Source organism: Stenotrophomonas sp. DDT-1, from assembly GCF_001580555.1.
Taxonomy (GTDB): Bacteria; Pseudomonadota; Gammaproteobacteria; order Xanthomonadales; family Xanthomonadaceae; genus Stenotrophomonas; species Stenotrophomonas sepilia.
In genome coordinates, this window is record NZ_LEKR01000013.1 from 1 (window position 1) to 55348 (window position 55348).

Below are 55348 nucleotides of genomic sequence, written 5' to 3' on the forward strand. Positions count from 1 at the left end.
GGGGGGGGGAGAGCGGCACATCTGCGCCCAGGCCCGACGGCCGTTGGATCAAGACGTGGGGTGCCATCTCTCTGTCACCTGCGTCCGGTGACATGGGGGCATCCAAGGGTCATAAGGATAAGTCGGCAGCCGAGACAGAAGCCCAAGAGCGATGTGCGCAGTATGGGGCGACCGACTGCAAAGTCCTGACAACTTACAAGAACCAGTGCGTTGCCTACGCGACCGCGCAGGAAGGACGGAAGGTAAGGACGAACACGGGAGCATCGCGCGAAAGTGCAACCCAGAATGTGCTGGCTGCGTGCAGTAAGGAGAGCATTGGGCAATGCAAGGTGCTCTATACCGACTGCACTGAGCCGCTCTTCAAGTCTTACTGAGCGAAGTGCGAGCGGGGCCTACAGGCATGAGTTGTTAGAGGTCGCATTACGGCTTGTTAGCGAATATTGACCAAACCAACATTCAGAGCGTTTGCTGTACGAGGTCGCTTTGGGCCTCGTTCTTCGTCCTGTGGTCCCTGTGCATCTTCTGTCTGCTGTTTGCTTAGGCCAAGCAGTTGTTCAAAGGTAGTTGTTCTACGGCATAGGCACCATGTTCTCGATGGTGGTTCTTGCGGCGATGGTATCTATCGCGCTGGACATGGTGATCCGCGTGTCGGCCTCGTTCTGGATGACAGCGCTTGTGAACAAGTTCCCGCTCATGGGCGCGTCCAGTGACGGTATGACCAGTCAGGCGATGCAGCAGGGCGGCATGGTATTGATCCTGACGACCTTGATTCTGACTGCGCCCCCCAATGGCGGCCATGTTCTTCCAGGGCACCTTGGGTAGCTTCATGGCATATTCGCAGATAGGTGGCAGCCCGGTGGCACAGGCGCCTGGCTGGAGCGGGCAGCCGCCGGGTAGCTACTACACGCCGGATAAGCCTTCGACGAGCAAGGGAAGTGAAGGCGCTAATGCAGTTGGTGCTCCAACAAAGATGTTCACCGGTCCTTCTAACTCCACGCCCGAGCATGATCCAGGCAGGATGGGGATTGGCAATAAACCGAGATAGAGCCAAGGTGATTGTGATGCGTGCAGCGAATGAATTCAGGGCGAAGCAACTGGTAGCAGCGTACGCCTCGATGCTGTCTTTGCTGTTGATCCTCTTCTTGGTGGATGCTCCGTCCGCTAGCGCAGAAGGTCGTTGCCCGCCCGGACAATATCCCATTGGTGGGCAGGGCGTGGGGGGGTGTGCACCGATTCCGGGCGGGGACAGTGGGGCGAATGCAACGGCGGCGCCTAGGCCAACAGGCCGCTGGTTGAAAACTTGGGGAGCTATTGCCACTGCTCCGAGCGGTGATGCCGGTGCATCAACGGGTCAGAGTTCGAAAGGCGCTGCAGAAAAAGAAGCTATTTCGCAGTGTGCCCGCGGAGGCGCTAGTGATTGCCGAGTGACGATGTCCTACAAAAACCAATGCGCTGCAATGGTTACCCCTTCGAGTCTCGAAAGAGGAGGAGCGGTGACGTGGCGGGCCGAGACGGAGGCTCTCGCCACGAAGCTTGCAATGGATGAATGCACAAAGCGGGGAAGCGCAGGGTGTAAAGTATTTTATTCCGCATGCTCTGATCCGATTTTTCAGGAGTACTAGTGGAATTTCAGTGTGAGCGAATTTTGAGGCTGGCTTGCAAGTATTCCTACTTGGCAGGTGGAGTCTGGAGCTGACGGGCGGTGCGCTTTGCTGCTAGATTTAAGTGACGTCCGTTTATTTGAGGTGGCTTAATTCAGTTGGGCTCCTCAACATGATGTCGCGAATAGCCTCCAACTTCGTCAGGCTGTACGGCTACTCCGCGTGCAATCCTATGCGTGTGTTTTTGATGGCGCGCGTATACGCTGAGCGCGAATTGAATTGGTAAGCTTGGGCTCAGTTCGTGGGAAGTGCTGATGTGATATCGGCTCATCAATGATAGCCCCGGTGATTCAAGAGACGTAGGCCGGCCTGATCTCGACTGTTGTGGCGACGAGCATGGGCATGTTCGGTCGCGACCTCCATGAATTCCTGACGGAAGACGTGAAGGGGCTGATCACGCACGTTGTGACCGGCAAGGACGAGAAGCCCGAGGCGCAGATCGACAAGAGCCTTGCCTGGATGCAGGTGGCGTTGTCCAGCATCGATGGGATCAAGATTCTCAATGATCCCGAGCTGCAGGCTGACAAGACCCGCGCGATGTGGTTCATCGGCCTGGGCACGGGTGGCCCTGCGGTGACGGCAGGTTCCATGTTGCTGCTGTATGAGGTCGCCATGGCCCTGTTCATCGGCTTGGGACCACTGTTCATTCTGTGCCTTCTGTTCGACCAGACCAAGCAGCTGTTCCAGCGATGGCTGTTCTACGGTATTGGAACCATGTTCTCCATGGCGGTACTGGCGGCGATGGTCTCGATCGCGCTGGACATGGTGATCCGCGTGTCGGCCTCGTTCTGGATGACGGCGCTTGTGAACAAGTTCCCGCTCATGGGCGCATCCAGTGACGGTATGACCAGTCAGGCGATGCAGCAGGGCGGCATGGGATTGATCCTGACGACCTTGATCCTGACTGCGCCCCCAATGGCGGCCATGTTCTTCCAGGGCACCTTGGGCAGCTTCATGGCATATTCGCAGATAGGTGGCAGCCCGGTGGCGCAGGCGCCGGGCCCGAATGGGCAGCCGCCGGGTAGTTACTACACGCCTCCGGCTCCAGAGAAGGGCGGGACACATGGTGCCACTACCAAGCAGGTTGTTGGTTCGCGAGTGACTGGCGGTAGTTCATCGCCGGGTTCGGCGGTGGTGGACTCGGGGCGTCTTGGTCTCGCAAAGAACAACGGCTGATGGGAAGTTTGAGGGTCTAACGATATGGTCTCGATACTTGGCCGCCGATGTGCGCTTATCTTCGGCGCTGCAGCTTGCATGCTATTTCTTGGCTTCCCGCCCGTTGCTGGTGCTGAAGGGCGTTGCCCGCCAGGCCAGTATCCAATCGGAGGTCAGGGTGTTGGTGGGTGTGCGCCGATCCCGGGAGGGGACGCGGGATCGGGTCAGACGGGCCCTATCCAAACAGGACGCTGGAATAAGACTTGGGGCGCGATTGCCATGGCTTCCAATGGTGACGTCGGTGTGTCAGTCGGAAAAGTGAGAAAGGCTGACGCCTCAAATGAGGCCTTGGCCAATTGTAGTCAGCACGGGGCATCGGATTGCAAGGTTACTCAGACTTACAAGAATCAATGCGTCGCGCTGGTCTCTCCCCGAACTAGCGCATTCGGCGGTTCCACGTTTGGACGCGCTGAATCTGTCTCTGCCGCGACTTCATTGGCGATGGGGCTTTGCACTAAGCGCGGCAGTGAAGGTTGTAAGGTGATCTACTCGGCATGCAGCGAACCGGAATTCCAGTCGTTCTGAGTGGTAGTCAGTGAGGCGCCGCAAGTTGCAATTGCTGGAAGAATTTAGGTTTACCTGCTCTCATGTTTCGCTTGTCAACTCAATTTGACCTGCCCCCTGCGTTAGGGCCAAGGTCTACTTCGTAGAGTCCGTGGTTGTGAGCTTATCGCCCGGGTTCGTGGTTGCAAGGGATCCATGCTCGCGGAGTAAGGCGGCGAACTCGGTGGGGGCGCTCTTGCCTAGCGAGTTGTGCGGGCGTACTTCGTTGTAATCGCGTCGCCAAGCAGAGATCGTCGCCTTGGCCCACTGGTCGAGAGCTCGTCCGGTGAACTCCGCCCCTGATCGGTCCGGATCATGGCCGGATAGCCGCGGAAGTGGCACACCGTTTCCAGGATGTCGGCCACGCCCTGCCCGTTGATGCGGCGGGCGACCGCGATCTCCACGGCCTCCTTGGTGCAGTCGTCGACCACAGTCAGACACTTGATCGGCCTGCCGTTGGCCAGGGCGTCGAACACGAAGTCCATCGACCAGTTGTGGTTCGGACCGGAAGGGGCGTGCAACGGGCAGCGTTCGACCGCGACGCGCTCGCGCTTGCGCCGTGCCTGCGCACTACCAGTCTTAGCGGAAGGACGACGTCCCCCCGGTTTTGAACGCCCGGGCACACTCCAGCGCGGTGCCCGACAGCAGGGGTGGGTAGGCATCCATTCACGTTAACCGCGCTTTTTATGTGATCAAGTGCGCTTTTCGTCCCAAGCCCCCTTCGACGAGCGCTGCCTCCTCGAAGTAAGCTGCGTGCGCGTCAAAATCCCGGCGCGCCGGTGCCATCGAACGCAGGAGCTTTTCCGTCCATGAGGACTGTGTTCCCCCGCGGTGCGGGTGACGCTTGCCACCATCGCGGTTGCCGTGGGCTCGGGGCTATCATCCGCCATGGCGGCCGCAGGACACGTGCGAGGCATCGCCCCGTTTCCGGCCTCCGCTCGGGAACTGGCAGGACGGGATTGAAGGAGTTGCAGGGGATGGAGAAGGGGAGTGGCGTACACATGGACAATGCCCTGGCGTTCGTTCCGTCCGGCGCGAACCTGCTGGAAGCCGTGCGCGGTGATCTGACGGGCAATGGTTTCCAGGACCAGCTGCTGGTGATCGACCAACCTCCTCCGGAGGGCTTGCTGCCCGGCGAGCACGGTCCCAACCGGGTGCTGTTGCTGCTGCTGGGCGACGCCACGGGTCGATGGCAGTTGGCGGCGCGCAACGACAAGCTGGTGCCGTGTTCCACCCGGGGAGGCATTGCCGGCGATCCCTTCGCGTACGTGACCATCGAGGATGGTGCGTTCAGTGTGATCACCAACGGCGGCAGTCGCGAACGCTGGAGCAGCGTCTACACGTTCCGGTATGCACCTGCCGAGCAGGCGTGCTGGGTGCATGGCGTGCAGCGCAGGGTGGTCGACACCGAGACCGAAGCCACCCATACGCGTGACTTCTCGGCCGCCGAACTTGGCCGGGTGCGGTTCGAGGATTTCGATCCGTCCGTCGTCGCCGACGTCAGCTTGCCCTGAGTGCCATGCCGGTGAGGAGGCGGGAGTACCCAACGATGATCGAGCAGGAGTTTCACCGTGTCGCAGGATAGGGAGTCGCAGCTGTTGCGGCAGGCCACGGAGGCCGGCATGACCTCGTCCCGGGAACTGGCCAACTTCATGGCGCAGGCTGGGCACGAGTCCCGTGGCCTGAGCCGGCTCAATGAAAGTTTCAACTTCACCCGGGGTATCTCGCAGATCCCGGTGGAAGCGGCGTGGCGCAATGGCAATGGTGCGCTTGAGAGCGCGCGCCAGGAGGCGCTGCGTGGGCGGCCGGAGAACCTGGCCGAACTGATGTATGGCGGGCGTATGGGCAATGACGCGCCTGGCGATGCGCTGAAGTATCACGGCCGTGGCTATCTGCCTCTGGTCGGCAAGGAGAATTACGAGCGTGCCGGCAAGGCGCTGGATCTGGACCTGGTAAATCACCCGGAACTGGCCGCGCAGCCCGAGCACGCAGGCCGCATTGCCGTGTGGCAGTGGCAGACGCGGGTGCCGGAAGCGGCGCGCGAGGACGTGCGCGAAGCGACGCGCGCGATCAATGGTGGCCTGAACGGCATCGAGGCCCGCCAGCAGCGATTCGAGGTGTGGCAGCAGAAGCTGACGCCTGATGTGATGGCGCGGCTGGAGCGGGGCGAAGTCGGGGCGCCGGCCCAGCAGGCCACCGTGCGCGACATGTCGCAGCCTGGCGCGCCGGGGCATGCCCTGTTCCAGGGCGCCCGCCACCATCTGCAGCAGATGGGACCACAAAGCGGTCTGCGCAGCGTGCAGGAACTGGACAATGCTGCCGGCGCACTGGCGCTGAGCGCGCAGAAGGCGGGGATGTCGCGCATCGATCATCTCCTGGCTGGCAACGACGGCCGCACGTTGTTTGCCGTGCAGGGCGCGCTGGGTGACCCGGCCATGCTGCGCGCTTCGGTCGAGCGCGAACAGGCGGCGCAGCAGCCGCTGGCGCAGAGCAGCCAGCAGTTGGCCGCCAGTGTCGCCCAGCAGGACCCCGCGGCCGCGCTCGCCCGCGAGCAGGAGCAGCGCTCTCGATCCCTGTAGCACCTGATGCCGGCGGGCAGAGTGCCCGCAGGCGCTTTACGTACGACGCGTGGCGCCCTGTGGCGCCGACATGGAAACCCACTCGTAAGGACACCACATGCGAATCGTTCCCTCGAATACCCGGCACGCCGCTGCCCGCTGCACTGCATCCGTGCGCTGCCTGCCGCCGCTCTGGCTGTTGTCACTTGGACTTGTCGCGGGCGCGGCACAGGCTCAGGAGGCAGCGGCACCTGTGGTGGAGACGCCCCCCGCTGCCGAGGCTACCGTTGAGGCGCCTGCAGAGGCGGCGCCCGTTGCCGCGCCCGCGGCGGCCGACGCCGTTGTCGTGGCGCCGACGCCCGAGGTGTCGGCTGCCGTGATACCCCCTGCGGCACCCGTGGTGGACGCGCAGCCGGTGCCGGCTGCGGACCCGGCGCCGGCGCCCGTTGCGCCCGCAGCGGCGGCGCCTGTGGCTGCACCGCCTGCCGTCGTCGAGCCAACCGTTCCGGCGGTAGCACCCGCTCCGCCCGCATTGGCCATCGTGCCGTTGCCGCCCGAGCAGGCGACCGAGCGGGCGCTCGGTGCTCGCTGCCCGGTGGATCTGGCCGGGCGACTGGCGACCCAGGGCGACCTGCTGATTGGCGCCTGCCAGGGCACGATGCCGGCGCATCTGGCCGCGTTGCTGGTCGCGCTGCCCGTGCAGGATATCCACCTGCCGCGCAGCTGGCGCGAGCGTGAGGTGCGGCAGAAGGCCTGGTTCAAGGCTGTGCCGGGCTACGGCCAGCGCCCGGACTTCATCGTGCGGATGGGCGACATCTGGGTGCGTTCGCTGGAAGGGCGCGACGCCGACAGCACGTTCTATCTGGTGTCGGCGCCGTTCACCTGCAGCGACCAGGTTGCCAACCGGGATGAGTACGGCGCGGAGCCGGTCCGCGTACCCGCAGGTGATTGCCGCGAGGCTTATGTGGCCCAGCGTCTGTACCAGGTCCGCGGCGATGCGGCGCCGCGGGATGTGACCGCTGATGCCATGCCGATCATGCCGCAGCAGACGGAAGCGGATCGTGCGCGGCAGCTGTCGCGTGAGGGACGGATCAGCCTGGACCACAGCAAATTGCAGTATGGCCCGGCGATGCGCTGGTTCGTGCAGTACCCGGAGACAGTGCAGAAGGGCGGTCCGCGCGCCTACAGCGACTGGAACCGTGAGCACATCGCGTTCGTGGTCTGGACCGGTGATCGCTTCGAACTGCGCGACAAAGTCGCGCGGGCGCAGTGGCCCTGTGACCCGGTGGCACCCGGTGATCGCGCCTGTGGCGGATTCCCGGATTCCGGGCCCGATCTGTTCGTGACGGCCGGAGCATCCGTGCCACTGGCAGCATCCAGCCCCTGAGCCTGAGTCTCGAAGTGATGCGGGAGCCGGGCTGACCGGCTCCCGCGCTGCATCAGGCCTGCAGGCTGCGGGTCTGATGCTGCTGCTGTTCCAGCTGTTGGTCGCGCTCCAGCGCAAGCCGCTGGCCTGCGGCCTGCTGGTCGATGCGCTGGCTGCTCTGTTCCAGTGGGGTGTTCATCGCCACTGCCGTATCCACCGACACGCGAAGGTGGGCGGGATCGCCGCCCTGGCCCTGCACGGCGAAGCTGCGCGAGGCATCGGCATTCATGACCACTTCGTCGATGCGCTTGCCGCCCGCCGCGTGCATTTCGGCGGCCAGGCTGCCGGCCAGTTGCGTGCTCATTACGTCCGGTACCCGGCCGACGCGGACGTCCTGCGCGTGCACGCCACGGATCGCGTCGTTGAACAGCGGGTTGCCCACATGGTTGGCATCGTCCATGCGCAGCATGCTGGTGTGATGGCCGTTCTTCTCCGCTTCGCGGCGTGCCGGTTCACCGGGCTGCAACGGGCCGCGGATGTGGTCGTACAGATCGACGGCGCCGCCCGGAATGCCCCGCACCGCGCGGGTGACACCACGGCGCAGTGATTCAACGTCGTCGCGGTACTCCTCGATCATCCTGGCGTTGTCCTTTGCCAGCTTCTGCGTTTCCGGGTGCTGCAGCACCGAGCCGTCACCGAGGAAGTTGCCCAGCTTGTGCGCGCCGAACGAGCTGCCTGCGGCGATGATCGGCCGGTCGGGGATAAGGGCGCGCAACGAGTGATTGCTGAAACCGTTCGCGGCGAGCGTGCTGATTTCATTCGGCCTGGCGTAGATGCGTACCTGGCCGAAGTGCGGCGACGCCGCGCTGACCGGATCGGAGGCCATGACATGGTTGATCATGGTGTTGCCGCCTTCCGGGATGCGGTAGCTGAGGCTGACCGCGCCATAGGCGTTGAAGGTTTCGCCCTTGACGTTGAAATGGTGCGAGGTGATCTGGGCCAGAGCGCCGCCGAGGGAGTGGCCGGTGACGGTGACCTCAGGAGCACGGCCTCCAAAGGCGGCGTCCTGCTTCGCGTAATCCAGTGCACTCTTGGTCAAAGCAATGGCATCGGGCGCTTGCACATTGGTGCGGGCGACGACCATGCCGCCGTCGGTCAGGATGGCATCACGAGCTATCTGCTCGGTGCCGCGATGAGCGACCACGATCTCGTTGGTGTCGGCTCGCTGATAAACCGTGCCTTGGTAACCATTGAGCCGATTATTGACGTGATCGAGAATCTTGTATTCATGCCCGTTGATCGTGACGAGCTCTTCTTCCCCCGGACGCCTCCGGCCGACAGCGCGATCCTTGTAGGCATCGTCGGAAAGCGCCGCATAATCCTGCGTGCTGATGGTCATGGGGTAACCTCGCTGGCGCTGAGACTCATCGTGAACAACTTGCCCTGAAGTTCAGCAACGTAGTCAGCCGGGTCAGCCTTGCCGGTGGCCGGATAGTTGGCAGCAAGTGGTGCCCGCGGATAGGCTGCGTCCGGATAGTAAAGCGTGTGGGTCTTGCCTTCAGTCAGCGGTTCGGCCTTGACGAAAGTCAGGAAGCGGGTCTCTTCTTCAGCGCCCGTCGCCTTCAACATCGCCCCAGCGCCAGTGAACTCCCACCTGCACACGCCGCGGCCGTAGTAGTCTTCATCCAGCATGCGGTCCACATACAGCGTGCCGCGGTACTCGCCATCAGCGACCTTGCGCAGTTCCACCGGTTCCTGGCTGGTAATCCGTGCAGCCGTGCCGGTGGCCGGCTCGATATAGCCACACTGGTCTTCGTTGGTGACGTCGTACTGCGCGACGGCTTCGACCACCGCGAAATCACCGGGGGCGTCCTTCAGGCGCAGCACCAGTTCATAGGCCTTGCGCGGGCTGGGGTTGAGCTTGGCGAGGCCGCGCCCACCCTGGGCGACATCGGCTTCAGCAGCGGCACGTTCCTGGTTCATGGCGGTCTCCGGATGGCAGGCGGTCAACAGAAGCAGAGCAAGGCACGGAATCATCTTGTGGCGCAATGTCGGCCTCCTTGGGGATAGGGGTGAATGAGGCACTGGCAGCTCATGGCGTGAGCTTCTGCACAGTGGTGGTGGTTGAGAACAGCGCGTCGCGCAGATCTTCGCTGTACCCCGACGGAGCTTCCTCGCCACTGGCACCAAAATTGGCGACAGTGTCGGCGCGCGGATAGACAAGGTTCGGGTAATAAAGCGTCAGAGGCGAGTCGTTCTCCATGCGCTTCTTGTCGACGAACGTCAGGAATCGCGTATCCGCCTTGCTGGTCGTGGCGCGCAACATCGCACCGACGCCCGTCAGCGTCCAAACGCAGGCGCCGCGCCCGTAGTAGTCCTCATCCAGCATGCGGTCCAGGTAGAACGTACCGCGGTACTCGTTCTCGCTGACCTTGTGCAGGGTGACGGGCTCCTGGCTGGTAATACGGCTGGCGGTACCGGTCGCCCTCAGGACCCGGCCGCAGTCCTTGTGGTTGCTGACGTCGTACTGGGCAACGCCCTCGACGACCGCGAAGGGACCAGGGGCATCCTTCAGTGTCAGTACCAGCTCGTAGCCCTGCTGCGGTGACGGGTTGAGCTTGGCCAGGCCGCGTCCACCTGCGGCAACGTCACGCTCTGCGTCCGCGTAGGGCGAGCAGGCCGTCAGTGCCAGCAAGAGGCCCATCGGTACCAGATGGCGTCCCTTGCGTGTCGGCATGGCTACATCCATGGCGGCATCCTGCATCGTGCGTCCGTGTCCATATATCCTTCCTTGGTGACAGGTTTATCGATTATGGAGTGTTCTGGAAACCTGACGCCAGCGACGGCAGGGCGTCTGCGACGGAATTTTGACGCATTCAGCGTTCGGTGGTGTCGCCGAATCGATTGCGGCACGGGCGATTCGAGGTTCGCGGGGCGATTGCGCCTCGCGCTCGACATTCCGCCGCCAATTTGTGACAAAGGTCGCAAATTCACCCAATGCTCACGCAAGCGAACATTACGCCATGAACTACACCATCCGTGCCGAAGCCATTGATGATCATGCCACCCTCCGTGCGCTCACCGAGGCCGCATTCCGGGATGCTGCGCACAGCAGCCATACCGAGCAGTTCATCGTCGACGCCCTGCGCGCCCGCGGGCAGCTGAGCGTTTCGCTGGTGGCCGAGATGGACGGGAAGGTGATCGGTCATGTGGCGGTGTCGCCGGTGACGATCAGCGATGGCAGCACGGGCTGGTTCGGCCTGGGGCCGATCTCGGTTTTACCCGCGTGGCAGGGGCAGGGCATCGGTGCGGCCCTGATGCACGCCGCACTTGAAGCACTGCGTCAGCAGGGTGCACATGGCTGTGTATTGCTGGGCGAGCCGGCCTATTACGGTCGCTTCGGCTTCCGTGCCGAGCCGGGCCTGGTCCTGCCGGGTGTGCCTGCAGAGTACTTCCAGGCACTTTGCCTGCAGCCTCCGCTGGCACAGGGCGAGGTGCAGTACTCTCCGGCCTTCGAGGCGACGGCCTGATCCGGGCCTGGCACGTTCCGGCTCAGGGCGCCCGCCAGACGGTCGGTTCGGGTTGCGGCTTCGGAATGCGTTAGCCGCCGATGTGTTCAAGCAGTTCGTTGGTACGGCGCTGCTCGACCAGTACCTCACGCAGTAGGTTACGCACGGCGAAGATGGCGAACGGCACCAGGATCCAGACCAGGCTGATGCCCAGCGCAAACAGGGTCAGCAGGGCTTTTGCACCATCCATGCACGGCGTTCCTTGGTCGAAAGCAGCCACGCTAGCACGTGGCCGCTGCCGACGGATGTCAGCCGTTATGCCGAAGATGGATGAGCGGATACGGGCGGCCCTGCGAATCCAGCGGTGAACGTCCGGTTTCGACGAAGCCCATGCGCAGGTAGAAGCCGACGGCCTGTGCGTTCTGTTCGTTGACGTCAGTGCTCAGCTGCGGATGCTGGGCAAGTGCATGTTGCAGCAGTTGCCGGCCGATCCCGGTGCCACGTACCTCGGGATCGATGAACAGCGCTTCCATGTGCGTGCCGTCGATCAGCATGAAGCCCAGCGGCCGATCCTGTGCATCGACAGCAACGGTCATCGGCGCCTGCGGCAGGAAACCGGCCACTTCGGCATCGATGGCCTGGCGGTCTTCGGCACTGAGGAAGTCGTGGGTGGCGTCGACGGCGCGACGCCAGAGGTCGACAAGGGCGGCGCCGTCGTCGGCGCGAGAGGGGCGCAGGGTGGTCATGGGTTCACCAAGGTGCTTCGGAAGAGTGCGAAGTATGAGGCTTTCCGGTAGCGCATGCAGGCGAAGATTCATCCCGCGTCGCGGTGGCGGATGAAGGGGCTGTGCGCGATCGCGTCCGCGCGCAGCACCACCCCATCCTCGAAGTCATCGCTGTCGTTGAAGGGCACGATTGGCCACTGCCGCCAGTGCGTCAGTCGCTCGCGGTAGGAGAGGGTGGCTGCAACCAGTGCTTCGTCGTGGGCCTGCACGCGTTCCGCTGCAAGCCCGGAACGCACGCCATGCACCACGCATGGCTCCATCACCTCGAAGCCGACGTAGCGCAGGCTGTACATCAACGGCCACAGCAGCAATCGGGTGTCGCCTTCGCGGCCGTCCACCGCGCATGCCCGTGCCGATGAACCGGTGGTGACGCTCAGCAATGCACGCTTGCCCTGCATCACGCCATGTTCGTGGCGCTGACGGCTGTTGTACATCGGCCCATATACCAGCACGCGGTCCAGCCAGCCCTTGAGGATGGCTGGCGCCGCGAACCACCACAGCGGGAACTGCAGGATCACCAGGTCTGCGACCCGCAGCAGGTGCAGGTGACGTCGCACATCGGCGGGTAACTGCTCCAGTTCGGCGCTGTGGCGTTGTTCGCGCTGGGCATCGAAGCGCTCGGGCTGCAGGCGCCTTGAATGATGATGGGCCGCTTCCAGTGGATCGAAGCCTTCCGCATACAGGTCGACCACGTCCACCTGCAGGGCGTCATGGCGCAGCTGTTCGGCGGCCTGCGCGGCCAGGTAGGCGTTGAACGAGCGGGGTTCGGGATGGGCAAGCAGGATCAGGGCGCGCATGGGGCGAGGTGTTGGTGGAGTGTGCGACCATCCTCGCGATGCCGGAGTGCCCCGGCAATTACGCACCTTGAGGTAACCATGGCCTGTCCGGGCGATGTCTATGCCGCCGATTGTTCGGCACGTGATGCGCTGGCGCTGATCTCCGGCAAGTGGGTGATGCTGCTGTTGCCGGCACTGGCGCAGGGGCCGCTGCGCAATGGCGCGCTGCTGCGGAAGATCGAAGGCATCTCGCAGAAGGTGTTGACCCAGACCCTGCGGCAGCTGGAGCGCAATGGCCTGGTCGAGCGGTGTGAGCTGGGCAAAAAGCCACTGCATGTGGAGTACCGGCTGACCGAAGTCGCGCGTGGCCTGGTTGACACGCTGTCCGCTCTGGACCGTTGGGCCGAGCACAACTTCCCGGCACTGGACGCCGCCCGCGAGCGCTTCGACGCACGCTAGCGCCGCCTGCACGGCCGCGGGCGTACAATGCGGCCCCGGCGGCCATCCTGGCCCTGCACACACGCGAGAACCGCCATGACCGATGCCCTGGGTGTACCGGTGCACGACGCCGATGAACACTGGATGCGCCATGCGCTGGCGCTGGCCGAGCGTGCGCAGCGCGAGTACGACGAGATCCCCGTTGGTGCGGTACTGGTGGGCGCCGATGGCCAGCTGCTGGGCGAGGGCTGGAACCTCAACATCGCCTCGCACGATCCCAGTGCGCATGCCGAGATCGTGGCCATGCGCGCCGGCGGCACGCGGCTGGCCAATCATCGGCTGCTCGGCAGCACCCTGTACGTGACCCTCGAACCCTGCGCGATGTGCGCGATGGCGATTGTGCATGCACGCGTTGCTCGCTTGGTCTACGGCGCCAGCGACCCCAAGACCGGTGCCTGCGGCAGCGTGTTCGATCTGCTCGGCGATGCCCGCCACAACCACCGGGTGGAGATCCACGGTGGGGTGCTGGCCAAGGAGGCCAGCATGCGCCTGACCAATTATTTCCGCGCCAAGCGCGGCAAACCGCCGCTGCTGCTGGAAGACCACGCCGGCGAGGGCTGAGGGGCGAACGGGTATGATGGGCGCCTCTTTCCTTCACCGGTAGGCCGCGCGCCTGCCCAGCAACGAGGCGACACATGGCGGACAACGGCGCGGCCAACGAGCGACTGATCTGGATCGACCTGGAAATGACCGGGTTGGATACCGACAACGATTCGATCATCGAGATCGCCACCGTGGTCACCGATGCCCAGCTGAACGTGCTGGCCGAAGGGCCGGAATTCGCCATCCACCATCCGCTGGAAACGCTGGAAGCGATGGATGAGTGGAACCGCAACCAGCACCGTCGTTCGGGCCTGTGGCAGCGCGTGGTGGACAGCACCACCACCCTGGGCCAGGCCGAGGCGCAGACGGTGAACTTCCTGGCGCAGTGGATCCCGGCCGGCCTTTCGCCGATGTGCGGCAACTCGATCTGCCAGGATCGCCGCTTCCTGCACCGCCAGATGCCGAGGCTGGAGAAGTACTTCCACTACCGCAACCTGGACGTGTCCACGGTGAAGGAACTGGCCAAGCGCTGGGCGCCGAGCGTGGCCGCCGGCTTCGGCAAGAACAGCAACCATACCGCGCTGAGCGATGTACACGATTCAATCGCCGAGCTGCGCCACTACCGCCAGTTCATGGGCGCGCTGTCGGGCCTGCCGGCTGCCTGAACGACGCCGTCGGGCATGGCCCGGCGCTACCGGGTGACACGCCAACGGGTAGTGCCGGCCGCTGACCGGCAAGGCGCCGGATCCGCCCCTTCTGGCGTGACCCGCGACGAACCGTTCAACTTCCGGGCGCTAAGATCGGCGCCATGAACGAGCCCATCCTGCTCCCCCGCGACATCGCCCATGACGCACGCGACTGGTCCGACCTGCAGCGCGCGGTGGCCCTGCTGGAAGCGCCGACCCTGACCGCGCGGATGGCCAACCTGGTCGGTACGCCGCTGGAGTTCGCGGTGAAGGCGCTGCCCAGCTCGGTCTCCAACCGCATCCACGGTGCGGTGCAGGCGGCGCTGTCCAAGTCGGCGCAGGCAGCCCTGTGGAGCATGGACAACTCGCCCGGCAAGGGAGCGTCGACCCGCTGGCACAAATTGGCGGCAGCCACCTCCGGTGCGGTCGGCGGCGCCTTCGGCTTTGCCGCCTTGCTCATCGAGTTGCCGGTGTCGACCACGATCATGATGCGTGCGGTGGCCGACGTCGCCCGCAGCGAGGGGTTTGACCTGTCCGAGTTCAGCACCCGCCAGGCGTGCCTGGAGGTGTTCGCGCTGGGCGGCAACTCGCCGAGTGATGACGCCAGCGAGACGGGCTATTACCTGGCCCGCGGCTTCACCACCGATGTGATGCGCCACCTGTCGGCCGAGCTGGCCGGGCGGGTGGTGACCGGCCGCGACCTGACGCTGGGCGTGGCGCCGAAGGAAGCCGGCAAGCTGCTGGCGAAGATGGTGGAGAAGGTGGCGGCGCGCTTTGGCGTGGTCGTTACCGAGAAGTTCGCCGCGCAGGCGGTGCCGGTCGTTGGTGCCGCCGCGGGTGCAGCGCTGAACACCATGTTCACCGACTACTACCAGGACATGGCGCGAGGTCACTTCATCGTGCGCCGGCTGGAGTTGAAGTACGGGGAAGATGTGGTGCGCACCTGCTATGACCGCGTGGCACACGGTGCGGTAAAGATCGAGCCAAGGGTGGAGTAGATACACGCTGTGCGTGGATGAGCCCTCGTACCGGGTGATCCTTGCCGTGGGGGAACAACTGTTTTGCCAGTGCGTGCCTGTTGCCTGGCGGGCGCCATCCCCATTCTTGGTGGCACTCCTCCCGCAAGAGATCGCCGCCATGTTGTTCACTCCTCATCATCTGGGCGCACTGACGCTGCCCAACCGCATCGTGATGCCGCCGATGACCCGCTCGCGCTCGTCGGCCGGCAACGTGCCCACTGCCGAAATGGCCACGTATTACGCGCAGCGCGCCAGCGCCGGCCTGATCGTCAGCGAAGGCACCCAGATCAGCCCTCAAGGCCAGGGCTATGCCTGGACCCCGGGCATCCATAGCCCGGACCAGGTGAAGGGCTGGCGCCGGGTGACCGATGCCGTGCACGCTGCCGGCGGTCGCATCTACGCCCAGCTGTGGCATGTCGGCCGGGTCTCGCACGTGGCGCTGCAGCCGGGCGGCGCCGCGCCGGTGTCGTCGTCGGCGTTGTTGGCGGAAGGCGTGAAGGTGTTCGTCGACCCGACCGGGGCAGGCCCCGAAGCCGGGGTAGGCGAAATGATCCAGCATTCGATGCCGCGCGCGCTGCGCGAAGACGAGATTCCGGGGATCGTCGCCGACTACGCCCAGGCCGCGCGCAACGCGCTGGACGCAGGCTTCGATGGCGTGGAGTTGCACGGTGCCAATGGCTACCTGATCAACCAGTTCATCGACTCGCAGGCCAACCAGCGCACCGACGGCTATGGCGGCGCGTTGCAGAACCGCCTGCGTTTCCTGCGCGAGGTGGTGCAGGCGGTGGTTGCGGTGGTCGGTGGTGACCGCGTCGGCGTGCGCCTGGCGCCACTGACCACCTTGCAGGGCGCGGTAGACGATACGCCGCAGGCGACCTATCTGGCCGCCGCGCATCTGCTGGGCGAGCTCGGCGTCGGTTACCTGCACATCGCCGAGGCCGACTGGGACGACGCACCGCTGATGCCGGTGGCGTTCAAGCAGGCGCTGCGCATGGTCTACCCGGGTACGCTGATCTACGCCGGCAAGTACACCGCCGAGCGTGCCGAGCAGGCACTGGCCGAAGGCTGGGCCGACCTGATTGGCTTCGGCCGGCCGTTCATCGCCAACCCGGATCTGCCTGAGCGCCTGCGCCTGGGTGCGGAACTGAATCCGCCGGATCGTGCGACGTTCTTCGGTGGCGGGGCGGTCGGCTTCACCGATTACCCGACGCTGGAAGAGAGCGTCGCGGCCTGATCCTGAAGGCTGCCGGCCGCTGGCCGGCATTTCAATGTCGTATCGCCGATGGGTGGGTGCCGACCGTTGGTCGGCACTGCCGGCATGGATCAGGGCTTGTCGCGCACCAGCGCGTCCGCCTCGACCACACCGCCATCCTTTCCATGCAGGTACAGGTGCATGTCCTGCTGCGGGTACGGGATGTTGATGCCGGCCTTGTCAAAGCCCAGCTTGAGCTGCTCCAGCAGCGTGACCTTGGTGCCGAACCAGTCGGCCGACTTCACGTAGCAGCGGATGCCGAGGTTGATCGCGTGCGCCCCCAACTCGTACACCACCACGTCCGGTGCCGGCGTCTGCAGCACGCGCGGGTCCGCCTTCATCAGCGCCAGCGCGGTGTCGCGTGCCAGCTGGATGTTGTCCTCGTAGCCGATGCCGATCACCAGTTCGACGCGGCGGGTCGGCTCGGCGGTCAGGTTGATGATCGGTGCGGCGGTGATCAGCGTGTTCGGAATGGTGGTGTGCTGGTTGTCGGCACCGGTGATGACGGTCTGGAAAATGCGCACTTCGCGCACCGTGCCGGTCTGTCCGGCAACGGTGACCACGTCGCCGACGCGGAACGGCCGCAGTGTCACCAGCATCACGCCCGAGGCGATGTTGGACAGCGAATCCTTCAGGGCAAGGCCAACGGCCAGGCCGGCGGTGCCGAGCACGGCCAGCAGCGGCGTGATCTGCACGCCCAACGTGCCGATGGCCAGCACCACCACGATCACCAGCGACGCGGCGTACACCACGTTGCGCAGGAAACTGCCCAGCATCGGGTCCACGCCCATGCGCGCTGTGGCGCGCGGCATCGCGTTGGACAGGCGACGCGCCACCCACAGGCCCACCAGCAGCACCACGATGGCGGCCAGTAACGGCACACCGTAGGTTTCCAGCAGGCGCTCCCAGTTGAGCGAGTGGAACCAGGGCGTTGCGGCGGGGGCGGGAGGTGCGGCGGCGATCATGCGGAAGTCCTTTGCTGCGTAGCGATGTCTGCGTGGGGCAGGGCGTGCGTGGACGCCAGAAACAGCAAGCCCCGCAGAGGCGGGGCTTGCGTGCAGCAGCAGTATGGGCGGACGTCGATGAAAGCAACGTCAGCCCATCACGGCATCAGCCGTTGGCCTTCAGCTTGGCCAGGCGCAGCCAGGTATCAACCACGGTATCCGGGTTCAGCGACACCGACTCGATGCCTTCCTGCATCAGCCATTCGGCCAGATCCGGGTGATCGGACGGGCCCTGGCCGCAGATGCCGACGTACTTGCCCTTGGCACGTGCCGACTTGATCGCCATCGACAGCAGCTTCTTCACCGCCGGGTTACGTTCGTCGAACAGGTGCGCGACGATCGACGAGTCGCGGTCTAGGCCCAGGCTGAGCTGGGTCAGGTCGTTGGAGCCGATCGAGAAGCCGTCGAAGATCTCCAGGAATTCATCGGCGAGCAGTGCGTTGGACGGCACTTCGCACATCATGATGATCTTCAGGCCGTTCTCGCCCTGCTTCAGGCCGTTCTGTTCCAGCACCTCGATGACCTTGCGGCCTTCTTCCAGGGTGCGCACGAACGGAATCATGACCCACAGGTTGTCCAGGCCCATTTCGTTGCGCACGCGCAGCACGGCCTTGCACTCCAGCGCGAAGGCGGCCGAGAAGCTCGGGTCGACATAACGGCTGGCGCCGCGGAAGCCGATCATCGGGTTCTCTTCGTGCGGCTCGTAGTTGCTGCCGCCGATCAGGTTGGCGTACTCGTTGGACTTGAAGTCCGACAGGCGCACGATCACGGCGTTCGGGGCGACCGAGGCGGTGAGGGTGGCAATGCCTTCGGCCAGGCGGTCGACGTAGAAGCTGACCGGGTCACCATAGCCGGCGATCTTCTCGTCGATCTTCTTCTTGGTCGCGGCGTCCTGGCGGTCGTATTCCAGCAGCGCATTCGGATGGATGCCGATGTGGCTGGCGATGATCATTTCCAGGCGGGCCAGGCCGATGCCGGCGTTCGGCAGCTGGCCGAAGTCGAAGGCACGTTCCGGGTTGGCCACGTTCATCATGATCTTCAGCGGCGCCGGCGGCATGTTGCCCAGATCGGTGGTGGTGCGCTCAAAGCCGAGCTTGCCTTCGTAGATGAAGCCGGTATCACCTTCAGCGCAGCTGACGGTGACCAGCTGGCCATCCTCGATGACCTGGGTCGCGTTGCCCGAACCGACCACGGCCGGCACGCCCAGCTCGCGCGCGATGATCGCGGCGTGGCAGGTGCGGCCACCGCGGTTGGTGACGATGGCCGAGGCGCGCTTCATCACCGGTTCCCAATCGGGATCGGTCATGTCGGCGATCAGCACGTCGCCCGGCTGCACGCGGTTCATGTCGTCCAGCGTCTTCACCACGCGGGCCACGCCCGAACCGATCTTGGCGCCGACGGCGCGGCCCTCGGCCAGCACCTTGCCGCCCTTCTCGGTCAGCGCGAAGCGCTCGATCTGGGTGGCGTGGCTGCGCGACTTCACCGTTTCCGGGCGCGCCTGCACGATGAACAGCTTGCCGCTGACACCGTCCTTGGCCCACTCGATGTCCATCGGGCGGCCGTAGTGCTTTTCGATGACCAGCGCCTGCTTGGCCAGTTCCTGCACGTCCTCGTCGCTGATCGAGAAGGTGGTGCGCAGTTCGGCCGGGGTGTCTTCGATACGGACGCGCTCACCGGGGACATCCGAATACACCATGCGGATCGCCTTGCTGCCGAGCGAGCGGCGCAGGATCGCCGGCTTGCCGGCCTGCAGGGTGGGCTTGTAGACGTAGTATTCGTCCGGATTGACCGCGCCCTGCACGACCATCTCGCCCAGGCCGAACGAGGAGGTGACGAACACCACGTCGCGGAAGCCGGACTCGGTGTCCAGGGTGAACAGCACGCCGGAGGAGCCGACGCCCGAACGCACCATCAGCTGCACGCCGGCGGACAGGAACACGTCCTCATGCTTGAAGCCGTGGTGCACGCGGTAGGCGATGGCGCGGTCGTTGTACAGCGAGGCGAACACTTCCTTGACCTTGTGCACGACGTCGTCGGCACCGGTCACGTTGAGGAAGGTTTCCTGCTGGCCGGCGAAGGAGGCATCCGGCAGATCCTCGGCGGTGGCCGACGAACGCACGGCCACGGCCACGTCGCCGCCGCCGTTGTCGGCGCTCAGCTTGGCGTAGGCGGTGCGGATGTCCTGGTCCAGCTGCGGCTGCAGCGGGGCGTCGATTACCCAGCCGCGGATTTCCTTGCCGGCGGCGGTCAGCGCGTTGACGTCCTCGACGTCCAGCGTGGCCAGCCTGTCGAAGATGCGCTTGGACAGATCGTTGTGCGCGATGAAGTCCTTGAAGGCTTCAGCGGTGGTGGCATAACCGCCCGGCACCGAAACGCCCAGACCGGCCAGGTTGCCGATCATCTCGCCCAGGGACGAATTCTTGCCGCCTACGCGGGCCAGATCGGCCAGACGCAGTTCGTGCAACCACAGGATGTTCTCGTTCAAGCGCGATGCTCCGTTTGGCCATCGCCCGAGGCGGGCTGAGTGGCCGCGTCCGTAGGAAGAAGCCGATATGATGCCGGGCAGAGCACCGTCGGCACAAGCTTGTGCTGGCGGCCTTTTTAGGCTTCGTAGGGGGTAAAAGCGCGCATGTCGACCATCCGTCCGGTGTTCTACGTTTCCGATGGAACCGGTATCACCGCTGAAACCATTGGGCATAGCCTGCTGACCCAGTTCTCCGGGTTCAGCTTCATTACCGATCGGATGTCGTTTGTCGACGACCCTGAAAAAGCGCGTGAAGCCTGCGCCCGGATCCAGGCGGCGGGGGAGCGGTACCAGGTCCGGCCGATCGTGGTGAACTCCTGCGTGGACCAGAGCCTGAGCCTGATCCTGGCCGACAGCGGTGCCCTGATGCTGGATGTGTTCGCGCCGTTCATCGAGCCGCTGGAGCGCGAACTGGCCAGCCCGCGCCTGGCCCGGGTCGGCCAGGCCCACGGCATGGTCGATTTCGACACCTACCACCGCCGCATCAACGCGATGAACTTCGCCCTGACCCACGATGACGGTATCGCGGTGAACTACGACGATGCCGACGTGATCCTGGTAGCGGTGTCGCGCGCTGGCAAGACGCCCACCTGCATCTACCTGGCCCTGCATTACGGGGTGCGCGCGGCCAACTACCCGTTGACCGACGAGGACCTGGAAAGCGACCGCCTGCCGCCGCGCCTTCGCAACTACCGGCGCAAGCTGTTCGGGTTGACCATCGATCCGGACCGCCTGCAGCAGATCCGCCAGGAGCGCCGCCCGAACTCGCGCTACGCCAACCTGGACACCTGCAAGCGCGAGGTGGCCGCGGCCGAGACCATGTTCCGCATGGAGCGGATCCCGACCCTGAGCACCACCCACACCTCGATCGAGGAGATTTCCAGCAAGGTGCTGGCCACATTGGGGCTGCAGCGCGAGCTGTATTGATCCTTTCCGGCGCACCTGGCTGCGCCCGTGGAGCCGAGCCCACGCTCGGCTGGGCCACCGGGTTCTGGCCGAAGCGCAGCCGAGCGTGGGCTCGGCCCTGCAGGGGATCGTCGTCGTCGGGTTGGCTGTGGCTCGAGGCGCCCCCACGTTGAAGCACCAACGTGTAGGATCGACCCATGGCCCGAGCCTTGCCCCGTACCGAACGCATTCCCCGCCTGAGCCGGCTGAGCTGGCTCATGGGCCTGTACGCGGAAAACTACCGCCATCTGGTGCGCCTGTTCGAACCGGCGGGACTGGCGGCGGGCAGCTACATTTCCTCGATCGGCGACGGCCTGGATGTCCGCCTGGACGTGATCGAGTGCCACCGCTATACGGTGGAACTGCGGCTGACCTACGACATTGCCGACCCGGTCACCGGCGAGCCGGATCCTTCGGCCTATGTTCGCCTGTACCGTGACGCGCGCCAGGCCGAGACCACCCATTGCTACGTCGGCCGCCGCTGGCAGGACACCATGGGCCTGTACCCGCCACCGGCGGAATTGATCAGCCACCGGATGCGGATGAACACCTTCCTCGGCAAGTGGCTGGAATACCTGGCCGAGCGCGGCCACGGCGTCGCAACGCTGCGCCGTGACCCCGATGGCGCCGGTGCGCCTGCCGAGCGCCGCCTGTCGCTGGTGCGCTGATCGGCCATAATCCAGGGCTGACCTGCCGCTGGATGCCGCCCCATGCCGTACACCCCGATCGTCGCCACCCTGGGCTATGTGCTGTCGCCCGATCGTCGCCAGGTGCTGATGATCCATCGCAATACGCGCCCCGGTGACCATCACCTCGGCAAGTACAACGGCCTGGGTGGCAAGATCGAAGCGGACGAGGACGTGGCGGCCAGCATGCGCCGCGAGATTGCCGAGGAAGCCGGCATCGACTGCACCGGCATGCGCCTGCGCGGCACTCTCAGCTGGCCCGGTTTCGGCAAGCACGGCGAAGACTGGCTGGGCTTCGTGTTCGTCATCGACAGCTTCGAAGGCACCCCGCACGGCGGCAACCACGAAGGCACGCTGGAGTGGGTGGATCTGGACAAGCTGGACACGCTGCCGATGTGGGAAGGCGACCGCAACTTCCTGCCGCTGGTGTTCGACGCCGACCCGCGCCCGTTCCACGGCGTGATGCCGTACAAGGACGGGCGCATGGTCAGTTGGTCCTACAGCCGGCTGTGACCCGGCGAATCGGGGAGGTGCCAACCGTTCCGGTGGGTGCCACCCTGGGTTGGCACGCTCTTTCGGTCAATTAATACCGGGGCAATATTGACGTCGACAAATTACCCGGGCAATATTTGTGCATCGCCTCTGATGCCATTGCCATGCCTGCGTCTCGACTCCCTCCCTTCAGTTGTTTCGACGGCCATCGCCTCGTTGCGTCCGGCAGACCGGAAATGGCCGCACAGGCGCTCAAGCGGCTGCGCGCCGACAACGCTGCTGGACCATTGCTGGTGTTCGACAACGCCACGGGCCGCACCCGCGATTTCGATACGCGCGGCAGTGACGAGGAACTGCTGGCGCGGGTAAGCGCAGCGTTTCCTGTCGTGGAGACGGATGCCGAGGTCACTGCCGAAGACGCTGCGGCGACCCCGCGTGGTCGTGGCCGCCCCAAGCTGGGCGTGGTCGCCCGTGAAGTGACGTTGCTGCCGCGCCATTGGGCGTGGCTGGCAGAGCAGCCGGGCGGGGCCTCGGTGGCATTGCGAAAACTGGTGGAGGCGGCCAGCCGCGCCGGTGCGGACAAGGACCGCCGGTGTCGCGATGCCGAGCGCGCCTATCACTTCATGCAGACCATCGCCGGTGACCTGCCGGGCTTCGAGGAGGCCATCCGCGCGCTGTTCGCGCACGACCGTACGGGCCTGGAAGCGGTGCTGCATTGCTGGCCCAGGGATGTGCGCGACCACGCCCTGCGCCTGGCGTTCGACAGCGCCGACGGCTGAACCATCGCGCCGTCGTTGAGCGGCGGCGCCACCTGATCGCGGGCTGCGGCCCGGTCCCCTGTGCTTGCTTTGCTGGTGGAAACGCCGGGCAGGGCAGCGCCTTGCCCAGAGAACCCCATGAACTCCCCTGTACATTCCACGCCCCCGGTCGCGCCGCCTCTGTGGCGCACCTACCTGGCCCTGCTGCTGCCGATGTTGCTGACCAATGCATTGCAACTGGCCGCAGGCACGCTGGACAACATCTACCTCGGCCATCTGCTCGGTACCCAGGCGGTGGCCGTGGCCGCTGCGTTCTTCCCGGTCTTCTTCCTGCTGCTGGCCCTGGTGATGGGTCTGGCGACCGGCGCGATGGTGCTGATCGGGCAGGCCTGGGGCGCGGGTCGGCCGCAGCAGGTGCGCGCGGTGGCTGGCAGTGCGGTGGCGCTGATCCTTGTGTTGTCGGTGCTGGTGATGGCTCTGGGGAGCGGTTTCGCACCACAGCTTCTGATGTCACTGGGTACGCCGGCACCGATCCTCGGTGAGGCCATCGTCTACGCGCGCGTGCTGTTGCTGGCGGCGCCGGCGTTCTTCCTGCTGTGGTTGGCCACTGCCGTGAGCCGCGCGGTAGGCGATGCGAAGACGCCGCTGCATGCGCTGCTGCTGGCCACGGCGGTGGGCCTGCTGTGCACGCCGCTGCTGATTCTGGGCTGGGCCGGCCTGCCTCGGCTGGGATCGGCCAGTGCGGCGGTGTCGGCGGCGTTTGCCTCGCTGTTGGCCCTGGGCTGGCTGTTGTTGCGTTGGCATCGGGCAGGACATCCCCTGGCACCGGGCCCTGAGTTGTTGCATGCCATTCGTTTCGATGGCGCGATCATCCGATCGATGCTGCGCATCGGCATACCCTCCTCGCTGCAAATGCTCAGCCTGGCCGTCGCCGAAATCGTGTTGCTGGGCTGGATCAACCGCTATGGCTACACGGCCACGGCAGCCTACGGTGCGGTCAACCAGCTGATGAGCTGGGTGCAGTTGCCGGCAATGTCGTTGGGGATCACCGCCACCATCCTCGCGGCGCATGCGATGGGCGCCGGGCGTACGGCACGGCTGCCGGCCATCGCCCGGACGGGTGTGCTGGTGGGGCTGGCGACGCTGAGCGTGGTGGTGGTGCTGGTTGTGGCGCTGGCGCCCGGGCTGACCGGGCTGATCCTGGCGGCGGCCGACGTGCGCGAGCTGGCTGCGTTGCAGCTGCGCACTGTGGTGTGGGGCGTGCTGGCGATGGGAATCAGCGCGGTGCTTGTCGGGGTGATGCGCGGCAGCGGCACGGTATGGTTGCCAGCGTTGCTGGGTATGGCAGCGGTGCTGCTGGTGGAACTGCCGCTGGCGATGTGGATGCAGGCGCAGCACGGGCTGGCCGGCGTGTGGTGGGCGTGGCCACTGGGGTTGCTGGCGATGCTGGTGATGCAGGTGATGTGTTTCGCCCGGTGGCGGCGGGTGCACGCTCGGTAGTGTCGGCCGCTGGCCGGCACTCCGGAATGGCAGGGGCAGCCGGCCAGCGGCCGGCTCTACCGCTTCATGGCCGCTGCGCCAGCAGCAGGTGGAAGCATCCGGCATCATCATCGTCCGTCACCAGGAATCGGACGTGGCGGCGGCGGGCCCGCCGGTGACCATAGCGCCGACCTCGCGGCTTGGGAAGTAGGGAAACCCCGCGTCAGGGTGATGAGGAAATGTCCACCGTCGCAGTCGGTGAGATCTGGTTGTCCACAGGGGGTGTGGATTACGCGTGGGCAACTTTGTGGATAAGCCGCGACAGGCGCCACCCCCCTAGGCTGTCAAGATGGGTGGCGAAAAATTCACCGCCGGTGAGGGCGGGTGAGGGGGCGGTGAAGGGTGGGCCCCGTCAGCGCTGTCACCAGCGACGGCGCTCGCGGTAACCTGTGGGCCTTGATGCTCCGTGAGTCCCCATGAAACGTCACTTCTCGATGCTGCGCGAATTCCAGCTGGCCGACTGGTTCACCCTGGCCAATGCTTTCTGCGGCACCGGTGCGGTATTTGCCGCCATGCGCTTCCTGCAGGATGGCGAGCGCGGCTACCTGCTGTTCGGCATGGCGCTGATCCCGTTGGCCTTCATCTTCGACGCCCTTGATGGGCGCATCGCGCGCTGGCGCAAGTCCAGCTCCACCCTGGGCCGCGAGCTGGACTCGCTGTCCGACGTGATCTCCTTCGGGGTGGCCCCAGCGGCGCTTGCCTATGCCTGCGGCATGCAGGGTGGCTGGGACTGGCTGGTGCTGAGCTACTTCGTCTGCTGCGGCGTCAGCCGCCTGGCACGCTACAACGTCACAGCCGAGGCAATGACCGGCGACGAGGGCAAGGTCACGTATTTCGAGGGCACCCCGATCCCGACCAGCCTGGTGCTGGTGATCGTACTGGCGATCGCCGCCGGCACCGATGCCATCGGCCAGAACATCTGGTTCGGCCAGTGGCAGATCGGACCGTGGCAGCTGCACCCGATGGTGCTGTTGTTCGCCCTGTCCGGGTCGCTGATGATCAGCAAGACCCTGCGTATCCCCAAGCCATGAGCCAGCCCTGCGGAGGCCTGCGATGACCAGCTCGGCCCACGATGCCGGCAGCAGCGATTTCGAGACGCTGGCCCGGCAGTACTTCGGCGCATGGGGTGATGCTCTGCGCCATGCGGGCGCGCCCGCTGCACCTGCCGGTGACGACCCCGGCAGCTGGCAACGGTTGTTTGACTGGTGGGGCCAATTGCTGCCCGAACAGGCGCCCGGCGCGCCGGAAGATGCCGTGCGCCGGTTCCGCGAACAGGCGGGCAGCTGGTACGGCACCATGCAGGAGGTCGCCGCTCGGTTTGCCGGCCGCGACGCCAGCAGTGCAGATGTGGCCCAGGCCTGGCGTGAGGCGGTGCAGGGGCAGGGCGACGGCATGCTGCAATGGATGCTGCAGGGCGCCCGCGGCAGCACCCACGCCGGTGCCGCAGTACCTGAATTCGCCGCATGGCTGCAGCAGTTCCAGCTGCAGGCGGGCCCGTGGCTGCAGAGCCCGGCATTCGGCCCCGGCCGCGAGCACCAGGCGCGCTGGCAGGCCCTGCTGCGTGCGCAGGAAGAATACCAGCAGCATTCGCGCGCCTATGTCGACCTGATCAAGCGGGCACTGGACGAGGCCTTTGCGCTGTTCGAGCAGCGCCTGGTCGAGCACGAACAGCCGGGCAGCCAGCTGACCAGCGCCCGCGCGATGTTCGACCTGTGGATCGAAGTGGCCGAGGAGGCCTACGCCAAGGTGGCCATGTCCGAACCGTTCCAGCAGGTGTACGCCTCGCTGGGCAACGCGCAGATGCGTCTGCGCGCCGGCCTGCAGCGCGAGGTGGAACAGATGAGTGAACGTATCGGCCTGCCGACCCGCAGCGAGATGGATGCCGCGCACCGCCGCATCGCCGAGCTGGAGCGCAGCCTGCGCCGCCTGCAGGCGCAGGTGGCAGTGCTGGCTGGAACCGCTGCGGTCGATCCGGTGGCGCAGCCGGCGCCGGCGAAGGTGAAGCCAGCCGCCCGCAATGCCGCAAAGAAGGCTGCGCCGGCAAAGAAGGCGACTGCGAAAAAGGCGCCTGCAAAGAAGGCCGCACCTCGCACTTCCGCGCGGGCACGTGACCGATGAAGGGACCGCTGGGCTTCAACGCTGATGACCTGATGCAGGAAACCCTGGCGATGCAGCGCAAGCTGATGGAAGGGCTGAAGCTGCTGCCGCAGGTGGAAGACGTTGACTACGGCGTGACCGCCCGCGAGGAAGTGTGGCGCGACGGCAAGGTGGTGCTCTACCGCTTCGTCGGCGAACAGGCGCCGACCCGGCGCACGCCGCTGCTGATCGTCTACGCGCTGGTCAACCGGCCGTACATGGTCGACCTGCAGGCCGACCGCTCTCTGGTGCAGAAGCTGTTGGCGCTCGGGCAGGATGTGTACGTGCTGGACTGGGGCTACCCGGATCGCTCGGAGCGCTTCCAGACGCTGGAGGACTACCTGCTGCGCTATATCGATGGTGCAGTGGATGCCCTGCGCGTGCGCAGTGGTGGCCCGGTGGACCTGCTGGGTATCTGCCAGGGCGGCGTGTTCGCACTCTGCTACGCCGCGCTGCGCCGGCAGAAGCTGGGCAAGCTGATCACCATGGTCACCCCGGTCGACTTCCAGACGGCCGACAACATGCTCTCGCATTGGGCGCGGCAGGTGGACGTGGACCTGCTGGTCGACACGCTGGGCAACATCCCGGCCGACCTGATGAACGCCAGTTACCTGATGCTCAAGCCATTCCGCCTGAACGTGCAGAAGTACGTCGGCCTGCTCGACATCCTCGATGACAAGGCGGCGCTTGAGGACTTCCTGCGCATGGAGAAGTGGATCTTCGATTCACCGGACCTGGCGGGCGAGGCGTTCCGCGATTTCATCAAGCAGTTCTACCAGGGCAACGGGCTGGTGAACGGCACGGTGCGGATCGGCGAGGAAGCCGTGGATCTGTCGCAGGTGACCTTGCCGGTGCTGAACATCTATGCCGAGCAGGACCATCTGGTACCGCCGGACGCCTCGCGCGCGATGCGTGGGCGCCTGGGCACGGACGACTACACCGAGTCCAGTTTCCGCGGTGGCCACATTGGTATCTATGTGTCCGGCCGCGCCCAGCGCGAAGTGCCGGCCACGATCGATGGCTGGTTGAAGGCGCGTGACCTGTAGAGTCGAGCCATGCTCGACTGACTTGGGGGGATGATGAGGTACCGGACTTTGTTGATTCTTGCGGCACTGCTGGCAGCACCACTTGCCCACGCCGCACCCAGTGTGGATGCACGCCGGGAGATAGCCCAGCTGATCTCCAGCCTGGATGGCTCGCAGTGCCGGTTCCAGCGCAATGGCAGCTGGTACGACGGCAGCGATGCGCGCGCCCATCTGCAGCGCAAGTATGACTACCTGCTGAAGAAGGACATGGTGGACAGCGCCGAGCAGTTCATCGAGCGCGCCGCCAGCCAGAGCAGCATGAGCGGGAAGCCTTACCGCATCCAGTGCCCGGGGCAGCCTGAGCAGACCGCGGCCGCCTGGTTCAGTGCGCGCCTGCAGGCGCTGCGTCTCCGCACGCCGTAGACATGGAGGCGGTGTAGAGTCGCGGCGTGCTCGACTGATTCTGCCCGCAAGCCGAGGAGACACCGCCGTGAACACCACGCCCAAGACGCTGTCGCGTTCATTGAACGACCGCATGATTGCCGGCGTGATGGGCGGCATTGCCCATCGCTTCGGCTGGAACCCCACCCTGGTGCGGATCGTGTTCGTGCTGGTATCGATCGGCTCGGCCGCCTTCCCCGGCATTCTGATCTACCTGATCCTGTGGCTGCTGATTCCGAACGAGGCGGATTGAATACCGCCGCTCGATCCTGGCCGCTGTGGCTGCGCGCGCTGCAGATGCTGGGCGCCGCATGGACGCTGCCCAACACACTGATCGGCCTGATCGGCGGCCTGGCCGGCATGCTCGGCGGCGCGACATTGCGCTGGAGCAGCCGTGACTGCGCGCTGGTGTTCGATCGCTGGCCGTGGGGGCCGGGTGGGGCGATCACCCTGGGCAACGTGATCCTGCATACCGGCCATGACCTCGGCATCTGCTGCCGGACCTATGCGCATCAGGCGGGGTGGGGCGTGGAGCCGCTGATCCGGCTGGACGACCACGAGCGCGCGCACGTTTACCAGTACATGGTGCTGGGGCCGCTGTACCTGCCGGTGTACCTGCTGTGTGGTGGGGTGAGTGCACGCAATCCGTTCGAACGCGCGGCCGATCATTTCGCCCGGTTCGGGCGTGGTTGGTGGCCGTAGTTTCCAGCCTACGGCGCAGCCCCTCGTGGCTTGGTCGCGGAATGCCTGCTTCCTGGGGGCTGGCCGGGTGGGTGGGGCTGGCGGTGACGCCGTGCTTCGCGGACTGGCCTGAAAGCAGCCGAGCATGGGCTCGGCTCTACAAAAAGTGAGCCGGCCAGGCCGCTTTTGCTCTGGTCTTCTTTTTTCTTTTCCGTGGCTGGACGTGCCCGAAAACTGTCGGGGGGCGGTCGGGGTGGGTTCGCGGGACCGTTGGCGCCATGGATGGCGCCATCGAGCCCCCATGGACGGGTTTACGGCGTGTCCCGCGAACCCACCCCGACCGACCCGATCACATGAAGCGCATTTCGCGACCAAGCCACGAGGGGCTGCGCCGTTGGGGAAATCCCCCGCCGATTCGTTAGCCGGAAGTTAAAGATCCGTAAGCATTCTGCTGCGATCCCGCAGTCATCTGCATGCAACCGATCGTCATTAGCCTTCGTGACGTTCCAGTCAGGTTCGACGCGGTAAGCTCTCCCTCGATGAGCTCGCAGCATCGCTCATCGAACGCAGTACGCAGTAGCAATTTGGAGGAAGACATCACATGGCAATCGTTCTTTATGTCGGTGGTAGCAAGGATGGCGAGAAGGGCGTGGTGCCCTACGGCTTCAGCAAATCCCGCGCCGATACCGCGCTGGGGCCGGAGTTCTACACGGAGCGGTTCATGGAACTGCAGGGTGTCGGCAAGGTCCGCCTGATGGCCCTGGAAGGCATGCGTGACGACATCGTCATGCAGCGCGCCGCCCGCCACTACCGCTGACCGTCGCAACACGCGGCAGGGCGCGCCCACCATCGCGCGCCCGCGCCGGCATCCCAGCCCCGGGCCAGTCCGAGCCCGCTCTTTGCCAGGATGCCGGCGTCCAATCCGGCTTCGCCGCTGAACCTCGCCCCCTGTCAATGCCTTGTCCGGCTCCGTCGCGGATTGCCAGAATGGGGGCTTCCCGAAACGCGGCACAGACCTGAAGCAATGCACGACGCCAAGAACGCCCAGAGCGCGCTCGCCCAGCAGATCGCCCAGACCATCGCCGACGAAATCGGTGCCCAGTCCGCCCAGGTACGCGCCGCCGTCGGCCTGCTTGACGAAGGCGCCAGCGTTCCGTTCATCGCGCGCTACCGCAAGGAAGTGACCGGTGGCCTGGACGACACCCAGCTGCGCAACCTGGAAACCCGGCTGACCTACCTGCGCGAGCTGGAGGACCGTCGCGCGGCGGTGCTGGCCAGCATCGGCGAGCAGGGCAAGCTCAGTGACGAGCTGCGCAATGACATCCTGGCCGCCGATACCAAGAGCCGGCTGGAAGACCTGTACCTGCCGTACAAGCCCAAGCGCCGCACCCGTGCGCAGATCGCCCGCGAGGCCGGCCTGGAGCCGTTGGCCGATGGCCTGCTGGCCGACCCGACGCAGGACCCGCAGACGTTCGCGGCCACCTTCGTCGACGCCGACAAGGGCGTAGCCGACACCAAGTCCGCGTTGGAAGGCGCGCGCGCGATCCTGATGGAGCGCTGGGGCGAAGACGCCGCGCTGGTCGGTGAACTGCGCACCTGGCTGGGCGAAACCGGCGTGATCCGCGCGCGCGTGGCCGAGGGCAAGGAAACCGAAGGCGCCAAGTACCGCGATTACTTCGATCACGCCGAGTCGTTGGCGAAGATTCCCTCGCACCGATTGCTGGCGCTGTTCCGTGCGCGCCGCGAGGAGATCCTGTTCCTGGAGCTGGACCCCGGCAGTGATGCCGAGGCCGGCCACCAGTACGCCGAAGGGCGCGTGGCGCGCAAGGCCGGCATCGCCGACCAGGGCCGTGCCGCCGACCGCTGGCTGCTGGATGCCTGCCGGCTGACCTGGCGTGCCAAGCTGCACACCCATCTGCTGCTGGACCTGTTCAACCAGGCCCGCGAAAAGGCCGAAGCCGAGGCCATCGCGGTGTTCGGCGACAACCTGAAGGACCTGTTGCTGGCGGCACCCGCCGGCCCGAAGACCGTGCTCGGACTGGACCCGGGCATCCGCACCGGCTGCAAGATCGCCGTGGTCGATGCCACCGGCAAGCTGGTCGCCACCGACACCATCTACCCGCACGAGCCGCGTCGCCAGTGGGAGCAGTCGCTGCAGACGATCAAGCAGCTGTGCGCCAAGCACAACGTGGACCTGATCGCGATCGGCAACGGCACCGCCAGCCGCGAAACCGACAAGCTGGCCGGCGAAGCGATCAAGGCCGCTGGCAACCCGAAGCTGCAGAAGGTGGTGGTCAGCGAGGCCGGCGCGTCGGTGTACTCGGCGTCCGAGTTCGCGGCCAGGGAATTCCCGGAGCTGGACGTGTCGCTACGTGGGGCGGTGTCGATCGCCCGCCGCCTGCAGGACCCGCTGGCCGAACTGGTGAAGATCGAACCCAAGGCGATCGGTGTCGGCCAGTACCAGCACGATGTGGACCAGTACCGCCTGGCGCGCGCGCTGGATGCCCGCGTGGAGGACTGCGTGAACGCGGTGGGCGTGTACGTGAACACCGCTTCGGCTGCACTGTTGTCGCGGGTGTCCGGCCTGTCGGCCACGGTGGCCGAGAACATCGTGCGCCACCGTGATGCGAACGGCCCGTTCAAGCGCCGCAAGGACCTGCTGAAGGTCGCGCGCCTGGGCGAGAAGACCTTTGAACAGTGCGCGGGCTTCCTGCGCATTGCCGACGGTGATGAACCGCTGGATGCTTCGGCGGTACACCCGGAAGCCTACCCGGTGGTCGAGCGCATCGTGGCCGGCACCGCGCGCCCGATCAAGGCGCTGATCGGTGATGGCAGCTTCCTGCGCGGCCTGAAGGCCGAGCAGTTCACCGATGCCACCTTCGGCGTGCCGACCGTGCGTGACATCCTCAAGGAACTGGAGAAGCCGGGCCGAGACCCACGCCCCGAGTTCAAGGCGGCACGCTTCGCCGAGGGCGTCGAGGACATCAAGGACCTGCGCGAGGGCATGGTGCTCGAGGGTGTGGTCAGCAACGTGGCGGCCTTCGGTGCCTTCGTCGATATCGGTGTGCACCAGGATGGCCTGATCCACATCTCGGCGCTTTCCGATACGTTCGTGAAGGACCCGCGCGACGTGGTCAAGGCCGGCGATATCGTCAAGGTGAAGGTGCTGGAGGTGGACGTGGCGCGCAAGCGCATCGCCCTGACCCGGCGCCTGGACGATACCCCCGGGCAAGCCACCAGCCGCCCGGGCCAGCGTGATGAGCGCGGCCATGGGCAGGGTCCGCGCCGCGATGCAGGCGGCCAGAACCGCGGGCCGAACCGGGGCCAAGGCAATGGCGGCCGTCCCGCCGCGTCCGCGCCCCCGGCCAACAACGCCCTGGCCGAGGCCTTCGCCCGCGCCAAGCGCAGTTGAGGACCGTGTTCCCCGTCACGCTTGATTCGTGGCGGGGGACTTGTCGATTTTCCCCGTGATTGCGCACACTTGCGCTTGAGGGGAGGCGTCCGGCCACCCCGCTGTTGCTGGGGAGGGCCATGACGCCAGCACCACCCGTTGCTCGTACCGGCGGTCGCAGCGCTGCGCTGCGGTCGGCGCCTGCCCGTGCCGGCAGGAGACCGGATTGATGCCGGGCCAGGGCACCCACGGCAATGGACTGCTGGAGCGCCGCCTGCAGGAGCTGGCGGAAGAGCGTCGCCGCCTGGCGATGATCATCGACGGTACCGCCGCGGGAACCTGGGAATGGAACGTGCAGACCGGCGAGATGCGGGTCAACGCGCGCTGGGCCGAGATCGTCGGTTACCGCCTGGAAGAGCTGGAACCCATCTGCCAGAAGACGTTCCTGAGGCTGGTCCATCCCGATGACGTTGCGTTGTCCGATGCTGCGCTGGACGACCATTTCCAAGGGCGCAGCGACAACTACGCCTGCCTGCTGCGCATGCGCCACAGGAACGGCCAGTGGATCTGGATCCAGGACCGTGGGCGCGTCTTTGAATGGGACGGGCAGGGCAAGCCGCTGTGGATGGCCGGTGCCCATGCCGACGTCACCGAGCTGCAGCAGGCGAGGCAGGATGCGGCCGAAACCCGCCAACGCCTGCAGGCCGTGGTCGATGCGTCCGATGAGGTAGCGGTGATCGCCACCGATACCGATGGCACCATCACCCTGTTCAACACGGGTGCGGAGCGCCTGCTGGGCTACAGCGCAGCGGAGGTGGTCGGCCAGCGCCGGCTCGATGCCTTCCACGATCCAGAGGAACTGAAAGCCTGGCTGGAGCCGCTGGCCGATGCCGAGGGCAACCTTCCCGACGTGTTCGAAGCGCTCAGTGCTCGCGCTGACGGGCAGACCTACTCGCGGCAGTGGACGTTGCTGCGCAAGGAGGGCCTGCCACGCCAGGTGCGCCTGTCGATCAGCCGCATGGAAGGTGCCGATGGCGCACGCATCGGCTACGTCGGCATGGCCATCGACATCACCGAAATCCTGCAGGCACGGGCCGAGGCGCGGCTGTCGGCGGAGAAGTTCGCCGGTGCATTCACATCGGCGGCGCTGGGCATGGCGCTGGTGTCGCTGGAGGGGCGTTGGCTGGACGTCAATGATGCGCTGTGCCGGATCCTGGGTTACCCGCGCGAAGAGTTGCTGCAGGTCGACTTCCAGCGCCTGACCCATCCCGATGACCTGCAGACCGACCTGGCCCTGGTGCAGGATCTTCTGGCCGGACGGCGCAGCCATTACCACCTTGAAAAGCGCTATCTCGACCGCGACGGTCGCATCATCTGGGCGCGGCTGTCGGTGTCGCTGGTGCGCAGCGAGCATGGCCAGCCGCTGCATTTCGTGTCGCAGATCCAGGACATCACCGCCCAGCGCAGCAGTGAGCAACGCCTGTTCGAGAGCGAACAGCGCAGCCGCATCACCCTGGATGCGGTGGCCGACCTGGTGCTCAGCGTCAACCTTGACGGCCGCATCGACTATGCCAACGCGGCCGCGGTACGCACCCTGGCCGGTGATGGCGCGCTGTCGCTGGCCGGGCACAGGGTGCAGGACGTGCTGGTGCTGACCACCGAGTACGCGCCCGGCTCGGTACTGGATGTGTCGGTACTGCTGGACCCGGAGAGCAACGCGGTGGACCTGCACGCCGACCTGCTGCTGCGCCTGGGCACGGCAACGGTGCCGGTGGACCTGACGCGGGCCTGGCTGCGCGATGACGAGGGCCATGTGCGCGGCGCGGTGTGGGTGTTGCGCGACGACACCCAGCAGCGGGCGCGGCAGCGCGAAGCCCGCCACCTGGCCGAGATCGATCCACTCACCGAACTGAGCAACCGCCGCGGTTTCGAGGTGCACCTGCAGCAGGCGATCACCCGCGTCGAGCGCACCGGGCAGGCCGCCTCGCTGATGTACATCGATCTGGACCGCTTCAAGCCGGTCAACGACACCTGGGGCCACCTGGCCGGCGATGCCGTGCTGTGGGCGGTGGCCAGTGTGCTGCGACATGGTGTGCGTGATTCGGACGTGGTGGCGCGGCTGGGCGGCGACGAGTTCGCGGTGATCCTGTCCGGGTGTACGCCGCGTCGTGCCGCACGGATCGGCGGTGAACTCCTGCAGACCCTGTCAGCGCTGTCCATTCCGTGGGATCAGCATCGGCTGCGGGTCGGTGCCAGCATCGGCATCGCGCCCCTGGCGGCGGGCATGAGCGTGGACCAGGCAGTGGCCGCTGCCGATGCACAGTGCTACCGGGCCAAGGCGCTGGGGCGCAACAACGTGCAGGTGCAGGGCGAGCTGTCGGAGCTTCCAGGCGACGATGCCGATGCCGCCCAGGACTGATCTCAGCCTGTGAGAAGAAGCGCGCGAATACTGCGCGCATCTCCCCTGAAGCAGGTGAACCCATGAATGCCTGGAACCCGACTGCGGTACGTATGTTCATTCCGGCCCTGATCGGCTGGTGCCTGGCGCTGGCCACCTGCCTGCGCGCCGAACAGCTGCGCGGCGACCCGCACGCGCAGGCGTTGTTGCCCGTGCTGCAGCAAGGCGCGGTCGCGCTGCTGGTCCTGAGCCTGGCCTGCACGGTTGCGGCCTGCGTGTTGCTGTGGCGGCATGGCCGCGGCGACGGCGGGCGTCTCGCTTCCGGCACTACACCCGTGCCGCGTCCATCAGCAGGACCCGGCACGGTGCGCGCTGGAACGCGTTGATCTGAGGCACCAGACGCTGGAAGTGCTCGCTGGCGCAATGGATATCCAGAGCGTCGCGGTCCGGCCATTGCTCGATGAAGACGAAATGCCCGGGGTCCTTCTGGTCGACGAACAGTTCATAGCCGAGGCAGAGCGGCTCTCGCCGCGTGCATGCGACAAGCTCGCGGTACAGGGGAAGCACGGTGTCCACCGCATCGGGATGGATGAAATCCTCGGCGATCACTTTCAGCATGTCGGCACCTGCAGACGGGCCTTGCAGGATAGTTCCAGCGCATGGCCGGCACCTATCCTGGTCAACGCAATACTGCGTCCGTACTGACCAGCTGCACGTCGTGCATCTGATTGAGGTAGGCCTCGTAGTAGCCCTTGTGCGAGGCACCGACGATGGCCAGCATTCGGCTGCCAGGGTGCAGGCCCAGCACGTCGCGGACGTTGGCGACCATGCGCAGGTTGCGGGTTTCCCAGTAACCGACATACATCCGGCCGAACGCCTTGGAGGACGGCTCGACGAGCGTCGCGCCGAAGTCGCTCTGGTACGCTGCCAACGCTGCTGCCGGGCTGTTGTAATCGCGATACAGCGCCATGACGCCACCGGGCTTGTCCAGATTGGCCACGAGGCGTTCATCGGCCTCCCGTCGTGCCCGCGAATGCGTATTGTTCCAGGCACCGGTGATGGCTGCACTGGCCGCCGCCTCATCCTCGGCCGGTGTGGGAGAATCGGCCGTGTGGTCGTCCACGGCCCACAGCCGTTCATGCCCGAGGCGGGCGGCAACTACGGCGGCGATCAGGCTGGTTTCATTGCGGCGGACCAGGCCTTTGCCGAGGATCTCGACCAAGGCCGGCGTCAGCCCATCGCCGGCTTTGCGCTCGGACGCAGGCAGGCGCAGCCATTGCACCTGCGCCGAGCCGCGTTCGCCCGCTGCCAGGAACAATGCTGCGAGCCGACGACGCTGGGTGGGCGTCGGCTCGTCCGGCCAGGTCGCAAGCAGGCGCTCGGCCTGGGCGTTCGCTGCGGGCACGTCCAGGCCGGTGGCAGCCTGCGCAGCGGTGGTGTCGAAGCAGTAGGTGGCCACGCTCTCCGCATAGCGTTCCGGGTAGCGACGCATGGAATCGCACTGGAGGCCGGACAGGTCTTCGGTGGCGATCAGTTCGGGCTTCCAGGCGACCAGTCGCTGCAGCAAGGGTTCAAGCAAGGCGGGCTGGAACGACTTGGGCAGGCCGGACAGGTGGGCGGTGCCCAGTACCAGCACCTCGTTCGGTCGCCCGACAGGCGGCCCCTTCAGCTGGTCCGGATGGAAGGCGGGCCGATAGGTGGCATCTGCAGCGAGGGCGCCGGTACTGCACAGGCCCAGGATCAGGAAGCTGGCCAAGCGTGGGAACATGCGATCTCCGTGTCAGTGCGCGTCCTGCGGTTCGCTGCATGCTGGCCATTTTCACCTGCCATGGAATCGCCCGTTGGTCATGCAAACCTTTTGGGCCTGAACTGCATCGTGCCCGGCAAGGCTATGCCCAATGACGGCGACAACGCGCGACATGTTCCGTGACGACACCCGGTGTCCCCACCGAGCGTGAGCAGAATGTGAAGTACATCGCGATTGTCTACCGCGTCCCTGCAGCCGCATCTGAAGTTGCGACGGACGTCGCGTAATCCGGCTAAAGCCACTGATCGCCTCGCCGATACTCCCTCTGGATCCCGCTCCAGTCACCCGCCGCAGGACCCCAGGCCGTCCCCGATGGGCGGCCCGCGCTGTGTGTTCCGCCGCTCCCAGATGCCGATCGCACCCGCAGCAGACGTTCGTGGCAGTCGCTCGAGAGGTGCCGGTTGGCACCTGTAGTCCCTGGCACCTGAAGTTGCCGCCGGGCATCCCGCCCGTCGGGTCGCAACCGCTTACCGGACACCGAGGATCAGACAATGCTCATTCCAGGCTTCACGGCGGGCGCGCAGGCGCCGGCCGAGCTGTATACCCGTTGGTCGCCGTGGCGTGCCCTGCTGGGCGCGCTGGCTCCCCAGCACCGCACCGGCGCCGAGGCCGTGTCCGACGGCCGTGCCGAGCTGGAAGCCCAGGTCGCGGCGCTGCACCGGGTCCAGGCGGTCATCGAGTTCGCCCTCGATGGCACCATCCTGCAGGCCAATGACAACTTCCTGCAGGCGATGGGCTACCGGCTGGAGGAGATCCAGGGAAAGCATCATTCCCTGTTCGTCGATCCCGAGCAGGCGCGCAGCGCCGAGTACCGCGACTTCTGGACGCGGCTGGGGCGTGGCGAATATGACGCTGGCCAGTACCGGCGCTTCGGCAAGGGCCAGCGCGAGATCTGGATCCAGGCCTCGTACAACCCGGTGCTGGACCGGCAGGGGCGGCCTTACAAGGTGGTCAAGTTCGCCACCGACATCACCGCGCAGAAGCTGCAGGCTGCCGACTCGGCCGGGCAGCTGGCGGCGATCGACAAGTCGCAGGCGGTGATCGAGTTCGGCATGGACGGCCGCATCCTTTCGGCCAACGACAACTTCCTGGCCGCCACCGGCTACAGCCTGGACGACGTGCGTGGCCAGCACCACTCGCTGTTCGTCGAGCCCGAGTATCGTGGCAGTGCCGAGTATCGGCAGTTCTGGGAGAAGCTGGGCCGTGGCGAATACGATGCCGGCCAGTACCGGCGCCTCGGCAAGGGCGGGCGCGAGGTCTGGATCCAGGCGTCCTACAACCCGATCCTGGATCTCAATGGAAAGCCGTTCAAGGTCGTCAAGTACGCCACCGACATCACCGCGCAGGTGCATGAGAACCAGGCCATGCAGCGCGCCGTGGCGCAGACCCGTGAAGTGGTGGCGGCCGCCAAGGAGGGCGACCTGACCCGGCGCGTGGCCACCGTCGACAAGCGCGGGCCGATCGCCGAGCTGTGCGAAGGCGTGAATTCGCTGGTCGAGGCGATGGCCGCGATCATCGGCCAGATCAAGTTCGCCGCCGACACCATCGCCGTCGGTGCCACCGAGATCGCGCAGGGCAACAGCGATCTGTCGCAGCGCACCGAGCAGCAGGCAGCCTCGCTGGAGGAGACCGCCGTGTCGATGAAGGGCCTGGCCGAGACCGTGCAGCGCACCGCGAGCAACGCACGGCAGGCCAGTCAGCTGGCCGGTGGCGCCGCCGATGTCGCTGCGCGCGGCGGCAACGTGGTGCACGAAGTGGTCGAGACCATGGCGGTGATCAACGCATCCTCGCGGCGCATCGTCGACATCATCGGCGTGATCGACGGCATCGCTTTCCAGACCAACATCCTTGCGCTGAACGCGGCGGTGGAGGCGGCGCGTGCGGGCGAACACGGGCGTGGCTTCGCCGTGGTCGCCACCGAGATCCGCGAACTGTCGCAGCGCTCGGCCAGTGCCGCCAAGGAGATCAAGCAGCTGATCGATGCGTCGGTGGCCAATGTCGGCGCCGGCACCGCGCAGGTCGAGAGCGCCGGCCGCACCATGGACGAGATCGTGCTCAACGTGCGCCGGGTCAGTGACCTGATGTCCGAGATCAGCACGGCCGCACAGCAGCAGAGCGACGACATCCAGCAGATGAACCACGCTGTCGATTTGATCGACCAGGGCACCCAGCAGAACGCTGCGCTGGTCGAGGAAGCCTCGGCCGCGGCGCGCAGCATGGAGGAGCAGTCAGCGCAGCTTCTGCAGACCGTGGCCAGCTTCCGCGTGCAGGGTGAGGCGGGGCACCTGCATGGCGCGGCGGTGCTGCGCGCGGTCTAGGCCCGGCGGTCGGAGTGCTGTTCCCCCGCCTTGTGGGTCGGGCTGATTATGCGCGGCCTGCCAGGCTACGCCGATGCTGATGGTCACATGGGCCTCAGCGGCGGGCAGGGCGGCGATGAATTCCTCGCCGCCGTCGCGGGCCAGCAGGTCATCACCGCGTTGCGGGCAGCCGTCGAGGATCGCGGCGACCGCCTGCAGGTTGTTGGCGTCCCAGCGCCCGGCGCTGATCGGATGCGTCAGGCAGATGGCGGGCGATCTGCAGCGCCATCGCCCGTTCGGAAACGTGGCCCCGGCTGGCGTGCTCGATCACGCCCGGCAGCGAGAGGTAGTGGGACCAGGCGACGGCGTCGGACGCCCGCAGGAGGGGCAATCGCGCGGGCGGTGCATGCTGGGGCATCTTCGCCAGTGTCGGCGCTCTGGCCCGGGAAAAGCAAAAGGCCAGATCATGGACCTGGCCTTTGATGCTGTGGTGCCGGTGAAAGGACTCGAACCTTCATGGGGTCACCCCCGGCTGATTTTGAGTCAGCTGCGTATACCATTCCGCCACACCGGCAGGCAGCGTACGAGTGTAACCGAGGTCGGCAGGCGATGCATAGTAGGAGGGCCTATGAGGGCGGTTCCTGTCGGCATTGGCCCCTTGATAGCTATACTCCCAGCGTGCAATTGCCTCCAGGAGCGGTAGCCGATGACAGTGTTGCAGGACCTGAGGGTGCTGGTGGTCGAGAACGACGAAATGAGCGCGGCCCTGCTGCAGATGCAGCTGGTGCATGCCGGTGCAGTCGTGGTTGGCCTCGCAGCGAGTGTGTCCGAGGCCCTGCGGCTGCTGGAGCAAAGCACTCCTGACGTGGCCCTGCTGGATTACCGCCTGGCCCGCAACGAGACCAGTGAGCCGGTGGCTGCAGCGCTTTCGGCGCGTGGCATTCCGTTCGTGCTGGCCACCGGGATGCTGGCCGAGCAGCTGCCGGCGCCGATGTTGGCCGGCCTGCTGCTGGTCAAGCCCTACCTGTCGGCTGATCTGTCACGCGCGCTGGCGCGTGCGGTGGGCCGCTCCAGCGTCAAGGCCTGAGCCGTCCGCCACGGACCGGCAGGGGGATACTGCCGACGGCTGAATGCTCGCGTCTGCGATGTTCGGCGGCAACCCCTGATCCAGGAACCCCGCCCAGGCGGGGTTCTTCAATTGCGTCCGGCGCTCAGCCCGCTTCCTCGTACACGTAACGGATCTCCTCGCGGTCATCGAGGATGCGGTACTGGCGCGCCAGGTCATCCGGTTCGGGGTTGAGCCAGGCGTCGAGGTGTTCCTTGCGGATCGGCACGACCCCGCGGTCATGCCCGGCAGCGGCGACGTCGCTGGGAGGTGCGTCGGTGATCGTGGCAAACGACAGCAGGCGGCCTTCCGGTCCTTCCCATTCCGCCCAGAGGCAGGCCAGCAGCAGGTCGCGGGGGGGATCGGGACGGAATTCGAGTACTACGTCCTGTTCCTTTTCGTCGGCACCGAGGGTGCGGCCGGCGATGGCGTGGCGGGGCACGTGCTCGTAGAACGCCTGCACCACCACTACGCCGTGGCGCAGTCCGAACGCACCCCGCCAGTAACCTTCCAGGCTGTCGCGCCGCGCATTGTAGGTGCCGGGGTAAAGCACGTCGTTGCGCGCTGGCTTGTCCGGCAGCCGGCACTGGTAGCGCATCGGCTTGATCACGCGCTGGCCGTTCTCGCTGACCATCACCGGTGCGTAGGTGCCGGGGAAAATGCGGTTGTCGCGCGGCAGCAGCTGCACCCGATGCAGGTCTTCCAGTCGGGCCTGTGCGCGCTCGATGCGGTTGCCGGCCACGCGCAGGTCGTTGCGCGCTTTCTGCGTGGGCCGGGTGCCCAGCGTGGCATGGGCAATATCGCGTCGTTCGCGTTGCCGGGCCAGTTCGGCCTCCAGGGCCTGTTGCTCCTGCGCATGCCATTGCTGGATCTTCGCCACGATGTCCCGCCCCTGTTCGGTACGCGCACCGGCGAATCCGTCATCCATCGCCTTCGGGGTCTTCGGCCGTTTTTTGCCCGGATCGTGTGCGTACAGTTCGGCGAAGTCCTCCAGCGACAGGATGGCGCCGAATTCGCGTACCAGTTTGGCGTAGTCAGCGCGGATCAGGGCGGAATAGCACATGGGACTCTGTGGGCCTGGGTCGCAGTGGCTGCGACGTGGATGCGGCAGGATAGCCCGACCCATCCGGAGATGCCGCATGAATGATCCCATCACCTGCCAGTTCCGCGAAGCCGTACCCACGGTCGAGGACTACTGCCAGTTGCGCGTGCTCGCAGGCCTCAGCGCCAAGTCCCGCGAAGCAGCCGCCCGCGCGCTGCCCAATACGCTGTTCGGCGTATGTGCCTACCAGGGCGCTGAGCTGGTGGCGATGGGCCGTATCGTCGGCGATGGCGGCTGCCACCTGCAGGTCTGTGATATCGCGGTGCTGCCGCGATTGCAGGGGCAGGGCCTGGGCAAGGAGGTGATGCGGCGGCTGGACGGCTGGATGCAGGCCAACCTGCCGCCGTCGGCGTACGTCAGCCTGCTGGCCGATGGCGAGGCGCATCGGTTGTATGCGCAGTTTGGTTTCGCACCGACTGCTCCGGCATCGATCGGGATGTATCGGCGGTTCTGAGCCGTGGGCGGGGTGAAGCCATCCACGGGCAGGGCGGTTTGATCGCAGATCGCGGGCAAAGAAAAACCCCGGCCGAAGCCGGGGTTTTCAAGAATTGGCGTCCCCACGGGGATTCGAACCCCGGTCGCCACCGTGAAAGGGTGATGTCCTAGGCCTCTAGACGATGGGGACGCACGAAAACTTCAAGTTGTAGATCCTTCGACGGCCTAATGTCGAAGTGGTGGAGCCAAGCGGGATCGAACCGCTGACCTCCTGCATGCCATGCAGGCGCTCTCCCAGCTGAGCTATGGCCCCATGAAACTCCGGATATCTGCCGGGAGCAGAGTCCGTTTTGAAACTGGCGTCCCCACGGGGATTCGAACCCCGGTCGCCACCGTGAAAGGGTGATGTCCTAGGCCTCTAGACGATGGGGACGCACGAAAAACTTCAAGTTGTAGAACTTTCGACGGCCTAATGTCGAAAGTGGTGGAGCCAAGCGGGATCGAACCGCTGACCTCCTGCATGCCATGCAGGCGCTCTCCCAGCTGAGCTATGGCCCCGTGTTACCGAGCCGCCTATCATACCTGCGTGTTCACGTTTGTGGAAGTTTTTTTTGAACTTTTTCGTCCCGGTTCAACCGTTGCCACCAAGGGCAGGGGAACCGCAACGCCACAACCTGAATGCCGGTAGGCGGTGAACAAAAAAGACCCGGTTATCGGCCGGGTCCTCGTTGTTCGTGATGAGTGGCGTCCCCACGGGGATTCGAACCCCGGTCGCCACCGTGAAAGGGTGATGTCCTAGGCCTCTAGACGATGGGGACGCAATTCTCATCAATGTTCTTTAGCGACCTTTCGGCGGCCTAATGCCGAAAGATTGGTGGAGCCAAGCGGGATCGAACCGCTGACCTCCTGCATGCCATGCAGGCGCTCTCCCAGCTGAGCTATGGCCCCACGTCGCTGAGGAGCGAAATAATAGCCTTGCCCCAGAGGGTTGGCAAGCATTTGTTGCACTTTTCTTCACGCGCGTTGCGAAGGGAACGACGATCGCACGTACTTAGTCGGCGCCGTCGGTCAGCGCCGCCAGGATTGGGCACTGATCCAGGGTGCCGTGGCCGGGGCAGGCGTCGACCAGCTGCGAGAGCGCGCTGTGCATGCGTTGCAGTTCAGCCATGCGCTGCGCGATGTCCTGCAGTCGGGCTTGCGCCGCGTCGCGCACGCTGCCCATGTCCTGCGGATGGCGATCACTGAGTGCCAGCAGTTCGGCGATTTGTTCCAGGCTGAACCCCAGCGTCTTGGCGCGGCGGATGAAGCGCAGCCGGCGCAGGTCCTGCTCACCGAAGATGCGATAGCCCCCGGCCGAGCGTGCCGCGGTGGGCAGCAACTGCTGGCGCTCGTAGTAGCGCACGGTATCGATCGGTACGCCGGCCTGGCGCGCCAGTTGACCAATGTTCATGGCGGATTCCTGCGGATGCTGCCGGTCATTCTGAAGCCTGGAGTCAGGTCCAGGGTCAAGCTCCGGTCGCGGACGGCGCATTCAGCGCACTTTGCAACTTTCTTCATAGCCCCGCCGTCGTGGCAGTTCCTACCCTGCGCCTGAACCGGCCGCTGGATGGCCTGCAACGAACCGAGGAGATGCTCTGTGGAAGGATTCAGGAACGAGGGATTCGTAGAGGTCGCGGTGGTCGAGTACCCGGGAGGGGACCCGTCGGCGGCCTCGGTGCTGACCGAAATGGCACACGTCGCCAACCGGCTTGCCCAGCAGCAGCGTCGCCCGTTCAAGCGTGTCCTGGTGACCCGCTGGGTCGTGCCAGCCAGCCAGACCGGCGTGCATCGCATTGCCGGCGCGGAGATGCTCGAGGCGGACATTCCCGCCGTGATCGCCGTGCCTGGCCAGATCAGTCAAGGCGTCTGCCTGCGCGCCGATGAGGTCCTGCTGGATTGGCTGCGCGCGCATTACGATGGCGGCAGTCTGCTGGCAGCTGCCAGCGATGGTGTCAGCATGCTGGCACGCGCGGGTCTGCTTGCCGGCCGCACCGTCAGTGGGCCGGACCTCGGGCGTCATCCGGGCCTGCAGGGACCGTCGGCCAGCTGGGTGCCCAGTGAGCGTGCGCTGGTCGACGACGGTGACCTGCTGACGGTGGCCGGTTCCCAGGCCTGGCGCTTCCTCGCCCTGCGTCTGCTGTACCGGCTGCACGGTCAGGGCGTGGCGAGCTCCGTGGCGCAGCAGCTGGGGATCACGGTGCCAGCGGCGATCCAGCAGGATCTGGAGCGTTTCAGTGCCAACTTCGCCCACGGCGATCGCGACGTACTGAAGGCGCAACGCTGGCTGCATACCACCGCTGCGCGTGGGGCCACGCTCGGAGCGATCTGCGAGGTTTCCGGACTGGAACCGCGGACTCTGCAGCGGCGCTTCCTGAAGGCCACCGGCCTGCGTCCGATCGAGTATTGCCAGCGGTTGCGTATCGCCAAGGCGCAGACATTGCTGCAGCAGGGGGCGGGTATCGATGAAGTGGCCTGGGGCGTGGGCTATGCAGACCAGAGCGCATTCCGCCGCCTGTTCCTGCGCATTGTCGGAATGACGCCGGCCAACTATCGCCGGCAGGTCAACAACAATCGGCGCGAACGACCGCTGTTGTCGTCGGTGGCGGGCAGCCTGCGCGGGCTGCAACCGGCGCCTGGCATGCAGATGCCGCGCAGCGCGGCCTAAGCCTGCGGTGGGCGTCGCACTTGCAACCTGGGCGCGACGCTTTGACCATGCAGGCAACGAGATGATGTGACAGGTGGGTTGATGTCGAGTGTTGGACCGGTGCCGATGCCGGTGGTGCTGATCCTGATGTGCGTGCTTATGGCCATGGCGGTGGCCCACCTGTGGCCGCGGCCGAAGGACGGGATGGCAGTGCCTTCCGCGGCCAGCCTGGTCCTGGACATGTTGCTGATCGGCCTGCTGTGTGGACGCATCAGCTTCGTGGCCTTGAACTTCGCGCTCTACCGTGAGGCCCCCTGGAGCATCCTGCAGATCGCCGACGGTGGGTATCACCTTGCCGTCGTGCTGGTTGCGGGCCTGGCGTGGGGCACCTGGCGGCTGCGGCTGTGGCGCGCGTTGCGTGCGCCGGTGCTGGCGGGGGCGCTGGTGGGTGTGGTGCTGTGGGCGGCGGGCAGCCACCTGCTCGCAGCATGGCAGGAGCGGCGGATGCCGCTGCCGGCGGTCCAGGTGGCCGATCTGCAGGGGCGCAGGATCGACCTGCAGCAGTTCCGTGGCAAACCGGTGGTGCTGAATCTCTGGGCCAGCTGGTGTGGTCCCTGCCGTCGCGAGATGCCGGTACTGGCATCCGCACAGCAGATCCACACTGACGTGCAGTTCGTGTTCCTCAACCAGGGAGAAACCCTGGACGAAGTGAAGGGTTTCATCGCATCCGAACAGCTCCGGCTGGGCAATGTATTGCTGGACGATACCGCCTCGGCGTCAACCGTGCTGGGTGTACAGGCCTATCCGTCGACGCTGTTCTTCGACGCCGAAGGCCGCCTGCGTGAACTGCACCTTGGCGAAATGACGGCGGCGGGTCTTGAACACAAACTGCGCCGGCTGCGGTAGCCTGCGCGGGCATCTCACTACGGAGTTCCCATGTTGTCGACTTCCCCGCGCATCGCTCCGGCGGTGCTGTTGCTGCCGGTCATGCTGGCATTGGCCGCCTGCAGCCAGGCCCAGACCCCGCCAGGCAAGGCAACGGCAGCGCCGGCAGCGAGCGCTCAGGCCCCAGCGGCCAAAGGCGAGCGCCCCGCAGTGCTGAAAGGCATCGAGAAGCACGGTTTTGAAGTCGTTGCCGAGTTCGATGCACCGGGTGGCCTGCGTGGATTCGCTGGCGTGGTGGGTGGGCAGCAACCGGCCGCAGCCTATGTCACCGCCGACGGCAAGCATGTGCTGGTAGGCAGCCTGTTCGATGCCGAGGGCAACGACGTGGCCGCCGAGGCGGTGGAGAAGCTGGTTTCAGCACCGATGTCGGCCAGGATGTGGACCAAGCTGGAGGCCAGTGCCTGGGTGCGTGACGGCAAGGCCGATGCGCCGCGCGTGGTCTATACCTTCAGTGATGCCAACTGCCCGTACTGCCACAAGTTCTGGGAAGCAGCGCGTCCGTGGGTCGATGCCGGCAAGGTGCAGTTGCGCCACATCATGGTCGGCGTGATTCGCGAGGACAGCCCGGCCAAGGCTGCGGCCATCCTGTCTGCGCGTGACCCGAGTGCGGCCTTGCTGGAAAACGAACACCAGTTCGACCGTGGTGGCATCAAGGCCCTGCCGAGCATCAGCCGCGAGATCGCCGGCAAGCTCGATGCCAACCAGGTGCTGATGATTGAAATGGGCTTCCAGGGCACGCCGGGCATCCTGTTCCAGGATGCGCAGGGCCAGGTGCAGCGTCGCGCCGGCCTGCCACAGGGCGCTGACCTGCAGACGGTGCTGGGCCCGCGCTGACCGGCACCCACGCCGTGATGCGACACCACAGGCTCGCATGGCAGCATGCGGGCCTGTGCTTTTTGTCACCTGTGCGAGTGATGCGGGCTGCGCACCTCCTGTTCGTCGTCACGTCTGAATCGTGACTGACATCAAGCATCGCGCCTTGATTCCAATCAAGGCCAAAAACGACAGGCGGATTAGCCTGTGACGCATGGAATACAGCGTCAACGCGCCAGGGATGCCGCGCCTGACACGCCCTGAACCGGGGCAGTCGGCACAGCCATTCACGACGTTCTCACTCCCTGGTTGTTACCCAGACCGCTGCGGTCGCCACCTCTCCGGCAGTGCGGCCCTGATGGCGTCGATATCGGTACGGGCGGGGCAGTGTCATCGTCCTGTTGCCTGCCATGCGCAGGCTGGCCGGTGTCGTCGACGCAGTACCCGCATTTCCAGCAACGGCAACGCAATGTCGGAGCTGCGCCTGCGCGCGCGCCGTCAGTGCGCTGCGAATGTTCGTCCAGGGAGGATGCAATGCGCTTTGCGGTACTGAGTCTGGCCTGCCTGACCGCGCTGGTGGTCACGCCAGCCTATGCGCAGCAGAATGGCCAGGAGGATGCGCACGCATTGCGCCAGGAAATCGCTGCCATGCGACAGGCACTGGAGGGCATGCAGAAGCGCCTGGATCGGCTCGAACAACGCGAGGGCGCTGTCGTGGCCGCTGCGCAGGTAACGGCGCCGGTGACACCACCTGGCAGCAGTGCCAACCTGCTGCATCCCACCCAGGTGCCGGGTGTGGCGCAACCGGTGCTGCCGCAGCGCGAATCAGTGGCCGATCCCTCAACGGCAGCCTCGCGTCCCGACAGCGCTGCTGGGCCGACCGACCCGGATCTGAAGGGCTTCTTTGCCATTCCAGGTACTGACACGGTGATCCGCATTGGCGGCTATGCCAAGCTCGATGCGATTGCCGATTCGCGTGCGGCCGGTGACGAGGATCAGTTCATCCCCTCATCGATGCCGGTGGGCGGCAGCCATCGCGATGTCTCCAATTTCAACATCCACGCCAAACAGACCCGCTTCAGCTTCGAGGCGCGGCGCCCGACCACGCACGGCAACCTGCGCTTCTACCTGGAGAATGATTTCTTCGGCAGCAGTGATGGCTACGCGTTCCGTCTGCGCCACGCGTATGGCCAGCTTGGCAATACCTATGCCGGCTACGGTTACTCCAGTTTCATGGACCCGGACAGCCTGCCCGACACGCTCGACTTCGCCGGTCCCGGCGGCGCCGGCTATCTGCTGGTGGCCGGCATCCACCACAGCTTCGCGATGGGCAAGGGCAACACCCTGACGCTGGCGGCCGAAGACCCCAGGACCGAACTGGCCGGTGCCAGTGATGAACGGGCCGCAGTGAACCGGCTGCCGGATGTGACCGTGACCGCACGCATGGAGCGCGACTGGGGCCATCTCCAGCTGGGCGCGGTGGCGCGCAGCCTGGCCTATGACGGTGACGGCGAGCGTGACCGGCGCATGGCCGGCGGCCTGCAATTCAGTGGCTCGGCATCGGTAGGCGAGCGCGATCTGTTGCTGTTCGGCGCGCTCGGCGGGCGCGGCCTCAGCCGCTACACCGCGGACCTGACCGGCTCCGGGCTGGACGCGGTGGTCGGTGCCGATGGCCGTCTCGACGCGCTGGACCTGCACGGCGGCTTCGTCGGCTACACCCATTACTGGTCCGGGTTTTGGCGTTCGAACCTGATCTTCGGCCAGTTGACCCTGGAGCGGAATGCCGCACTCGCCGCCGATGCCTTCCGGCAGAGCCGATACGGCGTGTTCAACCTGATCTGGAGCCCGGCGCCGTCGTGGACGATGGGCATGGAGCTGCTGTACGGCCGCCTGGAACAGCAGGGCGGCGCGCGCGGCGACACCGTCCGGGTGCAGGGCAGCCTGCAATACAACTTCATCAAGTAAGCGCCAGCGGCGTTACGCCAGCGCAACCGTCCCCACGCCCGGCCGCACCGGGCTCATGCCAGTACCGGAGATTGTCATGGCAGAAGCAAAGAAAATCGGGGTGGTCGGAGCCACCTTCCTCGTCGCCGGCAACATGATGGGCTCAGGCGTGTTCCTGTTGCCGTCCAGCCTGGCCAAGATCGGTACCGCATCGATCTGGGGCTGGCTGATCACCACGGCCGGTGCGCTGTTGCTGGCCTTCGTATTCGCCAAGCTGGGCAAGCTGGCGCCGAAGGCGGGCGGTCCGTACGCGTATGCGCGTGACTGGTTCGGGCCCTACATGGGCTTCCAGACCAATACCATCTACTGGTTCGCCAACTGGATCGGCAACGTTGCCATCCCGATCGCCGCGGTGGGCTACTTCAGCTACTTCTTCCCGATCCTGTCCGAGCCGCTGGTGCGCTGCATTGCGGTGCTGATCCTGGTGTGGGCGCTGAGCTTTGCCAACGTGATCGGTCCGGCCTTCGTCAGCCGTGTGCAGACGGTCACCACCAGTTTCGCGCTGGTGCCGATCCTGGGCATCGCCATCTTCGGCTGGTTCTTCTTCGATGCCGACATCTTCAAGGGCGCCTACAACGTGTCCGGTGAGTCCAACTTCGGCGCGATCTCCAGTGCCGCGGCACTGACCCTGTGGGCCTTCATCGGTGTCGAATCGGCTTCGGTCACGGCTGGCGTGGTCGAGAACCCGGAGAAGAACGTGGCCCGCGCCACCCTGGCCGGCGTGTTCCTGGCGGCCATCGCCTACATCGCCAGCTCCTCTGTGATCATGGGCATGGTGCCGAACTCGGAACTACAGGTGTCCGACGCACCGTTCGCGCTGGCGGCGGCCAAGGCGGTCGGCGGCTGGGGCGGCGCGCTGGTCAGCCTGTGCGCCTTCATCGGCGCCGCCGGCTCGCTGGGTGGCTGGATCCTGCTGACCGCGCAGAGTGCCAAGGCGGCCTCGGATGATGGCCTGTTCCCAAGCATCTTCAGCAAGACCAACAAGGACGACGTGCCGGTCAAGGGCGTGCTGATCGTGGCGGTGCTGATGACCCTGGCAGTGCTGGTGACCTCTACCTCGGAAACCGCGTCGGCCCAGTTCGACGTGATCACGTCGGCGGCCGTGGTGCTGACCCTGCTGCCCTACATCTACTCGTGCGTGGCCTGCTACTTCGTGGTCGAGCGTTCGCACACCCTGGTCCATACCGGTGCGTTCTGGACCCTCACCAGCCTGACCGTCGTGTACTGCCTGTGGGCAATCTACGGCTCGTCGGGAACCATCGTGCAGTACGCCTTCCTGTTCGTGCTGTTCATCACCGTGTTCTATCCCTTCTTCAGCGAGGAGCGCCGCCAGCAGCGGCAGCGCGCCCGCGAGGCATCGGCCATCAGCGCCCGCGCCCAGCGTTCCTGAGTTCGACAAGGAGAATCAACGTGTACTTCAAGTCCCTGGACTACCCGGTCATTGTCATCGACAACGATTACGAGTCGCCGCGCATCGGCGGCATCCTGATCCGCGCCCTGGTGGAAGAGCTGCGCAGCAACGACCAGCGGGTGCTGTGCGGGCTCAACCTGGATGATGCGCGCGCCGGCGCCCGTACCTACGTGGCGGCCTCGGCGGTGCTGATCTCGATCGATGGCAGCGAAGAGGTGGATGGCGAGTTCCAGCGCCTCACCGCCTTCCTGCGCGAGCAGAGTGCACGCCGCGCCAACCTGCCGGTGTTCCTGTACGGCGAGCGCCGCACCATCGAAAAGGTGCCGAGCAAGCTGCTCAAGTACATCCACGGCTTCATCTTCCTGTTTGAAGACACCAAGAGCTTCATCTCGCGGCAGGTGATGCGCGCGGCCGAAGACTACATGAAGAATCTCTTGCCGCCGTTCTTCAAGGCGCTGATCCATCATGCGGCAGAGTCGAACTACTCCTGGCATACGCCGGGCCATGCAGGCGGCGTGGCATTCACCAAGTCGCCGGTCGGCCGTGCGTTCCACCAGTTCTACGGTGAGAACACCCTGCGCAGCGATCTGTCGATCTCGGTGCCGGAACTGGGCTCACTGCTGGATCACACCGGCCCGATCAAGGATGCCGAGGAGGAGGCGGCACGCAACTTCGGTGCCGACCATACCTTCTTCGTCACCAATGGCACCTCGACCGCCAACAAGATCGTCTGGCATGGCACGGTGGCCCGCGGCGACGTGGTGTTCGTCGACCGCAACTGCCACAAGTCGCTGCTGCACGCGCTGATCATGACCGGCGCGGTGCCGGTGTACTTCACCCCAAGCCGCAACGCACACGGCATCATCGGCCCGATCAGCCTGGATCAGTTCACGCCGGAGTCGCTGCAGCAGCGCATCGCCGCCAACCCGCTGGCCAGCCAGGCCTACAAGGCCGGTTCCAAACCGCGCATCGCGGTGGTCACCAACTCGACCTACGACGGCCTGTGCTACAACGCCGAGAAGATCGCCGCCGAAATCGGCAGCGCGGTCGACTTCCTGCACTTCGACGAAGCCTGGTACGCCTACGCCGCGTTCCATCCGTTCTATGAGAACCACTACGGCATGGCCAAGGGCAAGCCGCGCGAGCAGGATGCGATCATCTTCACCACGCATTCCACCCACAAGCTGCTGGCCGCGTTCTCGCAGGCGTCGATGATCCACGTACGCAACTCGGCGCAGCGCGACCTGGATGCCGAGCGCTTCAACGAGTCGTTCATGATGCACACCTCGACCAGCCCGCATTATGGGGTGATCGCGGCCTGTGACGTGGCCTCGAAGATGATGGAGGGCGAGGCCGGCCGTTCGCTGGTGCAGGAAATGCATGACGAGGCGATCGCCTTCCGCCGCGCGATGCTGCACGTGCGTGATAACCTCGGGCGCGACGACTGGTGGTTCAGTGTGTGGCAGCCGACCAAGGTCGAGCGCAGCCTGGACAAGGGCGATACGCCGGCGCCGCTGGTGGCCAAGCGCGAGGAGTGGTACCTGCAGCCGGACGCGCACTGGCACGGCTTCGAGAATCTGGTCGATGACTACGTGCTGATCGACCCGATCAAAGTGACCCTGCTGACCCCGGGCCTGGCGATGGACGGCAGCATGGGCACGCTGGGCATTCCGGCGGCGGTGCTGAGCAAGTTCCTGTGGGGCCGCGGCATCACTGTGGAGAAGACCAACCTGTATTCGGTACTGTTCCTGTTCTCGATGGGCATCACCAAGGGCAAGTGGAGCACGCTGGTCACCGAGCTGATGGCCTTCAAGGAGCTGTACGACTGCAACGCGCCGCTGAGCCAGGCATTGCCGACGCTGGCGGCGGACTATCCGATTGCCTACGCCGGCTGGGGACTGCGTGACCTGTGCGATGCACTGCACGCGTTCAACCAGGAATTCGAGGTCGCCAAGGTGATGCGCGAGATGTACGTGGATCTGCCGACGCCGGTTATGACCCCGGCCGATGCCTACAACCACCTGGTGAAGGGCGAGATCGAGCGGGTCGACATCGAGCAGCTCAGTGGTCGCGTCGCGGCGACCATGCTGGTGCCGTATCCGCCGGGCATTCCGACCATCATGCCGGGCGAGCGATTCGGCGACAGCGACGAACCGATCATCCAGTCTCTGCGTATTGCCCGTGAACAGAATGCGCGCTTCCCGGGCTTCGAGTCGGATGTGCACGGGCTCATCATCGAGCACGATGGCGATGTGACCTCGTACAAGGTGGAGGTGCTGAAGGCCTGACCGGCGACGGTCGGCCCTTCGGCGAGCGATGGATACCGCGCGCGAGCAACGCATCCTGAAGTTCTCCATCGGGGTGACCATCGCGGTGAGCGCGGTCGGCTTCATCGGTGGCCTGCTGGTGGGATCGCAGGCCATCCTGTTCGACGGCGTGTACAGCCTGGTCGACGTTGCCTTGACCCTGGTGTCGTTGTCGGTACTGCGGCTGGTGGCGCGGGAGCAGAGCCCGCGCTTCCAGTACGGCTATTGGCACCTGGAGCCGATGGTCGAGGCACTCGGCGGGGTGATCCTGTCGCTGGCCTGCGTGTATGCGCTGGCCAACGCGGTCATTGGCTTGACCACGGGCGGGCACGAGGTGAAATTCGGGCCCGCGCTGTGGTGGGCGGGGCTGCTGAGTGCCAGCAACCTGGCAATGGCGACGTTCGTCGCGCAGCGTGCGCGGCGCCTGCGCTCGGCGCTGTTGTGGCTGGATGTAAGAGGCTGGTTGCTGGGTGGGTTGATGAGCCTGGCGGTGGTGCTGGCCTTCGTGCTGGCCCTGGTCCTGCATGGCGGCAAGTGGCACCACTGGGTCCCGTACCTGGATTCGATCGTGCTGGCGTTGATCAGCCTGGCGGTACTGCCAGTGCCGGCGCGCAGTGCATGGAAGGCCATGCGCGAAGTGCTGCAGGTGGCGCCGGATGACCTGGACCGGCGCGTGCAGCAGGTGATGCAGGCGTTCGTGTCCGAGCGTGGCTATGCCGGTTTCACCAGCCACGTGGCGAAGATGGGGCGGATGCGCTTCATCGAGATCCATGTGCTGGCAGACCCCGGTACGCCATTGGGCTCGGTGGGCGAGGTCGATGCGATGCGCGATGAGATCGCCGTGCGGCTGGATGCGCGGGGTAGCACGTTCTGGTTGACCATCGATTTCACTGCGGATCCGGCGTGGACGTAGCCCTGCCTCCTTCGCGCCGGGGCCTCGCACGGCCAGGTTCTGTTCCCCTGTAGGGCCGAGCCCATGCTCGGCTGCCGTTCGCATGGAGCAGCCGGGCATGGGCCCGGCGATACAGCACGCCGCGATCGTTGCACACGGCGGACTGCTCTGTTGCGCCGGATGTGTTTGACCTGAACCTGGGTTGAGGTTGCAGACTGCAGCACAGTTCCACAACGCCTAGCGCAGGTAGTACTCCACCGGCACCACCAGTTCCTGTGGTGCCTTCAGTTCATCGGGAATGGGCGGTAGTGGCTGCGCGCGGCGGAAGGTCTGCAGTGCGGCGCCGTCAAGCATCGGTTGGCCACTGGACTGCTCCAAGCGCAGGGTCAGCAGGCGTCCCTCGCGATTGATGCTGGCCCTGACCCAGGCAGTGCCCTGCTGGCGCCGTGCGCGGGCCGCAGCAGGGTAGTAGCGATAGCGCTCCAGCCGCGCCATCAGGCGGGCTTCCCACTGGTCGCTGGCGGCGCCGGCCTGGAAGTCCGCCGGTGGGGCGTCGGGAGCGGGCGGCGCGGCCGTGACCGATGCCGGTGCGGGACTTGCATCGGTCGCGGCCGCAGGCGGGGCGAGCGGCAGGGCTTGCCGGCCAGCGCCACCGCGTTCGCTGGCGGCTACCTCGCCCTCGCGTGCGGCGGTGGGTTTCGGTGGAGGGGGCGACTTCGTGGGTTGGGATGCGCGGGCCTGCTGCGCCTGGCTGGGGGTGTCGGCCTGGCGTTCTTCCAGTGGCTGCGGCGGCGTTGCCGGTGCCAGCAGGCGCAGGCTGATACGCACGTCCTTCTCCGGCGGCGGCGGCAATGGCGGCGCGGCCACCCAGTGCACCAACAGCAGCAGGGGCAACAGGTGAAGCCCGATGCTGATGGCGATCGCCTGCCAGTGTTGGCCGCGCTCACTCATCGTCCAGCACCCATAGCAGGTCGGCGTCGGCCGCCTCGACGGATTCACCGGGCGAGGCCAGTGCGATCACCAGCGCCGGTGTGTCCGCTGGCAGGTAGCCCGGCACGCCGGTACCGCGCAGTACATGCCAGCGACCGGCCAACAGCAGCGAAGGTGCCGGTGCCTCGGTCATTACCTGTGCCATGCGCGTGTCGCGGGCCTGTTGCACGGCCAGCATCCCTTCCAGCATCGGTGCTGCGTCCGCATGCTGGGCCAGCACCACGGCCGACAGGCGGTGCCGGGCGGTGGGCATCGGGAACCGTACCGACCTGTCGGAAGCGAGCAACGCATTGACCTCGGCACGCGACAGGTTGCCGCCGAGCAGGGGAATGCCGGTAGCGGTGGCGTCCTGTACCAGCCCGCCATAGGCCACCCACGGCCAGCGTGTATCCCAGCCCAGCAGCTCCTGCAGGCGCGCTCCGTCGGCATGGTTGCCGTTGGCCAGCCAGCGTTGCACCCGCTGCAGGCGCGGCTGGCGTTCGCTGGCAATCATCTCCAGCACCAGCGCGCCTTGTGGACGCTGCTGCTGCAGCGCGTGCAGCAGCCAGCGCTGGGCGGTGTGGTCACCGGCCAGATCGTGGCGTTCGCCCAGCAGCACTCGCGGGGCATTCGCTGCGCGCTTCACGAATGCGGCTTCGTCCAGGGGCTGGCCACTGGCCAGGTCGATCACCGTGCCGGGCATCGGCTGCGCGCTGACCATTGCGGCCAGCGCAAGCAGGCAGAGCGGCAGCCAGCGACGGCTAGAACGCCACATTGACGCCCATCGAGACGGTGCGGCCACGGCCGTTGCCGCGGTCCAGGATCGGGCTGAAGATGCTGTCGATCGAGGCATTGTTGTCATAGGCTTTGTTCTGCAGGTTTTCGATGTTCAGCCACAGGGTGGTGTTGGGCTGGGGCTTGAAGCTGGCGTAGAAGTCGAGGAGTACACCGGTGCCACCGGTCTTGCGGGTCTGGAAGAAGTCGTAGCCTTCCTCGGTGGGCCCGGAGTACTCGGCACGCAGTCCGGCCTGCACGCGCTGCTGCCACCAGCGGCCGCCCACGTCCAGCGTCCAGTAGCGGTCGGGCAGGGCGGTGATGTCTTCCAGGTTGACGAATTCGATGGCGGGCGCGCTGGTGTGCGAGCGGGTCCAGCTCAGCGTCGCGTGGTAGTGCGCGCTGGCGTAGTGCGCTTCCAGCTCGATACCGCGCATGCGCACCACGCCCGGGTGGTTCATCCAGCGCGTGGTGGTACTGAAGTCGTCCACGTCCAGTGCGTCGGTCCAGGCAGTGAGCTGCGGATCGCTGTCGATCGGTACCACGACTGGCTCCACTTCCGGTGGATGCACGATCAGCAGGTATTGCGGCTTGATGTAGTCGCGGATGCGGTTGTCGAAGCGGGTGACCCGCAGCTGGGCCAGGTCACCGTCGACCAGCAGCGAGTCGGTGCTGAGGTTGGCGCCGAACTGCAGGTTGCGCGAGCGCTCACGGCGCAGGAATGGGTTGGCGCCGACGCCATCGGCATCGCTGATGCCTTCCAGTGGGATCTTCTCGAAGAACATCTCCTGGACGCGTGGCGGCCGCGAGGTGCGCGAGACTTCAGCGAAAAGTTGCAGCCAGTCGGTGGCCTGCCATGAAACCGCCAGGCGGGGGCTGAGCGCGTGCTGGGTGCGGCGCACGTCGATGCCGCCGCCATTGATCTCCGCGCACTGGCCGGGGACATCCGAGCACACCGGGATGTGGCCACGGATGCCGAAGCGGTCCTGGCGCAGGCCTGCGGTCAGCGCGTAGACGTCGTACTGCAGTTCCAGCGTGCTGAACACGCTGTCCAGCTGGCTGCGGCCCTGCGGGTTGGCGCCGCGCAGGGTGGGGGTGTCGGCCACATGGATATCCGACTGGTGCTTGATGCCGGTGTTCCAGCGGGCCTGCAGCGCGCCGATATCGAAGCGGCTGGTGTTGTCGAGGGTCCAGCTGCTCAGGCTGCTGTGGGTGCGGCGACCGATGTAGCTGGAATCCTCCACGGGCGGATAGAACAACCGGGTCTTGTTGCTGGCAAAGGTCGCGCGCAGGTCGATCCACGGCGAATAGGGCGTGTAGTGGTAGCTGGCGCGCTGGTTGCGTGCGGAAATCTGCCACGGGTAGTTGTGGTAG

The 55348-nt window shown here is 65.9% G+C and carries 53 protein-coding genes, 7 tRNA genes and 3 pseudogenes (1 of these 63 cut by a window edge); 39 read left to right on the forward strand and 24 right to left on the reverse strand.

Annotated features, from left to right (window positions below; translation table 11 throughout):
• Positions 1 to 65 precede the first annotated feature (65 nt).
• From AB839_RS08745 to AB839_RS22030, 5 genes and pseudogenes are all read left to right on the forward strand, one after another.
• Positions 66 to 374 (forward strand): DUF4189 domain-containing protein, encoded by a 309-nt coding sequence (locus AB839_RS08745; protein ID WP_275045200.1) that lies wholly within the window; start codon positions 66 to 68, stop codon positions 372 to 374.
• A 211-nt stretch (positions 375 to 585) separates the two neighbouring features.
• Complete coding sequence (locus AB839_RS21885) at positions 586 to 822, forward strand: hypothetical protein (RefSeq protein ID WP_241776757.1); 237 nt, start codon at positions 586 to 588, stop codon at positions 820 to 822.
• 293 nt (positions 823 to 1115) lie between these two features.
• Positions 1116 to 1622: a DUF4189 domain-containing protein gene (locus AB839_RS21075; protein ID WP_082783318.1), complete on the forward strand. Its 507-nt coding sequence runs from the start codon at positions 1116 to 1118 to the stop codon at positions 1620 to 1622.
• Between the two features lie 342 nt (positions 1623 to 1964).
• Positions 1965 to 2837: pseudogene (locus tag AB839_RS08755) on the forward strand (type IV secretion system protein); the annotation flags it as partial.
• Between the two features lie 78 nt (positions 2838 to 2915).
• Complete coding sequence (locus tag AB839_RS22030; RefSeq protein WP_082783319.1) at positions 2916 to 3401, forward strand: DUF4189 domain-containing protein; 486 nt, start codon at positions 2916 to 2918, stop codon at positions 3399 to 3401.
• Between the two features lie 114 nt (positions 3402 to 3515).
• Here AB839_RS22030 and AB839_RS21085 read toward each other — a convergent pair.
• Positions 3516 to 3985: pseudogene (locus tag AB839_RS21085) on the reverse strand (DDE-type integrase/transposase/recombinase); the annotation flags it as partial.
• 411 nt (positions 3986 to 4396) lie between these two features.
• On the opposite strand from AB839_RS21085, the gene AB839_RS08765 reads away from it, so the two are divergent.
• The 3 genes from AB839_RS08765 (at position 4397) to AB839_RS08775 (ending at position 7364) form a co-directional block, all read left to right on the forward strand.
• On the forward strand, positions 4397 to 4933 hold the full coding sequence (locus tag AB839_RS08765) for a hypothetical protein (protein ID WP_032954278.1): 537 nt from the start codon (positions 4397 to 4399) through the stop codon (positions 4931 to 4933).
• A gap of 57 nt (positions 4934 to 4990) precedes the next feature.
• On the forward strand, positions 4991 to 5998 hold the full coding sequence (locus tag AB839_RS08770; protein WP_005417198.1) for an XVIPCD domain-containing protein: 1008 nt from the start codon (positions 4991 to 4993) through the stop codon (positions 5996 to 5998).
• Between the two features lie 151 nt (positions 5999 to 6149).
• Positions 6150 to 7364, forward strand: coding sequence for a hypothetical protein (locus AB839_RS08775; RefSeq protein ID WP_241776758.1), 1215 nt, complete (start codon positions 6150 to 6152; stop codon positions 7362 to 7364).
• Between the two features lie 52 nt (positions 7365 to 7416).
• Here the strand turns inward: AB839_RS08775 and AB839_RS08780 are convergent, their stop codons facing one another.
• The 3 genes from AB839_RS08780 to AB839_RS08790 are packed head-to-tail and all read right to left on the reverse strand — an operon-like array spanning position 7417 to position 10107.
• Entirely contained in the window at positions 7417 to 8742 is a 1326-nt protein-coding gene (locus AB839_RS08780; protein ID WP_061479050.1) for an XVIPCD domain-containing protein, read from the reverse strand.
• Complete coding sequence (locus AB839_RS08785; protein ID WP_061479051.1) at positions 8739 to 9392, reverse strand: hypothetical protein; 654 nt, start codon at positions 9390 to 9392, stop codon at positions 8739 to 8741. The genes AB839_RS08780 and AB839_RS08785 overlap by 4 nt, the downstream gene beginning before the upstream one ends.
• 43 nt (positions 9393 to 9435) lie before the next feature.
• Positions 9436 to 10107, reverse strand: a complete 672-nt coding sequence (locus AB839_RS08790) for a hypothetical protein (RefSeq protein ID WP_082783315.1) — start codon at positions 10105 to 10107, stop codon at positions 9436 to 9438.
• A gap of 259 nt (positions 10108 to 10366) precedes the next feature.
• Here AB839_RS08790 and AB839_RS08795 point away from each other — a divergent pair, with 259 nt between their 5' ends.
• Positions 10367 to 10873, forward strand: a complete 507-nt coding sequence (locus AB839_RS08795; RefSeq protein WP_010484888.1) for an N-acetyltransferase — start codon at positions 10367 to 10369, stop codon at positions 10871 to 10873.
• 70 nt (positions 10874 to 10943) lie between these two features.
• On the opposite strand, the gene AB839_RS21710 is transcribed toward AB839_RS08795, so the two are convergent.
• The 3 genes from AB839_RS21710 to AB839_RS08805 form a co-directional block, all read right to left on the reverse strand.
• Positions 10944 to 11102, reverse strand: coding sequence for a hypothetical protein (locus tag AB839_RS21710; RefSeq protein WP_197467675.1), 159 nt, complete (start codon positions 11100 to 11102; stop codon positions 10944 to 10946).
• Positions 11103 to 11160: 58 nt separating this feature from the next.
• Entirely contained in the window at positions 11161 to 11598 is a 438-nt protein-coding gene (locus tag AB839_RS08800) for an acetyltransferase (protein ID WP_061479052.1), read from the reverse strand.
• A 68-nt stretch (positions 11599 to 11666) separates the two neighbouring features.
• Positions 11667 to 12434, reverse strand: a complete 768-nt coding sequence (locus tag AB839_RS08805) for an NAD(P)H-dependent oxidoreductase (protein ID WP_061479053.1) — start codon at positions 12432 to 12434, stop codon at positions 11667 to 11669.
• A gap of 78 nt (positions 12435 to 12512) precedes the next feature.
• Here AB839_RS08805 and AB839_RS08810 point away from each other — a divergent pair, with 78 nt between their 5' ends.
• From AB839_RS08810 to AB839_RS08830, 5 genes are all read left to right on the forward strand, one after another.
• Positions 12513 to 12872: a helix-turn-helix domain-containing protein gene (locus tag AB839_RS08810; protein WP_061479054.1), complete on the forward strand. Its 360-nt coding sequence runs from the start codon at positions 12513 to 12515 to the stop codon at positions 12870 to 12872.
• Between the two features lie 75 nt (positions 12873 to 12947).
• Positions 12948 to 13472 (forward strand): tRNA adenosine(34) deaminase TadA, encoded by a 525-nt coding sequence (gene tadA / locus AB839_RS08815; protein ID WP_058981408.1) that lies wholly within the window; start codon positions 12948 to 12950, stop codon positions 13470 to 13472.
• Positions 13473 to 13546: 74 nt separating this feature from the next.
• The gene (gene orn, locus AB839_RS08820; protein ID WP_061479055.1) at positions 13547 to 14119 is read left to right on the forward strand and encodes an oligoribonuclease; all 573 of its coding nucleotides are present in this window, start codon (positions 13547 to 13549) and stop codon (positions 14117 to 14119) included.
• Between the two features lie 143 nt (positions 14120 to 14262).
• Entirely contained in the window at positions 14263 to 15138 is an 876-nt protein-coding gene (locus AB839_RS08825; protein WP_061479056.1) for an EcsC family protein, read from the forward strand.
• 139 nt (positions 15139 to 15277) lie between these two features.
• Positions 15278 to 16393, forward strand: a complete 1116-nt coding sequence (locus tag AB839_RS08830) for an alkene reductase (protein WP_061479057.1) — start codon at positions 15278 to 15280, stop codon at positions 16391 to 16393.
• An 89-nt stretch (positions 16394 to 16482) separates the two neighbouring features.
• On the opposite strand, the gene AB839_RS08835 is transcribed toward AB839_RS08830, so the two are convergent.
• Complete coding sequence (locus tag AB839_RS08835) at positions 16483 to 17376, reverse strand: mechanosensitive ion channel domain-containing protein (protein WP_049435556.1); 894 nt, start codon at positions 17374 to 17376, stop codon at positions 16483 to 16485.
• Positions 17377 to 17521: 145 nt separating this feature from the next.
• Positions 17522 to 19900, reverse strand: coding sequence for a phosphoenolpyruvate synthase (gene ppsA / locus AB839_RS08840; RefSeq protein ID WP_061479058.1), 2379 nt, complete (start codon positions 19898 to 19900; stop codon positions 17522 to 17524).
• A gap of 144 nt (positions 19901 to 20044) precedes the next feature.
• On the opposite strand from ppsA, the gene AB839_RS08845 reads away from it, so the two are divergent.
• The 15 genes from AB839_RS08845 to AB839_RS08915 all read left to right on the forward strand — a co-directional run bounded on the left by AB839_RS08845 (position 20045) and on the right by AB839_RS08915 (position 34817).
• Positions 20045 to 20866, forward strand: coding sequence for a pyruvate, water dikinase regulatory protein (locus AB839_RS08845; RefSeq protein WP_005417170.1), 822 nt, complete (start codon positions 20045 to 20047; stop codon positions 20864 to 20866).
• A 176-nt stretch (positions 20867 to 21042) separates the two neighbouring features.
• The gene (locus tag AB839_RS08850; RefSeq protein WP_032954273.1) at positions 21043 to 21552 is read left to right on the forward strand and encodes a DUF1249 domain-containing protein; all 510 of its coding nucleotides are present in this window, start codon (positions 21043 to 21045) and stop codon (positions 21550 to 21552) included.
• Positions 21553 to 21594: 42 nt separating this feature from the next.
• Positions 21595 to 22083 carry an 8-oxo-dGTP diphosphatase gene (locus AB839_RS08855; protein WP_005417168.1) on the forward strand — a complete coding sequence of 163 codons (489 nt, stop codon included), beginning with the start codon at positions 21595 to 21597 and terminating at the stop codon, positions 22081 to 22083.
• A 143-nt stretch (positions 22084 to 22226) separates the two neighbouring features.
• On the forward strand, positions 22227 to 22841 hold the full coding sequence (locus AB839_RS08860) for a DUF2239 family protein (protein WP_061479119.1): 615 nt from the start codon (positions 22227 to 22229) through the stop codon (positions 22839 to 22841).
• Positions 22842 to 22958: 117 nt separating this feature from the next.
• A complete protein-coding gene (locus AB839_RS08865) occupies positions 22959 to 24320 on the forward strand; it encodes an MATE family efflux transporter (protein ID WP_061479059.1) in 1362 nt (453 codons plus the stop codon).
• A 455-nt stretch (positions 24321 to 24775) separates the two neighbouring features.
• Positions 24776 to 25390, forward strand: a complete 615-nt coding sequence (locus tag AB839_RS08870; RefSeq protein WP_019660264.1) for a phosphatidylcholine/phosphatidylserine synthase — start codon at positions 24776 to 24778, stop codon at positions 25388 to 25390.
• 22 nt (positions 25391 to 25412) lie between these two features.
• A complete protein-coding gene (gene phaE / locus AB839_RS08875; protein WP_061479060.1) occupies positions 25413 to 26477 on the forward strand; it encodes a class III poly(R)-hydroxyalkanoic acid synthase subunit PhaE in 1065 nt (354 codons plus the stop codon).
• Positions 26474 to 27541 carry a class III poly(R)-hydroxyalkanoic acid synthase subunit PhaC gene (gene phaC / locus AB839_RS08880; protein WP_061479061.1) on the forward strand — a complete coding sequence of 356 codons (1068 nt, stop codon included), beginning with the start codon at positions 26474 to 26476 and terminating at the stop codon, positions 27539 to 27541. The genes phaE and phaC overlap by 4 nt, the downstream gene beginning before the upstream one ends.
• A gap of 33 nt (positions 27542 to 27574) precedes the next feature.
• Positions 27575 to 27943 (forward strand): YfeK family protein, encoded by a 369-nt coding sequence (locus tag AB839_RS08885; protein ID WP_061479120.1) that lies wholly within the window; start codon positions 27575 to 27577, stop codon positions 27941 to 27943.
• 67 nt (positions 27944 to 28010) lie between these two features.
• A complete protein-coding gene (locus AB839_RS08890; protein WP_005417153.1) occupies positions 28011 to 28214 on the forward strand; it encodes a PspC domain-containing protein in 204 nt (67 codons plus the stop codon).
• A gap of 44 nt (positions 28215 to 28258) precedes the next feature.
• Positions 28259 to 28663 (forward strand): hypothetical protein, encoded by a 405-nt coding sequence (locus tag AB839_RS08895; RefSeq protein WP_099486665.1) that lies wholly within the window; start codon positions 28259 to 28261, stop codon positions 28661 to 28663.
• Positions 28664 to 29243: 580 nt separating this feature from the next.
• Positions 29244 to 29459 carry a hypothetical protein gene (locus AB839_RS08900; protein WP_005417149.1) on the forward strand — a complete coding sequence of 72 codons (216 nt, stop codon included), beginning with the start codon at positions 29244 to 29246 and terminating at the stop codon, positions 29457 to 29459.
• 207 nt (positions 29460 to 29666) lie between these two features.
• The gene (locus tag AB839_RS08905; protein WP_061479063.1) at positions 29667 to 32054 is read left to right on the forward strand and encodes a Tex family protein; all 2388 of its coding nucleotides are present in this window, start codon (positions 29667 to 29669) and stop codon (positions 32052 to 32054) included.
• Between the two features lie 208 nt (positions 32055 to 32262).
• Positions 32263 to 34452 (forward strand): PAS domain S-box protein, encoded by a 2190-nt coding sequence (locus tag AB839_RS08910; protein ID WP_061479064.1) that lies wholly within the window; start codon positions 32263 to 32265, stop codon positions 34450 to 34452.
• A gap of 62 nt (positions 34453 to 34514) precedes the next feature.
• Positions 34515 to 34817, forward strand: coding sequence for a hypothetical protein (locus AB839_RS08915; RefSeq protein WP_061479065.1), 303 nt, complete (start codon positions 34515 to 34517; stop codon positions 34815 to 34817).
• Here AB839_RS08915 and AB839_RS08920 read toward each other — a convergent pair.
• Positions 34759 to 35049 carry a putative quinol monooxygenase gene (locus AB839_RS08920; RefSeq protein ID WP_061479066.1) on the reverse strand — a complete coding sequence of 97 codons (291 nt, stop codon included), beginning with the start codon at positions 35047 to 35049 and terminating at the stop codon, positions 34759 to 34761. The two genes, AB839_RS08915 and AB839_RS08920, sit on opposite strands and share 59 nt — an antisense overlap.
• A gap of 61 nt (positions 35050 to 35110) precedes the next feature.
• Positions 35111 to 36199: a DUF5694 domain-containing protein gene (locus AB839_RS08925; protein WP_061479067.1), complete on the reverse strand. Its 1089-nt coding sequence runs from the start codon at positions 36197 to 36199 to the stop codon at positions 35111 to 35113.
• Positions 36200 to 36729: 530 nt separating this feature from the next.
• Here AB839_RS08925 and AB839_RS08930 point away from each other — a divergent pair.
• On the forward strand, positions 36730 to 38556 hold the full coding sequence (locus AB839_RS08930) for a methyl-accepting chemotaxis protein (protein WP_061479068.1): 1827 nt from the start codon (positions 36730 to 36732) through the stop codon (positions 38554 to 38556).
• Positions 38557 to 38607: 51 nt separating this feature from the next.
• Here the strand turns inward: AB839_RS08930 and AB839_RS21895 are convergent.
• Positions 38608 to 38754, reverse strand: a pseudogene (locus tag AB839_RS21895) (GGDEF domain-containing protein); the annotation flags it as partial.
• Between the two features lie 269 nt (positions 38755 to 39023).
• Positions 39024 to 39109: transfer RNA gene (locus tag AB839_RS08935), tRNA-Leu, on the reverse strand.
• 132 nt (positions 39110 to 39241) lie between these two features.
• On the opposite strand from AB839_RS08935, the gene AB839_RS08940 reads away from it, so the two are divergent.
• On the forward strand, positions 39242 to 39622 hold the full coding sequence (locus AB839_RS08940; protein WP_061479069.1) for a response regulator: 381 nt from the start codon (positions 39242 to 39244) through the stop codon (positions 39620 to 39622).
• A 124-nt stretch (positions 39623 to 39746) separates the two neighbouring features.
• On the opposite strand, the gene AB839_RS08945 is transcribed toward AB839_RS08940, so the two are convergent.
• Positions 39747 to 40703, reverse strand: coding sequence for an SOS response-associated peptidase family protein (locus AB839_RS08945; RefSeq protein WP_061479070.1), 957 nt, complete (start codon positions 40701 to 40703; stop codon positions 39747 to 39749).
• Positions 40704 to 40779: 76 nt separating this feature from the next.
• On the opposite strand from AB839_RS08945, the gene AB839_RS08950 reads away from it, so the two are divergent.
• The gene (locus AB839_RS08950; RefSeq protein ID WP_061479071.1) at positions 40780 to 41196 is read left to right on the forward strand and encodes a GNAT family N-acetyltransferase; all 417 of its coding nucleotides are present in this window, start codon (positions 40780 to 40782) and stop codon (positions 41194 to 41196) included.
• Between the two features lie 95 nt (positions 41197 to 41291).
• Here AB839_RS08950 and AB839_RS08955 read toward each other — a convergent pair.
• From AB839_RS08955 to AB839_RS08985, 7 genes are all read right to left on the reverse strand, one after another.
• A tRNA-Glu gene (locus AB839_RS08955) sits at positions 41292 to 41367 on the reverse strand.
• Positions 41368 to 41414: 47 nt separating this feature from the next.
• Positions 41415 to 41490 (reverse strand) — tRNA-Ala (locus AB839_RS08960).
• 44 nt (positions 41491 to 41534) lie between these two features.
• A tRNA-Glu gene (locus tag AB839_RS08965) sits at positions 41535 to 41610 on the reverse strand.
• Positions 41611 to 41659: 49 nt separating this feature from the next.
• Positions 41660 to 41735 (reverse strand) — tRNA-Ala (locus tag AB839_RS08970).
• A 184-nt stretch (positions 41736 to 41919) separates the two neighbouring features.
• Positions 41920 to 41995, reverse strand: a tRNA-Glu gene (locus tag AB839_RS08975).
• Between the two features lie 54 nt (positions 41996 to 42049).
• Positions 42050 to 42125 (reverse strand) — tRNA-Ala (locus tag AB839_RS08980).
• 103 nt (positions 42126 to 42228) lie between these two features.
• Positions 42229 to 42627, reverse strand: coding sequence for a heavy metal-responsive transcriptional regulator (locus AB839_RS08985; protein WP_049415383.1), 399 nt, complete (start codon positions 42625 to 42627; stop codon positions 42229 to 42231).
• A gap of 186 nt (positions 42628 to 42813) precedes the next feature.
• Here AB839_RS08985 and AB839_RS08990 point away from each other — a divergent pair, with 186 nt between their 5' ends.
• The 7 genes from AB839_RS08990 (at position 42814) to AB839_RS09020 (ending at position 52252) form a co-directional block, all read left to right on the forward strand.
• Positions 42814 to 43881 carry a helix-turn-helix domain-containing protein gene (locus AB839_RS08990; protein ID WP_061479072.1) on the forward strand — a complete coding sequence of 356 codons (1068 nt, stop codon included), beginning with the start codon at positions 42814 to 42816 and terminating at the stop codon, positions 43879 to 43881.
• Between the two features lie 81 nt (positions 43882 to 43962).
• Positions 43963 to 44766 carry a TlpA disulfide reductase family protein gene (locus tag AB839_RS08995; protein WP_061479073.1) on the forward strand — a complete coding sequence of 268 codons (804 nt, stop codon included), beginning with the start codon at positions 43963 to 43965 and terminating at the stop codon, positions 44764 to 44766.
• Between the two features lie 30 nt (positions 44767 to 44796).
• Entirely contained in the window at positions 44797 to 45639 is an 843-nt protein-coding gene (gene dsbG / locus AB839_RS09000; protein WP_061479074.1) for a thiol:disulfide interchange protein DsbG, read from the forward strand.
• Positions 45640 to 46152: 513 nt separating this feature from the next.
• The gene (locus AB839_RS09005) at positions 46153 to 47583 is read left to right on the forward strand and encodes a DcaP family trimeric outer membrane transporter (RefSeq protein ID WP_061479075.1); all 1431 of its coding nucleotides are present in this window, start codon (positions 46153 to 46155) and stop codon (positions 47581 to 47583) included.
• 76 nt (positions 47584 to 47659) lie between these two features.
• Entirely contained in the window at positions 47660 to 49012 is a 1353-nt protein-coding gene (gene adiC, locus AB839_RS09010; RefSeq protein ID WP_061479076.1) for an arginine/agmatine antiporter, read from the forward strand.
• Positions 49013 to 49032: 20 nt separating this feature from the next.
• The gene (locus AB839_RS09015; RefSeq protein WP_061479077.1) at positions 49033 to 51321 is read left to right on the forward strand and encodes an Orn/Lys/Arg decarboxylase N-terminal domain-containing protein; all 2289 of its coding nucleotides are present in this window, start codon (positions 49033 to 49035) and stop codon (positions 51319 to 51321) included.
• A 28-nt stretch (positions 51322 to 51349) separates the two neighbouring features.
• The gene (locus AB839_RS09020) at positions 51350 to 52252 is read left to right on the forward strand and encodes a cation diffusion facilitator family transporter (RefSeq protein WP_061479078.1); all 903 of its coding nucleotides are present in this window, start codon (positions 51350 to 51352) and stop codon (positions 52250 to 52252) included.
• A 216-nt stretch (positions 52253 to 52468) separates the two neighbouring features.
• Here the strand turns inward: AB839_RS09020 and AB839_RS09025 are convergent, their stop codons facing one another.
• The 3 genes in view from AB839_RS09025 to AB839_RS09035 are tightly spaced (each overlapping or abutting the next) and all read right to left on the reverse strand, a layout consistent with a single transcriptional unit that may run on beyond the window.
• Complete coding sequence (locus AB839_RS09025; protein ID WP_061479079.1) at positions 52469 to 53182, reverse strand: energy transducer TonB; 714 nt, start codon at positions 53180 to 53182, stop codon at positions 52469 to 52471.
• Positions 53175 to 53975, reverse strand: a complete 801-nt coding sequence (locus tag AB839_RS09030; protein ID WP_061479080.1) for a ChaN family lipoprotein — start codon at positions 53973 to 53975, stop codon at positions 53175 to 53177. The genes AB839_RS09025 and AB839_RS09030 overlap by 8 nt, the downstream gene beginning before the upstream one ends.
• A protein-coding gene (locus tag AB839_RS09035) for a TonB-dependent receptor (RefSeq protein WP_061479081.1) crosses the window boundary here: on the reverse strand, positions 53962 to 55348 show its 3' portion. 1085 nt of this gene lie beyond the right edge of the window; the window shows 1387 of its 2472 coding nt (coding positions 1086–2472); the start codon falls outside the window, past its right edge — the gene reads right to left on this strand; it ends in the stop codon at positions 53962 to 53964. Before AB839_RS09035 ends, AB839_RS09030 begins: the two co-directional genes overlap by 14 nt.

Bases quoted from the DNA above. Each gene is read 5' to 3' on its own strand.
- AB839_RS21885 (WP_241776757.1), top strand. From the start codon at position 586: ATGTTCTCGATGGTGGTTCTTGCGGCGATGGTATCTATCGCGCTGGAC.
- AB839_RS21075 (WP_082783318.1), top strand. From the start codon at position 1,116: ATGCTGTCTTTGCTGTTGATCCTCTTCTTGGTGGATGCTCCGTCCGCT.
- AB839_RS22030 (WP_082783319.1), top strand. From the start codon at position 2,916: ATGCTATTTCTTGGCTTCCCGCCCGTTGCTGGTGCTGAAGGGCGTTGC.
- AB839_RS08765 (WP_032954278.1), top strand. From the start codon at position 4,397: ATGGAGAAGGGGAGTGGCGTACACATGGACAATGCCCTGGCGTTCGTT.
- AB839_RS08780 (WP_061479050.1), bottom strand. From the start codon at position 8,742: ATGACCATCAGCACGCAGGATTATGCGGCGCTTTCCGACGATGCCTAC.
- AB839_RS08790 (WP_082783315.1), bottom strand. From the start codon at position 10,107: ATGCAGGATGCCGCCATGGATGTAGCCATGCCGACACGCAAGGGACGC.
- AB839_RS08795 (WP_010484888.1), top strand. From the start codon at position 10,367: ATGAACTACACCATCCGTGCCGAAGCCATTGATGATCATGCCACCCTC.
- AB839_RS21710 (WP_197467675.1), bottom strand. From the start codon at position 11,102: ATGGATGGTGCAAAAGCCCTGCTGACCCTGTTTGCGCTGGGCATCAGC.
- AB839_RS08800 (WP_061479052.1), bottom strand. From the start codon at position 11,598: ATGACCACCCTGCGCCCCTCTCGCGCCGACGACGGCGCCGCCCTTGTC.
- AB839_RS08805 (WP_061479053.1), bottom strand. From the start codon at position 12,434: ATGCGCGCCCTGATCCTGCTTGCCCATCCCGAACCCCGCTCGTTCAAC.
- AB839_RS08810 (WP_061479054.1), top strand. From the start codon at position 12,513: ATGGCCTGTCCGGGCGATGTCTATGCCGCCGATTGTTCGGCACGTGAT.
- tadA (WP_058981408.1), top strand. From the start codon at position 12,948: ATGACCGATGCCCTGGGTGTACCGGTGCACGACGCCGATGAACACTGG.
- orn (WP_061479055.1), top strand. From the start codon at position 13,547: ATGGCGGACAACGGCGCGGCCAACGAGCGACTGATCTGGATCGACCTG.
- AB839_RS08825 (WP_061479056.1), top strand. From the start codon at position 14,263: ATGAACGAGCCCATCCTGCTCCCCCGCGACATCGCCCATGACGCACGC.
- AB839_RS08830 (WP_061479057.1), top strand. From the start codon at position 15,278: ATGTTGTTCACTCCTCATCATCTGGGCGCACTGACGCTGCCCAACCGC.
- AB839_RS08835 (WP_049435556.1), bottom strand. From the start codon at position 17,376: ATGATCGCCGCCGCACCTCCCGCCCCCGCCGCAACGCCCTGGTTCCAC.
- AB839_RS08845 (WP_005417170.1), top strand. From the start codon at position 20,045: ATGTCGACCATCCGTCCGGTGTTCTACGTTTCCGATGGAACCGGTATC.
- AB839_RS08850 (WP_032954273.1), top strand. From the start codon at position 21,043: ATGGCCCGAGCCTTGCCCCGTACCGAACGCATTCCCCGCCTGAGCCGG.
- AB839_RS08855 (WP_005417168.1), top strand. From the start codon at position 21,595: ATGCCGTACACCCCGATCGTCGCCACCCTGGGCTATGTGCTGTCGCCC.
- AB839_RS08860 (WP_061479119.1), top strand. From the start codon at position 22,227: ATGCCTGCGTCTCGACTCCCTCCCTTCAGTTGTTTCGACGGCCATCGC.
- AB839_RS08865 (WP_061479059.1), top strand. From the start codon at position 22,959: ATGAACTCCCCTGTACATTCCACGCCCCCGGTCGCGCCGCCTCTGTGG.
- AB839_RS08870 (WP_019660264.1), top strand. From the start codon at position 24,776: ATGAAACGTCACTTCTCGATGCTGCGCGAATTCCAGCTGGCCGACTGG.
- phaE (WP_061479060.1), top strand. From the start codon at position 25,413: ATGACCAGCTCGGCCCACGATGCCGGCAGCAGCGATTTCGAGACGCTG.
- phaC (WP_061479061.1), top strand. From the start codon at position 26,474: ATGAAGGGACCGCTGGGCTTCAACGCTGATGACCTGATGCAGGAAACC.
- AB839_RS08885 (WP_061479120.1), top strand. From the start codon at position 27,575: ATGAGGTACCGGACTTTGTTGATTCTTGCGGCACTGCTGGCAGCACCA.
- AB839_RS08895 (WP_099486665.1), top strand. From the start codon at position 28,259: ATGCTGGGCGCCGCATGGACGCTGCCCAACACACTGATCGGCCTGATC.
- AB839_RS08900 (WP_005417149.1), top strand. From the start codon at position 29,244: ATGGCAATCGTTCTTTATGTCGGTGGTAGCAAGGATGGCGAGAAGGGC.
- AB839_RS08905 (WP_061479063.1), top strand. From the start codon at position 29,667: ATGCACGACGCCAAGAACGCCCAGAGCGCGCTCGCCCAGCAGATCGCC.
- AB839_RS08910 (WP_061479064.1), top strand. From the start codon at position 32,263: ATGCCGGGCCAGGGCACCCACGGCAATGGACTGCTGGAGCGCCGCCTG.
- AB839_RS08915 (WP_061479065.1), top strand. From the start codon at position 34,515: ATGAATGCCTGGAACCCGACTGCGGTACGTATGTTCATTCCGGCCCTG.
- AB839_RS08920 (WP_061479066.1), bottom strand. From the start codon at position 35,049: ATGCTGAAAGTGATCGCCGAGGATTTCATCCATCCCGATGCGGTGGAC.
- AB839_RS08925 (WP_061479067.1), bottom strand. From the start codon at position 36,199: ATGTTCCCACGCTTGGCCAGCTTCCTGATCCTGGGCCTGTGCAGTACC.
- AB839_RS08930 (WP_061479068.1), top strand. From the start codon at position 36,730: ATGCTCATTCCAGGCTTCACGGCGGGCGCGCAGGCGCCGGCCGAGCTG.
- AB839_RS08940 (WP_061479069.1), top strand. From the start codon at position 39,242: ATGACAGTGTTGCAGGACCTGAGGGTGCTGGTGGTCGAGAACGACGAA.
- AB839_RS08945 (WP_061479070.1), bottom strand. From the start codon at position 40,703: ATGTGCTATTCCGCCCTGATCCGCGCTGACTACGCCAAACTGGTACGC.
- AB839_RS08950 (WP_061479071.1), top strand. From the start codon at position 40,780: ATGAATGATCCCATCACCTGCCAGTTCCGCGAAGCCGTACCCACGGTC.
- AB839_RS08985 (WP_049415383.1), bottom strand. From the start codon at position 42,627: ATGAACATTGGTCAACTGGCGCGCCAGGCCGGCGTACCGATCGATACC.
- AB839_RS08995 (WP_061479073.1), top strand. From the start codon at position 43,963: ATGTCGAGTGTTGGACCGGTGCCGATGCCGGTGGTGCTGATCCTGATG.
- dsbG (WP_061479074.1), top strand. From the start codon at position 44,797: ATGTTGTCGACTTCCCCGCGCATCGCTCCGGCGGTGCTGTTGCTGCCG.
- AB839_RS09005 (WP_061479075.1), top strand. From the start codon at position 46,153: ATGCGCTTTGCGGTACTGAGTCTGGCCTGCCTGACCGCGCTGGTGGTC.
- adiC (WP_061479076.1), top strand. From the start codon at position 47,660: ATGGCAGAAGCAAAGAAAATCGGGGTGGTCGGAGCCACCTTCCTCGTC.
- AB839_RS09020 (WP_061479078.1), top strand. From the start codon at position 51,350: ATGGATACCGCGCGCGAGCAACGCATCCTGAAGTTCTCCATCGGGGTG.
- AB839_RS09025 (WP_061479079.1), bottom strand. From the start codon at position 53,182: ATGAGTGAGCGCGGCCAACACTGGCAGGCGATCGCCATCAGCATCGGG.
- AB839_RS09030 (WP_061479080.1), bottom strand. From the start codon at position 53,975: ATGTGGCGTTCTAGCCGTCGCTGGCTGCCGCTCTGCCTGCTTGCGCTG.